The following is a 56,484-nucleotide window of genomic DNA, read 5'->3' as shown; positions in this document are numbered from 1 at the left end:
CCGGGTGGGAGCTGTCCGCGTACCGCATCGTCCAGGAGGCGCTGACCAACGCGCGCAGGCACGCCCCCGGAGCCCATACGGTGGTGGACATCGCGTACGCCTCGGACCGGCTGACCATACGCGTGGCGGACGACGGCCCGGGCCCTCCCGAGGAGACCGACGGCACGGGACACGGTCTCACCGGCATGCGCGAACGGGCCACGCTTCTCGGGGGAAGCGTACGCACCGGCCCGGGCCCGAACGGCGGCTTTCTCGTGGAGGCGGTACTGCCATGGTGACTCCCGCGACGATCAGGGCGATCGTGGCCGACGACCAGGCGGTCGTCCGCACCGGTTTCGTCAACCTGCTCGCGACCCAGGACGACATCGACGTCGTCGGCGAGGCCGAGGACGGTGCGCAGGCCGTCCGGGTGGCGGCCGAGCAGCGGCCCGACCTCGCGCTGCTGGACATCCGGATGCCGCACAAGAACGGCATCCAGGCCGCCCGCGAGATCCTCGCCGCGTCCGGCGGGGCGACGAAGGTGCTGATGCTGACGACCTTCGACCTGGACGAGTACGTGTACGACGCGCTGGCGGCGGGTGCGAGCGGCTTCCTGCTCAAGGACGCCACGTTCCCGGAACTGCTGCACGCGGTACGGGTGGTCGCGCGCGGCGACGCGCTGCTGGCGCCGGCCGTGACGCGGCGGCTGGTCGCGGAGTTCGCCCGCCAGCGGGCCGGGGTGCTGCCGCCGCGGCCGGTCGACGGGCTGACCGCCCGGGAGGTGGAGGTGCTGGTGCTGATCGCCCGGGGCCTGTCGAACGCGGAGATCGCGGAGGCGCTCACCATCACCGACCACACCGTGAAGACCCACATCAACCGGCTCTTCGCGAAGATGAACCTCAGGGACCGGGCGCAGGCGGTGATCCTGGCGTACGAGCTGGGGCTGGTGCTCCCGGGCCGCGACGCGTCCGCACCCGCCTGACAGGGAACGCTGACAAAAGCAACGTCCGGGCCCGTTTCCCCGTCTGGCAGACGTAAGTCACCCGACCGACGAAACGGAGCCGGACGTGCTCATAGGACTGTTGACGGCCGTCGCCGCCTCGATCTGCTACGGCACGGGCTCGGTCCTGCAAGCCGTGGGGTCGCGCAAGTCGGCCCGCCGGGAGGCGGCGGCCGGGCTGACGACCCAGCACGGCGGGCCGTCCCTCTCCTCGACCGCCAAGGCGGCGATGACCTGGGAGTTCATCGTCGGTACGGTCCTGGATTTCGTCGGTTTCGGGCTGGGCGCGCTGGCCGCCCGGATGCTGCCGCTGTTCCTGTCGCAGACGGTGATCAGCGCCAACCTGGTGATCACCGCCGTACTGAGCGTGCGGCTGCTCGGCATCCGGCTGACGCGCGCCGAGTGGACCTCCATCGGTGTCGTGTGCTCGGCGCTGGTGCTGCTGGCCACGGCGGCGGGCCCCGAGGGCAGCGGTCACACGCCGATCGCCACGCACTGGTGGCTGCTGGCCGTGTCGCTGCTGCTGATGGTGGGCGGGACGGTCGTGGTGCGGCTGCTGGGCGCGCGGGCGGCGATCCTGGCCGGTCTGCTGTCCGGTCTGGGCTTCGGCGCGCTGGGGGTCGGCGTACGCGTGCTGAACGGCATCGACCCGTTCGACCTGGGCGCGCTGCTGGCGGACCCGGCGCTGTACGCGATCCTCGTCGCCGGCGTGGGCGGGATGTACCTGCACACGGTCGCGCTCCAGATCGGCTCGGTGAACGGGGCGACCGCGGCGCTGGTGGTGGGCGAGACGGTCCTGCCCGGCATGATCGGCGTGCTGTGGCTGGGGGACGCGTCGCGGCCGGGGTTCGCGTGGCTGGCGGTGGTGGGCTTCGTGCTGGCGGTGGCGGGCGCGGTCGCGGTGGCGTGGTTCGGCGAGCCGGAGTTGGAGCCGTCCTCCGACGCCGGCCAGGCACCCCGGGAACTCGCCCGCATCGGCTGAACAGCCCCCTCGTAGACTCCCGGCAGGGAGATGAGACATGGGGCTACGGCTCAAGATAGGCGCCACGATCGCGGCGACCGCCGCACTCGCCGTGCTGGTGACGAGTGTGCAGGTGCCGGCACTGATGGAGCAGCGGGCCAGGGACCAGGCCATGGAACGGCTCGCCATCGCCGAGCGCGGCTACCGGGCGGACGGACAGGCCCGGTTCGGCGTCAAGGTCAACCCGCCCAACATGCCCGACGAGCTGCGCCGCGCCGTCCTCGACGGCCGCAGCGCCACCTATATGCAGGCGTACGGGGAGCGCCGCCAGCTCTGGGCGGCCACCGGCGTCGGCGGCGACATCCTGGCCCTCAAGCAGATCGAGGACCCGCTGTCGGACAAGCTCCGTGCCTCCATCCTCCAGACGGGGGCGATCAGTACGGCGGTGGGCACCCTGTGCGGCCTGCTGCTCGCCACCCGGCTGGGCCGGCGGCTGCGGCTGTCGGCGCGGCGGGCCGAACAGATCACGGGCGGTGACCTGGACGCCCGGCTCCCCCAGTCGGGGCGGGACGAGATCGCCACGCTGACCCGGGCCGTGAACACGATGGCGGACGCGCTGTCGGAGCGGCTGCGCGCGGAGCGTGAGGTGACGGCGAACATCGCGCACGAGCTGCGCACGCCCGTCGCGGGGCTGGTGGCCGCCGCCGGGCTGCTCCCGGACGGCAAGGCCGAGTCGATGGTGAAGGAGCGGGTCGCGCGGATGCGGGACCTGATGGAGGACGTCCTGGAGGTCGCCCGCCTCGACAACGGCGGCGAAAAGGCCGACGTACGGCTGGTGGAGCTGAGTGTGCTCGCCCGCCGGGCGGTACGGGCGGCTGAGGACCCCGGCGTCCGTCTTGACATCGTTGCCGACGCGCTGGTGGAGACGGACGCACGGCGCGTGGAGCGGGTCCTGACGAACCTGGTGAGCAACGCGCTGCGGCACGGCGCCGAGCCGGTCGTGGTGGAGGCCGAGGGCGGGGTCGTCCGGGTCCGCGACGGGGGCGCCGGTTTCCCCGAGCACCTGCTGGCCCGCGGACCGCGCCGCTTCCAGACGAGCGCCGTCGGCAAGGGGCTGGGCCTGGGCCTGACGATCGCGGCCGGCCAGGCCGGCGTGCTGGGCGCCCGTCTGACGTTCACCAACCCGGAGGGCGGCGGCGCCTGCGCCGTACTGGACCTGTCGGCCTCGGTACGGGACGACGCGGGCGACGAACCGGCCGGGGACTGACGCTCAGCCGAGCACCACGACCTCCTCCGCCGTGAACGTCACGCCGACGACCGCCCCCTCCTCGGGCGCGTCGCGCAGCGCGCACTCGGCCTCCAGCAGGGGCCCCGAGTCGGGCCGGAGCCGTACCGCCACGTGGTGGCCCCGGAAGGTGCGCCCCTCCACGGTGCACCGCAGCCCGTCGGCGGGGTCGCCGAGCCGTACGCCCGCGGGGCGCACCAGGGCCCGGACCGCGCCTTGCGGGGAGCCGGCCGGCACGGGGACCTTGCCCCACACGGTGTCGGCGGCCTCGCCGGTCACCGTCGCCTCGACCACGTTGTCGAAGCCCAGGAAACGGGCGACGAACTCGGAGGCGGGGCGCTGCCAGACCTCCAGCGGCGTGCCGCTCTGGGCGATGCGCCCGTCGCGCATGACGACGACCCGGTCGGCGAGCGCGAACGCCTCGCCCTGGTCGTGCGTGACGGCGAGCACGGTCGTACCGAGCCGCCCGAAAAGGTGCCGCAGCTCGACCACGAGCCGCTCGCGCAGCCCCCGGTCGAGCTGGCCGAGCGGTTCGTCGAGCATCAGGAGCCGGGGGCTGGGGGCCAGCGCGCGGGCGAGCGCGACGCGCTGCTGCTCGCCGCCGGACAGGGCGGCCACGGCCCGCCGATCGGCGCCCGGCAGCCCGACGAGGTCCAGCAACTCGGCCACCCGCCCGGCCTGTTCCTTACGGGACGCGCCGCGCATCCGCAGCCCGAACGCCACGTTGCCGCCGACGTCCCGCTGCGGGAACAGTTGGTGGTCCTGGAACATGAGCCCGACGCCCCGCCGGTGCACGGGCACGCCCGCCTGGTCGGCGCCGTCGAGCAGCACACGGCCCGCGTCGACCGGCTGGAGCCCGGCGACGACCCGCAGCAGCGTCGACTTGCCGCTGCCGCTCGGCCCGAGCACGCACACGATCTCGTGGTCGGCGACGTCCAGTGACACCCCGTCCACGGCGACGCGTGATCCGAAGCGTACGGTCACGTCCTCGAGAGCGAGCATGGTCACAGCTCCCCGGCGCGGTCGACACGGATACGTTCGAGCAGCAGCAGGGCCACCGCGCACACCACCATCAGGATCGTCGAAAGGGCCATGGCCTGGCCGTAGTTGAGCTCGCCGGGCCGGCCGAGGAGCCGGGCGACGGCGACCGGGAGGGTCGGGTTGTCGGGCCGGGCGATGAACACGGTCGCCCCGAACTCGCCCAGCGACACGGCGAACGCGAACCCCGCGGCCACCAGCAGTGCCCGCCGCACCAGTGGCAGGTCCACCTCGCGCCACACCCGCCACGGCGACGCGCCGAGGACGGCCGCCGCCTCGCGCAGCCGCGCGTCCACCGCGCGCAGCACGGGCAGCATGGTCCGTACGACGAAGGGCACGCCGACCAGTGCCTGGGCGAGCGGCACCAGGATCCACGAGGAGCGCAGGTCGAGCGGCGGCTCGTCCAGCGCGATCAGGAACCCGAAGCCGACGGTCACCGCGGACACGCCGAGCGGCAGCATCAGCAGCGCGTCGAAGCCGCGTACCAGCCGCCCGGCGCGTCTGGTGAGCGCGGCGGCGGCGAGCCCGCCGACGACGAGCGCGATGGCGGTGGCGGCGAGCGCGTACTCCAGGGAGTTCCCGATGGCTTCGACCGGCGGCACCAGGAACGTCCCGCCGCCCGCGTCCACGTCCTGGAGCGCCCGGTAGTAGCCGAGCCCCCCGTCCAGGGACCGCTGGACGAGCACCCCGAGCGGCAGCAGGAGCAGCAAAACAATCGTCACGAGGACGGTGCCGAGCAGCGCCCACTGCCCGGCCCCGCGCGGCCGCCGCGCGGTCAGGGCGGCGTCCACCAGCTTCAGCGCGGTCTCCCGCCTCCGTACCGTCCGGGCGTGGACGGCGAGGATGGCGCCGACGGCGGCGAACTGCACCAGGGTGAGCACCGCCGCCGTCGGCAGGTCCAGCAGTTGCGCGGTCTGCCGGTAGATCTCCGCCTCCAGCGTGCGGTACGCGGGCCCGCCGAGGATCTGGACGATGCCGAAGGAGGTGTACGTGAAGAGGAAGATCATCAGCGCCGCGGCGGCCACGGCGGGCGCGAGCGCGGGCAGGGTCACCCGCCGCCACGCCCCGAAGCGCGAGGCGCCCAGCACCCGGGCGGCCTCCTCCTGGCGCGGGTCGAGCTGTGACCACAGGCCGCCGACGGTGCGGACGACGACGGCGTAGTTGAAGAAGACGTGCGCCAGGAGGATCGCCCACACGGTGGTGTCCAGCCGCACGCCCCACAGCTCGTCGAGCAGTCCGCCCCGCCCGAGCAGGGCGAGGAACGCGGTGCCGACGACGACGGTCGGCAGCACGAACGGCACCGTGACGACCGCCCGCAGCACCCCCTTGCCGGGGAAGTCGTAGCGGGCGAAGACGTACGCGCCGGGCAGCGCGATCAGCAGGGTGAGCGCGGTGGAGGCGAGCGCCTGCCAGGTGGTGAACCAGAGCACGTCCAGGATGTCCGGGCGGCCCAGCACGTCGCCGAGCCGCCCGAACTGCCAGGCGCCGTCCGTCGTCTTCAGCCCGCGCCCGACGATCGCGGCGACGGGGTAGGCGAAGAAGACGGCGAAGAACACCACGGGCAAGACCATCAGCCCCGCCCGCAGCGCCCCGCCCTTGCGGGCGATTACCTCAGGACGAGCGAGGACCACGACTGGATCCACCCGTCACGCTTCTCGGCGATCTTCTCGGGGGCGACGGTGTACGGCTGGTCCACCTTGGCACCGTGCTTCGTGAACAGCTCCGGCAGTCGCGCGTCCTTCGCCACCGGGTTCACGAACATCTGGAGCGGCATGTCCTCCTGGAACTTCTTGCCGATCAGGAAGTCGATCAGGGCCTTGCCGCCGTCGGGGTTCTTCGCCCCGGTCAGCAGGCCGGCGAACTCGGTCTGCTGGAAGCACGTCCCGGTGGAGACGCCGGTCGGCGCCTCGGCCGGCTGCGGCTTGGCGTACAGCACCTCGACGGGCGGGCTGGAGGCGTACGACACGACGAGCGGCCGGTCGCCCTTGGCGGCCTTGCCGCCGGCCGAGCCGGAGAACTCCTGGTTGTAGGCGAGCTCCCAGCTATCGACGACCTTGACGCCGTTGGCCTTCAGCTTCTTCCAGTAGTCCTGCCAGCCGTCGTCGCCGTACTTGGCCGCCGTGCCGAGCAGGAAGCCGAGGCCGGGCGAGGACCGCTCGGGGTTCTCGACGACGAGGAGGTTCTTGTACGCGGGCTTCGCGAGGTCGTCGAAGGTCTGCGGCGGCGCCAGCTTCTTGTCCGCGAAGTACTTCTTGTCGTAGTTGACGCAGATCTCGCCGGTGTCGACGGGCGTGACGCGGTGCTTGTCCTTGTCGAGCTGGACGGCCTCGGGGACCCGGTCCAAGCCCTTGGCCTCGTAGGGCTCGAAGAGCTCGTTGTCGAGCGCCCGGGACAGCAGGGTGTTGTCGACACCGAAGAAGACGTCGCCCTGCGGGGACCCCTTGGTGAGGATGGCCTTGTTGACGGCCTCGCCCGCGTCGCCGCTCTTGAGGACCTTGACGGTGTAGCCGGTCTGCTTGGTGAACTCCTTCAGGACGGCCGGGGAGGCGTTGAAGGAGTCGTGGCTGACGAGCGTCACGGTCTTCGACTTCGTACCGCCGTCGGCGGCGTCCTTGCCGGACTCGCCCCCGCAGGCGGTGAGCGTCGTGACGCCCAGCGCGGCGGCGAGCGCGCCGACCGCGATCTTCTTGGTGGTGCTCACTGAGATTCCTCCTGGGTGTGGCCAGGAAGAGACGCGGCCCTGCCCACCGCCATCGTGCGGTGGGCAGGGCGCAACAGCTCGAGTAACGACCGAACTTCCTACCCAGAATGACCTGGGCGAGGTTCAGAGGGTCTGCGGCCTGACGGTGCCGCACTCTCAGCGCTGTGGCGCTCCCCTGTCGGAATATGCAGATGTGTTCGAGCTCAGACTACAAGGTCAGCGCTCGGCGGCCGCGAGCTGTCCACAGGCGCCGTCGATCTCCTGCCCGCGGGTGTCACGGACGGTGACCGGTACGCCATGGCTCGCGATCGCCTCGACGAACGCCTTCTCGTCCTCGGGGCGGGAGGCGGTCCACTTCGAACCCGGGGTCGGGTTGAGCGGGATCAGGTTGACGTGGACCCGCTTGCCCTTGAGGAGGCGGCCCAGCAGGTCGCCGCGCCAGGCCTGGTCATTGATGTCGCGGATCAGGGCGTACTCGATCGAGACCCGGCGGCCGGACTTCTCGGCGTACTCCCAGGCGGCGTCGAGGACCTCACGGACCTTCCAGCGCGTGTTGACGGGGACGAGGGTGTCGCGCAGCTCGTCGTCGGGGGCGTGCAGGGAGACGGCGAGGCGGCACTTGAAGCCCTCGTCGGCGAAGCGGAGCATCGCCGGGACCAGGCCGACCGTCGAGACGGTGATGCCGCGCTGGGAAAGCCCGAGCCCGTCCGGCTCGGGGTCGGTGAGGCGGCGGATGGCGCCGACGACGCGCTTGTAGTTGGCGAGCGGCTCGCCCATGCCCATGAAGACGATGTTGGACAGCCGTGCCGGTCCTCCCGGCACCTCGCCGTCCCGCAGGGCCCGCATCCCGTCGACGATCTGGTGCACGATCTCGGCGGTCGACAGGTTCCGGTCGAGCCCGGCCTGGCCGGTGGCGCAGAACGGGCAGTTCATGCCGCAGCCGGCCTGCGAGGAGATGCACATGGTGACGCGGTCGGGGTACCGCATGAGGACGGACTCGACGAGCGTGCCGTCGTGCAGCCGCCACAGGGTCTTACGGGTGGTGTCGTCGTCGCACGAGATGTGCCGTACGACCGACATCAGGTCGGGCAGCAGCTCCGCCGCGAGCTTCTCGCGGGACGCGGCGGGGATGTCCGTCCACTCGGCCGGGTCGTGCGCGTACCGCGCGAAGTAGTGCTGGGAGAGCTGCTTGGCGCGGAACGGCTTCTCACCGATCGCGGCGACGGCCTCCTTGCGCTCGGCGGGCGTCAGGTCGGCGAGGTGTCGCGGTGGCTTCTTGGCTCCGCGCGGGGCGACGAAGGTGAGCTCTCCCGGTGCGGGGCGTGGCATGACCTGGTACTCCTCAGTAAAGACGAGGCCGCGGTACGGGAGCCGGGTGACCTCACCGGATGATCCCCGCGCGACGCCGCGGGGCCGAAAGGGCCCGCCGCCTCGATGCGACGAGCCCTTCCAGGGTAACCGGACGGCGGTTCAGCCTGTTCCGACGAAGATCACCAGCAGCAACCACACCACCGGCGCGGTCGGCAGCAGCGAGTCCAGCCGGTCCATGATGCCGCCGTGGCCCGGGAGCAAGGTGCCCATGTCCTTGATGCCGAGGTCCCGCTTGATCATCGACTCGCCCAGGTCGCCCAGCGTGGCACTGGCCGCGACGGCGAGGCCCAGCAGGAGGCCCTGCCACCAGGTGCCGCCGTCGATGGCGAACTCCATGCACAGCGCGCCCGCCGCCATCGCGAACGCCACCGCTCCCAGGAGCCCCTCGCGGGTCTTGCCGGGGCTGATCCGCGGCGCGAGCTTGTGCGTACCGAACCGCCAGCCGACGGCGTACGCCCCGGTGTCGCTGACCACGGTCAGCAGCAGGAAGGTGAGCACCCGCCAGGGGCCGTCGTCCGCGGTGAGCATCATCGCCACGAACGTCGCCAGGAACGGGACGTAGAACGCCGCGAAGAGGCCGGCCGTGACGTCCTTGAGGTAGCCCTCGGGCGGCTCCGTCATCCGCCACACGAGCACCGCGAGCCCCGTGAGCGCCATGGCGACCCAGGCTCCCTCGGCGCCCCGCACGTACCCCGCCACGACCATCGCCGCGCCGCCGACGGCGAGCGGCACGAGCGGGGCCTTGATGGACTTGCGCTCCTCCAGGCGGGAGGTCAGCTCCCACAGCCCGACCACGACGGCTACGGCGATCACGCCGACGAAGACGGGCTTCCAGATGAACAGCGACGCGACGATCACCGCACCGAGACCGACGCCGACCCCTATGGCCGCCCGCAGGTCCCGGCCGGCCCGCTTCTTCTGCGGAGCGGGAGGACCGGACGGACCGGACGTGCCAGGCTGACCCGACCGACCGGACCGACCGGGCTGGCCGGGCTGCTCCGGAGGCCGCGGCGCTCCCGGGGGCGGGCTGGGCATGGGCTCCTGCGGATTGTCCGGCCGCTGCGGCGGCTGAGGCTGCTGCGGCTCCGGCTGGTGCTGCGGCATCTCGTGACGGAACGGGGGACCGCTCAGCGGAGCGGTCCCCCGGTCGCGGTCGTCCTGGTCTCCACCGGAGTCTCCGCCGGCGGGAACGTCGGGCACGATGGGCATGGGCCGAGTCTGCTGTGCCTCATGCCCGTCGTAGGCGGGACCCGCCGGGGCTCCCGGAGCGAACCCCGGGTGGTACCCCTGGTCGGGCGGACCCCAGTGACCGCCTCTCGGCGGGGCCCCCCAGGAAGAGTCGTTCATCAGACCTCGAGCAGCTCGGCTTCCTTGTGCTTGAGCAGCTCGTCCACCTGCGCGACGTACTTCGCGGTGGTGTCGTCGAGCTCCTTCTCCGCGCGACGGCCCTCGTCCTCGCCGATGTCGCCGTCCTTGATCGCCTTGTCGATGGCGTCCTTGGCCTTGCGGCGCACGGAGCGGATCGACACCTTGGCGTCCTCGCCCTTGCCCTTGGCGACCTTGATGTACTCGCGGCGGCGCTCCTCGGTGAGCTCGGGGAACACCACCCGGATGATGTTGCCGTCGTTGCTCGGGTTGACGCCCAGGTCCGAGTCACGGATGGCCTGCTCGATGTTGCGCAGCGCGCTCTTGTCGAACGGGGTCACCACGGCCATGCGCGGCTCCGGCACGGAGAACGACGCCAGTTGATTGATCGGCGTGAGGGCACCGTAGTAGTCGGCCACGATCTTGTTGAACATCGCCGGGTGCGCACGTCCCGTACGGATCGCGGCGAAGTCCTCCTTGGCGACCACGACGGCCTTCTCCATCTTCTCCTCGGCCTCGAGGAGGGTCTCTTCGATCACCACTTGCTCCTGCGTGTCTATGAGTAGGCCCGGCGTACAAAAGGGCTGCGGAACCTGCGTCGCGTCTGTTCCCTGCACGGTGTCCGACCGGCAGGGCTTTGTCCATCCCCTCGCGGGGCACCCCGGCGTCCCCAGGGGTCGGGGATCAGGTGCGGGTGCCCTGGTCGCTCACGAGAGTGCCGATCTTCTCACCCTTCACGGCCCGGGCGATATTGCCCGCCGCGAGCAGTTCGAAGACGAGGATCGGCAGGTTGTTGTCGCGGCAGAGGGTGATGGCGGTGGCGTCGGCGACCTTGAGGTCGCGGGAGAGCACCTCGCCGTACTCCAGCGCGTCGAATTTCACCGCGTCCGGGTTGGCCTTGGGGTCGGAGTCGTAGACCCCGTCGACCCCGTTCTTGCCCATGAGGAGAGCTTCCGCGTCGATCTCCAGGGCGCGCTGGGCCGCGGTGGTGTCGGTGGAGAAGTAGGGCATGCCCATGCCCGCGCCGAAGATCACGACGCGGCCCTTCTCCAGGTGGCGCACGGCGCGCAGCGGGATGTACGGCTCCGCGACCTGCCCCATGGTGATGGCGGTCTGGACCCGCGAGTCGATGCCCTCCTTCTCCAGGAAGTCCTGGAGGGCGAGGCAGTTCATGACCGTACCGAGCATGCCCATGTAGTCGGAGCGGGCCCGGTCCATGCCGCGTACCTGCAGCTCGGCGCCGCGGAAGAAGTTGCCGCCGCCGATCACGACCGCGATCTGCGCGCCGTCGCGGACGACCGCGGCGATCTCGCGTGCGATGGCGTGTACGACGTCGGGATCGACGCCGAGGCCACCACCGCCGGCGAACGCCTCGCCGGACAGCTTCAGCATGAAGCGGCCGGCCTTTTTACCGGTGTTGTCGTCGCCCTGTGCGGCGCCCTGGTTCATGGAGATCTCCTCGTGCACATACGAAGAAGGCCATTGCCGGTGGGTGTGGTTGTCCCTACGGCAATGGCCTCCTCGTCAGATCTGTGGCCGCCGGCGCTCACGCGACCGACCGTCCACTGGGAAAACCCTAGCGGGCTCCCGTGTCGAGCGCGTACCGGCTCAGATGCCGACCTTGATGCGGCTGAAGCGCTTCAGGGTGACACCGGCCTCGTCCAGGATCTGCTGGACGGACTTCTTGTTGTCGAGCGCGTACGGCTGACCCAGGAGGGTGGCGTCCTTGAAGAAGCCGTTGAGGCGACCCTCGACGATCTTCGGGAGCGCGGCCTCGGGCTTGCCCTCGGCGCGGGTGGTCTCCTCGGCGACGCGGCGCTCGGCCTCGACGACCTCGGCCGGGACGTCGTCCTTGGAGAGGTACTTCGGGGCGAACGCGGCGATGTGCTGCGCGACACCCTTGGCGATCTCGGCGTTCTCCTTGTCGAGCTCGACGAGGACACCGATCTGCGGGGGCAGGTCGGGCATGGTGCGGTGCATGTACGCCGCGACGTAACCGCCGGAGAACTGTGCGAAGCGGTCCAGGACGATCTTCTCGCCGAGGTTGGCGTTGGCCTCGTCGACGTACGCCTGGACGGTCTTGCCGGCCTCGATCTCGGACGCGAGCAGCGCCTCGATGTCGGCCGGGGAGGTCTTGGCGACGTGCTCGGCCAGGGCCTTGGCGACGCTCTGGAACTTCTCACCCTTGGCGACGAAGTCCGTCTCGCACTTCAGCTCGACGAGGACACCGGAGGTGTTGTCGTCGGCGATCACGGAGACGACGGCGCCGTTCTCGGCGGAGCGGCCCTCGCGCTTGGCGACGCCCTTCTGGCCCTTGATGCGCAGCGCCTCGACGGCCTTGTCGACGTTGCCCTCGGCCTCGTCCAGCGCCTTCTTGCAGTCCATCATGCCGGCGCCGGTGAGCTCGCGGAGCTTCTTGACGTCAGCGGCGGTGTAGTTCGCCATGATCTGTAAGTCTCTCTCGAAGTCTGGAAGATCTACGAAGATCTACGGGTGGACGGCGGGAGCTTCGTGGGCCCCCGCCGTCATCCGAACCTGAAAGGTCAGGCCTGCTCGGCGTCGGCGGCCGGAGCCTCGGCGGCCGGGGCCTCCGCAGCGGCCTCGGCCGGCTTCTCGGCAGCCTCGTCGGAGTCCGCCTTCTTCTCGCCCTCGAGCAGGTCGCGCTCCCACTCGGCCAGCGGCTCGCCGGCGGCCTTCTCGCCCGGCTTCTGGTCGCCGGTCGCGGCGCCGGAGCGGGCGATGAGGCCCTCGGCGACGGCGTCGGCGATCACGCGGGTGAGCAGGGTGACGGAGCGGATCGCGTCGTCGTTGCCCGGGATCTTGTAGTCGACCTCGTCGGGGTCGCAGTTGGTGTCGAGGATCGCGACGACCGGGATGCGGAGCTTGCGCGCCTCACCGACGGCGATGTGCTCCTTCTTGGTGTCGACGATCCAGACGGCGCTCGGCACCTTCTGCATCTCGCGGATACCGCCGAGGGTCTTCTCCAGCTTGGCCTTCTCGCGCGAGAGGACCAGGAGCTCCTTCTTGGTGAGACCCGAGGCCGCGACGTCCTCGAAGTCGATCGCCTCGAGCTCCTTCAGACGCTGAAGGCGCTTGTAGACGGTGGAGAAGTTGGTGAGCATGCCACCGAGCCAGCGCTGGTTGACGTACGGCATGCCGACGCGGGTCGCCTGCTCGGCGATGGCCTCCTGGGCCTGCTTCTTGGTACCCACGAACATGATGGAGCCGCCGTGCGCGACGGTCTCCTTGACGAACTCGTAGGCGCGGTCGATGTACGACAGCGACTGGAGCAGGTCGATGATGTAGATGCCGTTGCGCTCGGTGAAGATGAAGCGCTTCATCTTCGGGTTCCAGCGACGGGTCTGGTGACCGAAGTGGACGCCGCTCTCCAGCAGCTCCCGCATCGTGACGACGGCCATGGCCGTATCTCCTTGGTTCTCGGTTATGTCCTGACGCCCCGACGCGCTGTGCCACGAATGGACCGAAGAGCGCTGCCACGACTTTTGAGGGTGGTGGCGGGGCGTGCGAAGTCGACCCGGTGGCCCGGGTCGCCAGAAGAAGTGTACGGGACCTTGGCAGCGGTGGGTGACGGCGCTGTCCACAACCGGCCGGTAGTCCACAGATCGGGTCCATGATCAGCGCGGTCGGGCACCCCTGCGCCACATTCTGCGCATGTACTCCACCGTGTTGGCCCTGGTCCTGTCCGTCACGTCCGTCCTGACCGCCGCCTGGCCGGTGGGCCCGCCGCGCCCGGCGATCGTGCGGGGCTGGGAGCCCCCCGCCTCGGCGTACGGTGCGGGGCACCGCGGCGTCGACCTCGCCGCCCCGCCGGGCACCGAGGTCCGCGCGGTGGCGGCCGGCCGGGTCTCGTTCGCGGGCCCGGTGGCGGGCCGGGGCGTGCTGTCGATCAACCACCCGTCCACGGGCACCCCACCGCTGCGCACCACCTACGAGCCGGTCCGCCCCCTACTCCGCCCGGGCACCGAGGTCACGGCCGGCCAGGTGGTCGCGGTCGTCTCCCCCGGCCCCGGCTCCCACTGCGCCCGCGCGTGCCTCCACTGGGGCCTCCGCCGGGCCGACACCTACCTCAACCCCCTGTCGCTCCTCCCCCGCCCACCCTCACGGCTGCTACCCCTCACCGACCGCGCCTGACCGAACCGGTGCGGCGCGCGGGATCGCTTGGGGCGGTGTGCCGTGCGGCGCGCGGGCCGGGTTGGTTCCGGCCGGTGGGCCGGGGACGGGGCCCCTCCGGGCTCACCTCCTCGCCGTCGGCGGGGCACCGAGCCGGTCTCGCAGCCGTATCTCGCCGCCGATCGGCTGCGGGGGCGACCCTGCACGGCCCCTCCTCGCCATGGTCGGAGAAACGCGCCCGCAGACGGCGTACGACCGGGGTGGGGCCGTGCAGGGTCGCCCCCGCAGAGGTTGGCGGCAAAGGCTGGGCTCCCGACTCCGCGTGCCCAAGGCCGCCGGCCTCGAGGAGGTGAGCCCGGAGGGGCCACACCCCACACCCACCGGGTCAGGCCGCCCCGCCCCCGACAGGGTTCCGCCGCCGGGGCGGGCCATGCCCGACCGCCCACCAGCCGGAAGCCACACCGAGCACCGGGCCGCAGCCCGAGCCGCAGGCCGGCCGCCGCGTACGGACGGGAAAGGGCTACGCGCCCCGGACACCCCGGAGGGCCATGGAGACGGCCGTGTCGGCGATGGCCGACGGATCCTCCGCCGCGCCGAGCTCGATACGGCGCACCGCCGCGTCCACCACGCCCTGGAGCAGCATCGCGGCCAGCCGTGGCTGCTCCTGGCCCAGCTCCGCCAGCGCTTCGACGATCATGGCGATCAGCCCGCCGTGAGCCGCGCGGATCTTCTCCCGCGCCCCGTCGTCCAGTTCGCTCGCGGAGATGGCGACGACCGCACGGTGGCGCCGGTCGCCGACGAGGTCGAGCTGGGTGCGGACGTACGCCTCGACCTTGCCCTCGGGCGTGTCCGCCCGCTGCATCGCCGCCTCGACCTCCGCCGCCCACACGGGGAAGTCGACCGCGCACAGTTCCTCGACGACGGCGGCACGGGAGCGGAAGTACTCGTAGACGGACGACCGGGCCAGGCCGGTGCGCTCGGCGAGGGCGGGGAAGGTCAGCGCCTCCGTCCCGCCTTCGGACAACAGGGAACGCGCGGCGTCCAGCAGGGCGCCGCGCTGCATGGTCCGGTGCTCGGCCACGGAGGCCGCTCGAATCCTGGGCACGGCTCCACTCTACGACCGCCCGTTCGACGTCAGCGTCCTACATCGGCCAGCTTCGCCCTGAGCTGGAGTACCGACTTGGTGTGGATCTGGCTGACGCGGCTCTCGGTGACCCCCAGCACGTTACCGATTTCGGCCAGGGTCAGCCCCTCGTAGTAGTACAGCGTGACGACCGTCTTCTCGCGCTCCGGCAGGGTGTTGATGGCGCGGGCGAGCAGCCGCCGCAGCTCTCGGTCCTCGGCCACCTCGACCGGGTCGTCCGCGGCGGTGTCCTCCAGGGTGTCCATGAGGCTGAGCCGGTCGCCGCCCTCGCCGCCGACGTGCAGCAGCTCCTCCAGGGCCACCACGTTCGCCAGTGACAACTGGCTGAAAACCGCGTGCAGTTCCTCCAGGGCGATGCCCATCTCCGAGGCGACCTCGCTCTCCGAGGGGGTGCGCCGCAGTTGGGCTTCCAGGGTGGCGTACGCGCGCTCCACGGCCCGCGCCTTCTGCCGCACGGAGCGCGGGATCCAGTCCAGCGCCCGGAGTTCGTCGATCATCGCGCCGCGGATACGGGTGATGGCGTACGTCTCGAACTTGATCGACCGCTCGATGTCGAACTTCTCGATCGCGTCGATGAGTCCGAAGACCCCGGACGACACGAAGTCCGCCTGCTCCACGTTGGACGGCAGACCGACGCTCACCCGGCCCGCGACGTACTTCACCAGCGGCGAGTAGTGCAGGATCAACTGCTCCCGCAGCCGCTCGTCGCCCGTGTCCTTGTACGACCGCCACAGCTCGTCGAGCGACGAGGGTGCGGGTGGTCGCACGGTGCCCCGGGCAGCGGGGGGCACCGCTGTGCGGTCGGACCCGGAGGTGTGCTGGGGCATGCGTCGCCTTGAGCCGTTCTGCTGGGGTGTGAGTGGGGACGGGGGGATGAGGGCGGGATGCGGAGGGGGTAATTCTGGTGAGCGTAGCGTGACTGAGGAGTCGCGGTGAGCGAAGGTCCCTGGATAGTGCCTCCGCGAGGGCGTGCCATCGGCCGCATCTTCGAATGGGGCCCAGGGGGCCGACTGCGCGGACGTCGGCCCCTCGGAGGTCGCCGAGAGAGCTGCGAGGGTCATCGGAATCACCTTTTCACCCGAATGCTCCGGGTCAAGCACCGCCTCGCCGGGCGTTCGGGCGACGTATGGCCCCGGCCGTCAACTGCCATCCCTCGCCATGGCGTTCGACGAATCCCAGGGAGTGGAGTTCGTACAGCCTGCCGAGTGCCTCGTCAACCGTGGTGCCGGCGTCATGCGCGACGGTGCCGGCGGTGGCGGCCCTCCCCCGTGCGGGCAGGGCTTCGAGCACGCGTGCGCTGATCGGGTCGAGGAGGTCCCGGGGCAGGACGGGACCGCGCCGGGCCGGGGCCAGGTCGCCGATGTCGCCGACCAGTTCCGCGACTTCCGCGGCGTCCGTGACCAGCTCGGCCTCGCCGCGCAGCAGCTCGTGCACCCCCGCGGAGAGCCCGCTGGTGGCCGGGCCGGGAACGCCCATGGTGAACCTGCCGAGCCGCTGCGCGGCGCGGGCGGTCACCAGGGAGCCGCTGCGGTACTCGGCCTCGACGACGACCGTGCCCCGGGTGAGCGCGGCGATCACGCGGTTGCGGAGGATGAACCGGCTCGGGGTGGGGTGGGCGCCGGGCGGCAACTCCCCGATCACCAGGCCCTGTTCCGCGATGCGCCCGATCAGCTCGGCGTGGCCGCGCGGGTAGGCCACGTCCACCCCGTTGGCCAGCACGGCGACGGTCGCCCCGCCGGCGGCCAGCGCCCCCCGGTGAGCGGCGCCGTCGACGCCGAACGCCGCGCCGGAGACCACGACCCAGCCGCGCTCGGCGAGCCCCGAGGCGAGGGTCGCCGCCATGTGGGCCCCGTAGGGGGTGCAGGCCCGCGCCCCGACGACGGCCACGGAGCGCAGCGCCCAGCGCCGTAGGTCGGGCCGGCCGCGCACCCAGAGGCCGACGGGCCGGGCGTCCCCCAGGTCGTCGAGCTGGCTGGGCCACTCGGGGTCGTCCGGGACGAGGAACCGCCCGCCGAAGGCCGCCACCGCCGCCAGGTCCCGCTCGGGGTCGGCCCGCGCGGCCCGTATCCGGAAGCCCTGGACGCGCCTCTCGCTCGCCCCGGTGAGCGCTTCGTCCTCGTGCGGCGCGGACGTCAGCCGCCGGAACAGCTCCACGGCCCCCAGCTCCCGTAGCCAGCGCCCGCCGTGTTCATCACCCGGTTCGACGACCCTCGTCAACGCCGCCCGCGCCCACCGCTCCCGCTCGGTCACTCCTCCGGCCATGCCGCTCCCCCCTCCCAAGCCGCCCCCATCCCGCCGGTGCGGCCCCGTACGCCTGCCGTCCCCGCGCTCCCCGCCCGCGGTACGCCACCCCACTCCCGCCACCCCGGGCCACCCCACCCGATCCGGGTCACAGCGCCTCCCCGACCGTCATCGGTACGCCCCGGGCGATGCCGGTCCGCAGCTCCAGCGCCAGGTGGACGTCGTCGGGGCCGGGGCGGTCGCGGCCCGCGAGGTCGGCGAGCGTCCAGGCGACCCGGAGCACCCGGTCCAGGCCGCGCGCGGTGAGCAGGCCCCGTTCGATGTCCCGCTCGGCGGGCGCGAGGGCGCCGGGGACGACCTGCCAGCGGGTGCGCAACTCGTGCCCGGGCACCTCGCAGTTGACGTTCCAGGGCGTGCCGTCCAGGCGGGCGGCGGCGCGTGCCCGGGCGTCCAGCACCCGCGCGGCGACCGTCTCGGTGGACTCGCCGCGCCCGCCCTGGCCCAGCAGGTCCGCGCGGCCGACCGGTTCCACCTCGACGCGCAGGTCGACCCGGTCCAGCAGTGGCCCCGACAGCCGGGCCTGGTAGCGGCGGATCACCGAGGCGGGGCATTCGCAGCCCGCCCCGTGCAGGGTGTGCCGCCCGCACGGGCACGGGTTGGCTGCCAGCACCATCAGGAACCGCGCCGGCAGCCGAACCACGCCCGCGCTGCGCGCCACCACCACATGGCCGGCCTCCAGGGGCTGGCGCAGGGCATCCAGCGCCTTGCCGGAGAACTCGGGCGCCTCGTCCAGGAAGAGCACCCCTCGGTGTGCCAGCGAGACGGCACCCGGTCTCGGCAGGCCATTGCCGCCGCCGACGAGGGACTGCATGGTCGCCGAGTGGTGCGGCGCGCAGTACGGCGGCCGGCGCACCAGCGGCTCGCCGGGCGGCAGGATGCCCGCCACTGAGTGGACCGCGGTGACCTCCAGGGCTTCCTGGCGGGTCAGTGGGGGCAGGATGCCCGGCAGGCGCTCGGCCAGCATGGTCTTGCCCGCGCCCGGTGGCCCGGACAGCAGCAGGTGGTGCCCGCCGGCCGCCGCGACCTCCAGGGCGACGCGCGCCGCCCGCTGTCCGGCGACGTCCGCCAGGTCGGGCGCGTCGGCCGGGTCGTGGCTGAGTCCGGTGCCCACGCCGGCCCCGGGGACCAGCAGCCCGGCCAGCATGGCATCGGGCCGGCCCGCCTCGTCCGGCTCCTCCTCCGGCACCGGCTCGTCGGCGAGCACCGCGATCAGTTGCCGCAGTGTGCGGACGCCGAGGACCGAGACGCCCGGCACCAGCGCGGCCTCCTCCGCCGTCTGCTCGGGGACGACGACCTGCCGGTAGCCGGCCTCGGCGGCGGCGAGCACCGCCGGCAGCACGCCCCGCACCGGTCTGACCCGGCCGTCGAGCCCGAGCTCCCCGATGAGGACCAGGTCGGCGATGGTCCGGGGGTCGACGCGTTCGGCCGCGCCCAGCACCGCCGCGGCGACGGCGAGGTCGAATCCCGAGCCGCCCTTCGGTACGGAGGCCGGGCTGAGCCCGACCGTCAGCTTCTTCTGCGGCCACTCCGCGTCCGAGTTGACCACCGCGGCCCGCACCCGGTCGCGGCTCTCCGTGAGGCTCTTGTCCGGCAGCCCGACCAGCGTGAACGCCGCGACGCCCGGCTCCAGGTCCGCCTGGACCTCGACGACCACGCCCTCGACGCCGACCAGGGCCACCGAACACGTCCGTGCGAAGCCCATCAGGCCACCCCCCGCACGTGCTCCACGACGGGCGCGCCGCGCCGGGGCAGCAGCACCCCGACCAGGTCGATACGCACCCCGCCGGGCGGTGGGCCGCCGCCGTGCCGCTCCAGCCAGCACTCGGCGAGCCGCCGCAGCCGCCGCGCCTTCACGGGCGTCACCGCCGCCATGGGGTGCTCGAAGCCGCCCCCTCTGCGGGTCTTGACCTCGCAGATGACCACCGTGTCACCGTCGCGGGCGACGATGTCGATCTCCCCGGCCCGCCCGCACCGCCAGTTCCTGGCGAGCATGGCCATCCCGGCCTCGCCGAGCCGGCGGACCGCCAGCTCCTCGCCGTACCGCCCCAGTGCCCCCGTCGCGTTCATCCGGCACCACCTCCGTCACCGACTGTGACGTGTCGGCGCCGGACTTGTGGATCTTGGTGGACAACGGGCCGGTTGTGGAAAACCCGGTCACCCACACCGGTGAACAGCGTTGGGCCTCATCCCAGGGGTGAAACGCGACGGGACCTCAGTTCCGCTGAACCGCCCTGCGGCTCAGCTCCCCGGCAGTTCCAGGTCGCTCTTGTTGAGCTCCTCGATGTTCACGTCCTTGAACGTGAGAACACGCACCTGCTTGACGAACCGCGCCGGCCGGTACATGTCCCAGACCCAGGCATCCGCCATGGAGACTTCGAAGAACACCTCGCCCTGCACCGAGTGCACCTGCATCTCGTAGTCGTTGGTGAGGTAGAAGCGACGCTCGGTCTCGATCACATATTTGAACAGACCGACGACATCGCGGTACTCCCGGTAGAGCTTCAGCTCCATCTCGGTCTCGTACTTCTCGAGGTCCTCGGCGCTCATGGCATGTTCCCCTTCAGCCGTGCGTCCCCCTATTGTGCTCCAGTCTCCTGCGCCCCTAGACGATTTCGGGGGCCAGGACCACCGGCGTACTCGGGGGTCCCTCGTCGAGCAGCGTGCGGAGCAGCTCGGCGAGTCGTGTCGGGTACACCGTCTCACGCGCCGCCGACAGTTCGGCGGAGGTCCACCACCTCAGCCCCGCGACACTGCGCGTCTCGAGCTCCGTCAACTTGCCCAGGGCCACCGTGGTGCTGGTCGTACGGGCCAGGTAGTACCACTCGTCCTGGTGCCAGCGCCGCCCGGCGAACGGGAACGAACACTCCCGCTGCCACAGCACGGGACCGAGCCGTACGTCCGTCAGGCCGGTCTCCTCGGCGAGCTCGCGCAGCGCGGCCTCCTCGCGGGTCTCGTCCCCCTCGACCCCGCCGCCGGGCGTGAACCACCACGTGTGGGAGGGGTCGTCCGGCTCGTGCCCGTGCAGCAGCAGGATCCGGTCCCGCGGGTCGAGCAGCACCACGCGGGCCACCTGCCGCAGCGGCGTCTCCTCAGCCATGCGCACTCGCTCCCGTACCCGCCCCCGTACGCGCCCGCCGGCCCGCCCGGGAAAGCCGCCGCGCGACCGGCCCGTACGCCGCGCCGGCCAGGATCAGCACCGCCCCGGCCGCCACCGACCCGACCACCAGTTGAACCGGCCCGGGCCGCGACACGCCACCGGGCAGCTCCGCGAAGCTCCGCGGCCGCTCGACCATCGCGCCCGGGGGCCACGCCACGGCGTCCACCCGCGCGCTCACCGCGCCGCGCGGCACCGCGCCCTGCCCGGGGTCCTGGAGGTGGAGGCGGGAGTCCTGGGAGCTCGCGCGCTCGTCACCGAGCAGGAAGAGCTGCCCGTCCGGCACCGCGGCCGTGAACGGCGTGGAGGACGCGGGCCCCTCGGAGCGCAGATACGGTTCTTCCACCGCCTTGCCGTTGATGGTGAGCCGACCGGCGCTGTCGCAGCACGCGACCTTGTCACCGCCCACCCCGACGACCCGCTTGACCATCGGCAGGTCGCCCCAGGCCGAGTCCTTGAAGACCACGACGTCACCGCGCCGGACCTCATCGCCGTCCACCCGCTGCGCCAGCACCCGGTCGCCCGCGGCCACGGTCGGGGACATCGAGTCGGTCGGCACGGTGTACGGCTGGTACTCGATCGCTCCCCAGACGAAACCGCCGAGGAAGAGCACACAGCCGACGGCCACGGCCAGCCCCGACAGCACACTGCCGAGACGGCCGTGGCCGTCGTCCGTCGTGACGTCCTTGCCCATCCCAGCGCTCCCACCTTCGCGAGACGACGATCTGGGACGGCACCCTACCCGCGCACCCCTACCCGGCGGTATGCCGACCAAGAGCGGACCGGCAGCCGCCCAGCGGCCGGCCGACCAGCCGTGCAACCGACAACCCGCGCAGCCCCCGGCCGACCAACCGCGCAGCCGACCGAACGCCCCGCCGCCCAGCCGCGCCGCCACCCAGCCGCTCAAGCCCGCCGTTCGCCACAAGCCTTCGCCCGTCAGCCCCGCACGTCAGGCTCGCCCGTCAGCCCCGTGCGTCGCCCCGTGCGTCAGCCCCGCACGTCAGACTCGCGCGTCAGCCCCGCGCCGCTTCCGCCGCCACAGCACCAGCGGCAGCGCACCGGCAAGACCCAGCGCTCCCGGGCCGGCCATCTGCGCGACCGCGCTCGACGCGGCCGCCGCGGCACTCAGCCCCGGCTGGTCGAAGGTGTCCGGCACCGGCAGGGTGGACCAGCGGGTGACCGGCCAGGCCACCACGACGGCCCGCCCGACGACCTTGTCGTTGGCGACCGTGCCGCTGCCGGGCAGCTCCTGGTGGTAGCGGGAGTCCAGCGAGTTCTGCCGGTTGTCGCCCATCACCCAGATGCGGCCCTCGGGCACCTTGATGGGCCCGAAGGGCTCGTCGTCGCAGGGCGTGGAGCCGGGGTGGATGTACGAGGTCTCGTCCAGCGGCTTGCCGTTGACGACGACCTTGCCGCCCTTCTTGCAGCTCACCGTGTCACCGCCGACCGCGATGACGCGCTTGATGAGGTCCTTCTCCTCCGACGACGGCATCAGGCCGATCCAGCTCAGGAACTCCTGCACCATGTTGGGCTTGGGAGTGGGCTCGCCCTCCAGCCAGCCGCCCGGGTCGTGGAAGACGACGACCTCGCCGCGCTCCGGCTCGGAGCCGAACCACGGGGTCAGCTTGTCGACCAGCACCCGGTCGCCGCGCTGGAGCGTGTTCATCATCGAGTCGGAGGGGATCGAGAACGCCTGCACCAGGAACGTCTTGATCAGCAGCGCCAGCAGCAGGGCGATACCGATCAGCAGCGGCAGTTCCTTCCAGAAGGAACGGGGCTTCTTGGGGTCGCGGGGGCCACCGTCCCCGTCGGCGTCCCCGTCGCCGTCAGTCGGACCGGTCTCGGATGGGGGCTCCCCGACGGATCCGGACGAGGAGGGCTCGCCGAACCGCTCCGGCCTCTCCTCGGGCTCCTCGTGTCCGGATCGTGCGCCGACCGCCAAATCCCCCACATCCACTCCTCACTCCGTGCAACCGCCAGCCCCACAGCAGGGGCAGGCCCACCACTCCCATAACGAGCGGGAGTTCCGCAGGGGTCGGGAGTCCGGTCAATCCGTTCACATTCCGAGAGGACACACTATGCGACGCGCCGATCGCCGACGCAGTCCCGGTCCGCGAGTCCGGAACCGACGCGAAGGTGTCCGGTTCCTCAAGCCTCCGCCAGTGGTCGAAGGGCCAGGCGATGACGACCGCCCGCCCGACGACCTCCTCTTCCGAGACCGTTCCCTGAAACGCCTCGTTCAGGTGAAACCGCGAGTCGGCCGAGTTCGACCGGTGGTCGCCCATCACGAAGATCCGCCCGGCGGGCACCTTCACATCGAACTTGATGGTGGAAGGAACGTTTCCCGGATGCAGGTACGGCTCGGTCAGGGGTACGCCGTTGACGGTGACCCGGCCGTCCGCGTCGCAGCACTTGACGGTGTCCCCGCCGACCGCCACCACCCGTTTGATCAGGTCCTGTTCGTCCTCGGACGGCAGCAGGCCGATGAAGGTCAGGGCCTGCTTGACCTGTTTGACGACCACCGGGTCGTCCTTCTTGGGCGCCTGCTCCTGGCGGAGCCAGCCGCCCGGGTCCTTGAAGACGACGACGTCCCCGCGCTGCGGCTTCGAGCCGAACCAGGGCGTGAGCTTGTCCACCAGGACCCGGTCGTCGATCCGGATCGTCTGCTCCATGGAGCCGGACGGGATCACGAAGGCCTGCACCAGGAAGGTCTTCAGTACGAGCGCGATGAGCAGCGCCACCGTGATGAGGAGGGGTATCTCCTTGACGGCCGAGCGCCGCCTGCGCCGCTTGACCTTGCGGGCCAGCTTGCGCCGCTCCGCCCGCCCCGGCAGGGGCCGGGCGCCGTCCGTGGGGCGTGAGCCGGTGGGCAGCCGGGTGTCCGCCCGGTGGCTGCCCTGCTTGCCGCGGTTACCCATGGCCCCCGCCCGCCGGTCCGCCCGCCGGTACGTCGCGGAAGGCGCCCGTCGGCTCCACCCCCGACCAGCGTCCGAAGGGCCAGCCGATCCAGTCCGCCCGCCCGATCACGTGGTCGACGGGCACCATGCCGCCGCCCGGCGAACCGAGGTGGTCGCGGGAGTCCCGCGAGTGACTGCGGTGGTCGCCCATGACCCACAGGGTGCCCTCGGGCACGACGATGTCGAAGGGGACCTGGGACGGCGCGTCACCGACGTACAGGTAGTCCTCCTCCACGGGTACGCCGTTCACCTCGACCCTTCCCCCCTCGTCGCAGCACTTCACGCGGTCGCCTCCCACCCCCACCACGCGCTTCACGAAGTCGGTGTCGGCGGGCTCGGCGAGGCCGAGGGCCGCGGCCGCCCCGTGGAACAGCCCCGTGACCGGGTTTTGTTCGGGCGCCTCCCGGACGAAGGAGCCGTTGCCGTCGAAGACGACGACGTCCCCGCGCGCGGGCTCGGAACCGAAACGGTACGCCAACTTGTTCACCAGCACCCGGTCCCCGATCCGCAGGGTGGGTTCCATGGACCCGCTGGGGATCTGGAAGGGCTGCACCACGAAGTGGCTGAACAGCAGCAGGAAGACGGCACAGCCCAGGCCGGTCAGCCAGAGGTGCCGCCGGAAAAGCACGGAGCGCGACCGCTCCTCCGGCTCGGAGGAGCGGTCGCGCTCGGTGTGCTGTGCTTCGGTGTCCATCGCAGCCAGATGGTATCCGGCCGCCCTGTGGACCCCCTCGCGACGAGGTGAGCCGAGGCTCAGTTGTCGCGCTTCTCCTTGATCTTCGCAGCCTTGCCGCGCAGGTCACGCAGGTAGTACAGCTTGGCGCGACGGACGTCACCGCGGGTCACGAGCTCGATCTTCTCGAAGATCGGGCTGTGCACCGGGAAGGTGCGCTCGACGCCAACGGAGAAGGAGACCTTGCGGACGGTGAACGTCTCGCTGACGCCCGAACCCTGGCGGCGGATGACGACACCCTTGAACTGCTGGATACGGGAGCGGTTGCCCTCGATGACGCGAACGTGGACGTTCACGGTGTCACCGGGACGGAACGCCGGCACGTCGGTCCGCAGGGACGCGGAGTTGACGGCGTCGAGCACGTGAGACATGTGTGTCTGCTTCCTCGCTGATGCCACAGGTCATCAACGGAATATCGAGATGAGAAAAGGGGTGCTGATCGCGTCGGACGGGCGTCGTGTCCCCCTGTGGCAGGGGCGCACGCCGGACGTACAGCAGCGGCCTATTCTTCCACGTCCTGGGGCCTGCGCCAAAATCGGCCACCGGGTTCCGGTGCCCAGCCCAGCAGGGAGAGGGTTTCGCGGTCCTTCTTGTCGAACGCGGAGGCGTCGCAGCGCTCGATCAGGTCGGGCCTGTTGCGGGCGGTCCGGCGCAGTGCCTCGTCCCGCCGCCACCGGGCGATCTTGCCGTGATGGCCGCTGAGCAGGACGTCGGGGATGCCACGGCCGCGCCACTGGGGCGGCTTGGTGTAGACGGGGCCTTCCAGCAGGTTGGCCATCGCACCGGGGGCGAAGGAGTCGTCGCGGTGGGACTCGGCGTTGCCGAGGACGCCGGGCAGCAGGCGCGCCACGGCTTCGGTGACGACCAGGACGGCGGCTTCCCCGCCGGCCAGCACGTAGTCGCCGATGGAGACCTCGTAGACGGGTATCCGGGTGGCGTACTCGTCCATGACGCGGCGGTCGATGCCCTCGTACCGGGCGGGGGTGAAGATCAGCCAGGGGCGCTGGGACAGCTCGACGGCGAGCTCCTGGGTGAAGGGCCGCCCGCTGGGCGTGGGGACGACCAGCACCGGTCCGTGGGCGCCGGTCTCGTAGCCGGAGGCCAGTACGTCGTCCAGGGCGTCGCCCCAGGGCTCGGTCTTCATGACCATGCCGGGGCCGCCGCCGTAGGGGGTGTCGTCGACCGTGTTGTGCCGGTCGTAGGTCCACTGCCGGAGGTCGTGCACGTGGACGTCGAGCCGGCCACGCGCGCGTGCCTTGCCGACCAGGGAGACGTTCAGCGGTTCGAGGTACTCGGGGAAGATCGTGACGACGTCGAGCCGCATCAGCTCTGGTCTCCCGCGTCCTTGGAGCCGGCCGTGCCCTTGGAGCCGGCGGCCTCCTTGGCGTCGGCGGCGTCACGGGCGGAGGCGACCTCGGCCCGGTCGTCGATGAGACCGGGCGGCGGGGTGATGACCGCCTTCTGCTCGTCGAGGTCGATGTCGGTGACGATCTCCTCGACGAACGGGATCATGACCTCGCTGCCGTCGGGCCGTTCGACCACGAACAGGTCCTGGGAGGGCAGGTGGGAGATCTCGGTGATCCGGCCGACCTCGGTGCCGTCGGCGAGGACGACGTCCAGGTCCATGAGCTGGTGGTCGTAGTACTCGTCGGGCTCCTCGGGGCGCTCGTCCGGGTCCACGTCGGCGATCAGCAGGGTGTTGCGCAGCGCCTCGGCGGCGTTGCGGTCCCGTACGCCCTCGAAGCGCAGCAGCAGCCGGCCGCTGTGGACGCGGCCGGTCTCGATGGTCAGCGGACCGGTGGAGGCCGGGTCCGTGGCCAGTACGGCACCGGGCGCGAGCCGCAGCTCGGGCTCGTCCGTACGCACCTCGACGGTGACCTCGCCCTTGATGCCGTGGGCGCGGCCGATCCGTGCGACTACGAGCTGCACGTTCTCATCTCTCCTGTCGTACGACGACGGGCCGGGGTGAGCCGTAGCCCTCCCCGGCCCGCGCCGGCGCAACTAAGGTAAAACTGCCAACTTGATCAGTGGACCTGGTCCACGTCGACGAGGTCGACGCGGATGCCCCGCCCACCGATGGCACCCACGACCGTACGCAGAGCGCGCGCGGTGCGGCCGTTGCGGCCGATCACCTTGCCGAGGTCGTCGGGGTGGACCCGGACCTCCAGCACGCGCCCGCGGCGCAGGTTGCGCGAGGCGACCTGCACGTCGTCGGGGTTGTCGACGATGCCCTTCACGAGGTGCTCGAGAGCCTCCTCGAGCATGCTCAGGCCTCGGTCGACTCGGTGGACGCGGCCTCGGCCTCGTCCGCCTTCTTGTCGGCCTTCTTCGCCTTCGGGGTGATGGCCTCACCCTTCGCCTCGTCACCCTCGAGCGCCTTGGCGAACTCGTCGAAGGAACGACGCTTCTCTTCCTTGGTCGCCGGGGCCAGCAGCGGCTTCTCCGGGGCCGGCAGGCCCTTCGCCTTCTGCCAGTCGCCGGTGAGCTTCAGGATCGCGAGAACCGGCTCGGTCGGCTGGGCGCCGACGGACAGCCAGTACTGCGCACGCTCCGAGTCGACCTCGATGCGCGACGGGTTCTGCACCGGGTGGTACAGGCCGATCTCCTCGATGGCCCGGCCGTCACGGCGGGTACGGGAGTCGGCGACGACGATGCGGTAGTGAGGCGAACGGATCTTGCCCAGACGCTTCAGCTTGATCTTGACTGCCACGGGTGTGGTGTCTCCTGGTCTTGACGTGGTTGGGCACAACGGGATGCCGCGTGGGGTTGCGGTACTCGAGTGCCCGATGGACGCGTCAGCCGGAGGAGAGAGGGGTCCTGTTCGACTGTCGAGTACAGCTAGCCATTGTGCCACATCACGCGGGGTCAGCTTGCCGCGCCCACGGCTTCCGGGATGCGGAAGGGCTTCCCGCAGCCGCCGCACACGATGGGCGCCTGCGCGAGGACCGAGGGCACGACCCGGACGTTGCGACCGCAGTCGCACACGGCCTTGACCCGCACGCCGCCACCGGAGGAGCCGTGCCGGGCGGCCGGCCCGCGGAAGGAGCGCTTGGTGTCCGACGCCGTGGCGACCGTGTGCGCCTTCAGGGCGCGCTGGAGCCGCTCGATGGTCGGGCGGTACCGGCGCTTGGCCTCGGGGCTGAGCGTGACCAGGGAGAAACCGCTGCTGGGGTGCGGCTCCTCGGAGTGGTCCAGGCCCATCTCCTCGGCGATCGCCAGGAATCTGCGGTTGTGGTAGCGACCGGCGCGCGAGGTGTCGCGGACGCCTCGCGCGGCGGCGATGCCGTGGACTGCCTCATGGAGCAGTCGCTCGAAGGAGAGCTCGGCGCCACATGCGGACGACGACTCTCCGATCAGGGATTCGGGCGCGGCGAGATCGGGCAGCTCGGGGTGGTGCCGCTGAATGTCGGCCCACGCCTGTGCCAGCTCTGCGGCGAGAACAGGTGGTGTCGTGCTCACGTCGTGACAACGAGCCGGAGTGCCCGCGGGTTCCATTCCGGGGCATCCCAAATAATTTGCACGTACCCGTCAGTTGCCGTTGATGCGTCCCGACGAGGGCCAGTGCGCTGATCTGCGGAGAAGCCGCGCAGCTCGCATCAAGGTGGTACGTAGCGGCGCGTACGCCCCGGCGCGTAGCCGACCGCCGCGCGCCGGTCGCCGCCCCGGTCAAGGCGCCGGTCGGGTCGAGGCGCCAACCCGGTCGAAGGGCAGCACCGGCCGGGAGGGCCGCCGGTTGCCGAAGGCGACCCTACCGCCACCGCCCGCAGTCGGCGCCACCGCCCCCGGGGCGTGGCCCGGCGGCCCGCGCCGGGGGCGCAGTGGGGGCGGGCAGGCCCTGGACGGTGTGGCGGGAAGGGGCCCGGGAAGCGGGAACGCCGCTGGCCGGGAGGGGTGATGGGGCCCGGGCCGCCGTCCTGGCATGGCGGGAATCGCGGGGCGCCTCCACTATGGGAGGTGGTTCGTGCCGCACTCGGGGGCGCACAACCGGGGCACGCAAGCATTGCTCCCCGACCCCTGGACTTGGGGGCGGATGCGGAGTTCCCTGGCTACGGGGAGTGCGAGCGCACGTACACGGGGGCTGTCAATCAGGGCAGAGACGCACAGATGGACCTCTCGGCGGATTGGGGCGCTTTCGATGACACCTATGCTCGTCCAGCACCACCCCCACCCGGCCTCGGCCCCTCCGGCTTCGGATGCGCCCGGCCGTGCCCGCGACTGGGCGGAGATCCAGGAACGGATGCTGGTTCCGCTCTATGAAGCGGTGTACGAGCATCTGGAGGTCGGTACCGGAACGCGGCTCCTGGGTCTCGGATGCGGCTCGGGCCTCGCCCTGCTGATGGCCGCCGCGCGCGGCGCGCAGGTCACGGGTGTCGACACGGACCACGCGCGCGTGGACCTGGCGCGCAAGCGCCTGCTCCCCGACGCGGCAGGGCGCGAAACCCACCGCTGCGGCGAGACGAGACTGCTGTACGGCGGGCCGGCCGACGCCGCCGATCCCACCCGTCCGGCGTACAACCTCATCACGGCCTTCCAGCCGATCGGCTGCACCGCGGGTGACTCCGACGGGCTGGCGCCCGCCCTCTCGGCTGCGGTACGGCTGGCGGAACGGGGCAGCGCGGTGGTGCTGGCGGGCTGGGGCCCGCCGGAGCGGTGCGCCACGTCGGCCGTGCTGCGGGTGGCGGGCAGGCTGACCGAGCGGCTGCGCACCGGCGCGACGTGGCGTCCGGCCCTCCGGGACGACCTGGAGGAGGTGGCCGCGCGGGCCGGGCTCCGGCCGGACGGCTCGGGACGGGTGGCGTGCCCGTTCGGGTACGCGGACATCGGCAGCGCCGTACGCGGCCTGTTCTCGACCGGCCTGTTCGACGCGGCCGTGGCCGCATCCGACCAGGCGACGGTGGAGAAGGAGGTCACCGAGGCCCTCCACCCGCACGTGCGCCCCGACGGCACCGTGTGGATGCCGAACGTGTTCCGCTACCTGGTCGCCAGGACGCCCTGACGCGCCACGGCGAGGCCCGCGCGGTTGGCCACGCCCCGGCGGGCCGGGCGAGTGGCCACGTCCCGGCGGGCCGGGCGGGTGGCCACGCCACGGCGGGCCGGGCCCACGGCTACTCCTTGCCGAGGCGGGTGATGCCCGCGGCCCGGTAGGCCTCTTCCTCCTCCAGCGTCTCGCTCTCCAGGAGCGCCGCCGCCAGCGCGTCCAGCCTGGGGCGGTGCTCCTGGAGCTGCCGGCAGGCGCTCTCGTAGCACTCGTCGACGATGCGGCGCATCTCCTCGGCCACCGCGTCCAGCGTCGCGGGCGCCGCCGACAGCCCGTACGCCTGCTGTGCGTCGCCGGGGATGGCGCTGAGCCGGCCGACCCGCTCGCTCATGCCCCAGCGGCCCGCCATGCCGCGCGCGATGTTCGTGACCTGTTCCAGGTCGCTCTCCGAGCCGGTGGTGATGACGCCGAAGACGACCTGCTCGGCCGCCATGCCGCCGAGCGCGCCGATGATCCGGCCGCGCAGGTACTCCTCCGTGTACGCGTACTTGTCGGCGTCGGGCGTCGACAGGGTCACTCCCAGGGCCCGGCCGCGCGGGACGATGGTCACCTTGCGGACCGGGTCGGCGCCGGGCTGGAGCATGCCGAGCAGCGCGTGACCGCTCTCGTGGTACGCGGTGCGGCGCCGCTCCTCCAGGGGCATGACCAGGGCGCGTTCGGCACCGAGCTGGACCTTCTCCAGCGCGTCGGACAGGTCGGAGCGGGTGACCTGGTGCTGGCGGCGCTTGACCGCGAGGAGGGCGGCCTCGTTGGCGAGGTTCGCCAGCTCGGCGCCGGTCATGCCCGGCGTCGTACGGGCGACCTGGGCGAGGTCGACGTCCCCGGCCAGCGGGATGTCGCGGGTGTGGATGCGGAGAATGGCCTCGCGGCCACCCCGGTCGGGCGGGCTGACGTGGACGATCCGGTCGAAGCGGCCGGGGCGGGTCAGCGCCGGGTCCAGGACGTCGGCGCGGTTGGTGGCCGCGATGACGATGACGCCCTCGGCGCCGGAGAAGCCGTCCATCTCGGTGAGGATCTGGTTCAGCGTCTGTTCCCGCTCGTCGTGCCCGCCCATGGCGGCGCCGCCGCCCCGGGCGCGCCCGATGGTGTCGATCTCGTCGATGAAGATGATCGCCGGGGCGACCTTGCGGGCCTCGTTGAACAGTTCCCGTACGCGTGAGGCGCCGACGCCCACGATCATCTCGATGAACTCGGACGCGGACGCGGAGAAGAACGGCACGCCCGCCTCCCCCGCCACGGCCCGTGCCAGCAGCGTCTTGCCGGTGCCGGGAGGGCCGGACAGCAGCACGCCGCGCGGCATCTTGGCGCCCATCCGGCGGTAGGCCTGGGGGTTCCTCAGGAAGTCGACGACGTCGTTGAGCTCGCCCTCCACCTCGTCGATCCCCGCGACGTCGGCGAAGGTGGTCCGCTGCCCCACCTCCAGTTCGACCGGCTTGGGCGGGGCCTTGCGGCCGAGCATGCCGCCCGCGCCCAGTCCGGCGCCCCTCATCCGGCGGGCGATGACCAGCCACAGCACGACCAGCAGCAGGATCGGGGCCAGCGAGAACAGCAGGTTGGCGAGGAAGCTGGGCCTGTCGACGACCGGCTCGGCCGTCACGGTGACCTTCTGCTTGGTCAGCTCCGCCCAGAGGTTGTCGTCGGCGAAGGCCGGTCGCTGGGTGGTGAAGCGCTGCTTGTTCTTCAGCTCGCCCTCAATGGCGTCGCCTTTGGAGTAGATCTTGGCGACGTTTCCCCCCGAAACCTGTCGGCTGAATTCGGTGTACGAGATGGTCCGCTCGTCCTCGTCGCCGAAGAAGGACAGGGCCAGGTTGGTGAGGACGAAGACGGCCACCGCGGCCAGCAGGAGCCCGACCCAGCCCGGCATCTTCTTGCGCGGCGGGGGCGGCGGCGGTGCGCCCTCGGAGCGCCAGGGCTGGTCGGTGCGGTCGCGCGGGGGTACGGAATTGGCCACGCAGCCATGATGCGAGAGGCGGACGGAAGCGGCATTACGGACGAAGGGGCGCCCACCCGTGGTGGACGCCCCTCGCCAGGACCGCTGCGACCGCTGGTCAGCCCATGAACTTCTTGAACTCCTCCGGGAGCTCGAAGTCCTTGCCGGGCTCACCGTTCGGCAGCCCGAACGCGCCGCCCTGCTGTGCCTGTTCGCGGCGCGCCGCGGCGGCCGCTTCCTCGGCCTTGCGCTTCATCGGGTTGCCGCTCTTGCGCTTGCCCTTGGCCTGCTTGACCTGCTTCTTCTGGCGGCCGGGGCCGCCACCCATGCCCGGGATGCCCGGCATGCCCGGCATGCCGCCGCCCTGGGCCATGCGCGACATCATCTTGCGGGCCTCGAAGAACCGCTCGACCAGCGACTTCACCGCGCTGACCTCGACACCGGAACCCCGGGCGATACGCGCCCGCCGGGAGCCGTTGATGATCGTCGGGTCCTGGCGCTCGCCCGGCGTCATCGACTTGATGATCGCGGCCGTACGGTCCACGTCACGCTCGTCGATGTTGTTGATCTGCTCCTTCATCTGGGCCATGCCCGGGAGCATGCCGAGCAGCTTGGAGATGGAGCCCATCTTCCGGACCTGCTCCATCTGGGCCAGGAAGTCGTCGAGCGTGAAGTCCTTGCCCTTGCTGCTCGCCAACTTGGAGGCCATCTTGGCGGCCTCTTCCTGGCTGAAGGTCTGCTCGGCCTTCTCGATCAGCGACAGCACGTCGCCCATGCCGAGGATGCGGGACGCCATGCGGTCCGGGTGGAACGCGTCGAAGTCGTCCAGCTTCTCGCCGTTGGAGGCGAACATGATCTGGCGGCCGGTGACGTGCGCGATCGACAGGGCGGCACCACCGCGGGCGTCACCGTCGAGCTTGGAGAGCACCACACCGTCGAAGCCGACGCCGTCGCGGAAGGCCTCGGCCGTGTTGACCGCGTCCTGACCGATCATCGCGTCGACGACGAAGAGGATCTCGTCGGGCGAGACCGCGTCACGGATGTCCGCGGCCTGCTGCATCATCTCCTGGTCGATGCCGAGGCGGCCGGCGGTGTCGACGATGACGATGTCGTGGACCTTGGTCCGGGCGTACTCGATCGAGTCCTTGGCGACCTGGACCGGGTCGCCCACGCCGTTGCCGGGCTGCGGGCCGTAGAAGGCGACGCCGGCGCGCTCGGCGACCACGCCGAGCTGGTTGACGGCGTTGGGGCGCTGGAGGTCACAGGCGACCAGCAGCGGGGAGTGGCCCTGGCCCTTCAGCCAGAGGCCGAGCTTTCCGGCGAGGGTGGTCTTACCGGCACCCTGGAGACCCGCGAGCATGATCACGGTCGGCGGGTTCTTGGCGAACCGGAGGCGGCGGGTCTCGCCACCGAGGATGCCGATGAGCTCCTCGTTGACGATCTTGATGACCTGCTGGGCCGGGTTCAGCGCCTGCGAGACCTCCGCGCCGAGGGCCCGCTCCTTGACCTGCTTGATGAAGGCGCGGACGACGGGCAGCGCCACGTCCGCCTCGAGCAGGGCGATGCGGATCTCGCGGGCGGTGGCGTCGATGTCCGCCTCGGACAGGCGGCCCTTGCCCCGGAGGTTCTTGAATGTCGCGGCAAGGCGGTCGGAGAGGGTATCGAACACGGTGGTCGCGGATCCTCGGGTCTAGGGGTCGGGCGGACAGTCGCCCCCAAGGGTATCCGGCTCGCGGCCATCCGTAGCAGCCCCGGCCGGAACCCGGCCTCAGGTGCGCAGGTCCGCCTCCAGCGCCCGCGCCACCTCCGCGGCGTCCGCGGGCGGCAGCGGCGCGCCGGCCGCGTCCGTGACGTAGAACGCGTCCACCGCGTTCGCGCCCAGGGTGGAGACGTGGGCGCTGCGCACCCTGACCCGGGCCGCCTCCAGGGCGTTCCCGATGCGGTGCAGCAGGCCCGGGGCGTCGTGGGCGCGGACCTCGATGACCGTGGCCAGCGCCGAGCCCGCCTCGGCGACCGTGACCCGGGGCGGCGGGGCGGTGACGCCGCGCCGGCGCGGGTAGGCCGCCTCCCGCTCGGCCAGGCGGGACGTGATGTCCAGGGAGCCGTCGAGGGCGCGGACGAGGTCGGCGCGCAGCCGGGGGCCTTGCGGGAGGGAGCCGTACTCGGCCGCGACGCGCCAGTTCAGTACGAGCACGGCGGCCGGGCCGAGCTCGGTGGGCAGGTCGATGGCGCGCAGGTCGGCGGAGCGGACGGTGAGCCGGTGCAGGGCGAGGACCCCGGCGACGGCGGGCAGGACCCCCGGCTGGTCGGGCAGGGCGATCAGGAGCTCGACGCCGACCGGTTCGGGCTCCGGGTGGTCGGCCGGCGGGTGTTCCTGCGCGTGCAGGGTCAGTACCGGTTCGCCGGTGCGGAGGGCCTCGACGGCGTGGCGTTCCTCCTCGGCTCCGGGGGCGACGGGCTCGGGGGCCGGCGGGGTGTCGCCCGCGAGGACGCCCGCGACCCGCTTGACCAGGTCGGCAACCAGCGAGGCGCGCCACGAGGACCAGGCCGCGGGGCCGGTGGCGAGCGCGTCGGCCTCGGTGACGGCGTGCAGCAGCTCCAGGGTGGACGGCGACCCGATGGCCGCGGCGACGGACTGGATGGTCGCCGGGTCGTCCAGGTCGCGGCGGGTGGCCGTGTCGATGAGGAGGAGGTGGTGGCGTACGAGGGTGGCGATGACGTCGGCGTCGTGCGCGTCGAAGCCGATGCGGGCGGCCACGTCACGCGCGATGGTCTCCCCCACCACGGAGTGGTCGCCGGGCCAGCCCTTGCCGATGTCGTGCAGGAGCGCGCCGACCAGGAGCAGGTCGGGGCGGCCGACGCGGCGGGTGAGGGCGGAGGCCCGGACGGCGGTCTCGACGAGGTGGCGGTCGACGGTCCAGGTGTGGACGGGGTTGCGCTGGGGGCGGCAGCGGACGCGTTCCCAGTCGGGCAGGAGGCGGCTGATGAGCCCTTCGGCCTCCAGGGCTTCCCAGACGGGGACGGTGGACTCCCCGGCGCCGAGGAGGGTGACGAGCTGCTCGCGGGCGTCGGCGGGCCAGGGCGTGGGCAGCGGCTTGGTGGCGGCGGCGAGGCGGCGTACGGCGTGCAGGGAGAGGGGCAGGCCGTTCTGGGCGGCCGCGGCGGCGGCGCGCAGCGGGAGGACCGGGTCGCGTTCGGGGCGGGCGGTGCGGGCGAGGACGACCTCGCCGTCCATCTCGACGACGCCCTCGGCGAGCGGGGTCCGCTCGGGCTGGGCCTTGCCGCCGCGGGCGCCGCCGAGGATGGCGCGCAGGCGTGGGCGTACGGAGCGGGCGCGCAGGACGCGGTTGACCTCGCGCCAGGTGACATCGGCCGCGTACGAAATGGTCCGGGCCGCCTCGTACACCTGGCGCAACAGGGCGTCGGCGTCGAGGAGCCCGAGGGCGGTGGCGACCTGGGCCTGTTCCTGGAGGGCGAGGCGGTCGGTGGCCCGCCCGGTGACCAGGTGGAGCGCGTCCCGGGTGTCGAGGAGGGTGCGGCGCGCCTCGGCGAGCCCCTCGCGCGGGGCGTCGGCGAGCCAGGAGGCGGCGACCGCCCGCAGCGCGGTGGCGTCGCGCAGTCCGCCGCGGGCCTCCTTGAGGTCGGGTTCGAGGAGGAACTGGAGCTCGCCGGAGCGGTCGGCGCGCTCGCGGCACAGCTCGTCGAGTTCGGGCAGGCGCTTGGGGGCCTGGTTGCGCCAGTCGGCGAGGACGGCGGTGCGCAGGCCGGTGACGAGGCCGAGGTCGCCGGCGATGTGGCGGGCGTCGAGCAGACCGAGCTGGACCTTGAGGTCGTCGGCGGCGGTCTTGCGGGCCTCGGCGGGGGTGCGGACGGAGTGGTCGAGGGCGAGGCCCTGGTCCCAGATGGGGTACCAGATGCGGTCGGCGATGGCGGCGGGGTCCGTGGTGCCGTCATGCAGCAGGAGCAGGTCGAGGTCGCTGCGGGGCGAGAGCTCGCCGCGCCCGTAGCCGCCGACGGCGACCAGCGCCACGCCGCGCGCGGGGGCGGCCTGGGCGAACAGCGCGGTCAGCCAGTCGTCGGTGAGCCGCGCCAGGGCGGCACGGCGCGGCGGCCCGGACCGCTCCTCCTGTCGCAGGAGGTGCAGCCGGGCCGCCGCGTAGCCGCTGGGTCCCGAGTCTTCGCTGGTCAATTCGGTACTCGTCACCCCAGGGGCTCCTTACAGTGCGTCGGGTCCGCGCTCGCCGGTGCGGACGCGTACGGCGGTGTCGACGGGGACGCTCCACACCTTCCCGTCACCGATCTTGCCGGTGCGGGCCGCCTTCACCACCACGTCGATGAGCTGTTCGGCGTCGTCGTCCTCGACCAGCACCTCGATGCGGATCTTGGGGACGAGGTCGACGGTGTACTCGGCGCCCCGGTAGACCTCGGTGTGGCCGCGCTGCCGTCCGTAGCCGCTGGCCTCGGTGACGGTCAGGCCCTGGACTCCGAAGGCCTGGAGGGCCTCCTTGATCTCGTCCAGCCGGTGCGGCTTGACGACCGCGGTGATGAGCTTCATGCGTCCACCTTCTTGTTCTCCGCTGCGGGCAGGGCCTCGGTGAGGGTCTTGCGCGAACCGGCTCCGCCGCCGGCCCCGCTGAAGTCGTACGCCGTCTCGGCGTGCTCGACCTGGTCGATGCCCCGGACCTCGTCGTCCTCGCTGACCCGCATCCCCATCGCCTTGTCGATGACGAAGGCGAGCAGCGCCGAGACGACCAGAGAGTAGGCGAGGACCGCGAAGACACCGGTGGCCTGCTTGCCGAGCTGCTCGAAGCCGCCGCCGTAGAAGAGGCCCTTGGCGTCGGACTGGACGCCGCCGGTGGCGAAGAAGCCGACCAGCAGGGAGCCGACGACACCACCGACGAGGTGGACACCGATGACGTCGAGGGAGTCGTCGTAGCCGAACTTGTACTTCAGGCCGACGGCCATGGCGCACAGCAGACCGGCGATGGCGCCGATGGCGATCGCGCCGAGCGGCGAGCAGGAGCCACCGGCCGGGGTGATCGCGACGAGGCCGGCGACCGCGCCGGAGGCGGCGCCGAGGGTGGTGAAGGCGCCGTGGCGGATCTTCTCGTACGCGAGCCAGGCCAGCATGGCGGCGGCGGTGGCGACCTGGGTGTTGACGAACATCACCGCGCCGACGCCGTCGTCGTTGCCGAGCCAGGATCCGGCGTTGAAGCCGAACCAGCCGAACCACAGCAGACCGGCACCGAGCATGACCAGCGGGAGGCTGTGCGGCCGCATCGGGTCCTTCTTGAAGCCGACGCGCTTGCCGATGACCAGGATCACGCCGAGGGCCGCGGCACCGGCGTTGATGTGGACGGCGGTGCCGCCCGCGAAGTCGATCACGCCCATCTCGAAGAGCCAGCCGCCGGAGCCCCACACCCAGTGGGCGACGGGGAAGTAGACGACGGTGACCCACAGGGCGATGAACAGCGCCCAGGCGGTGAACTTCACGCGGTCCGCCAGCGCGCCGCTGATCAGCGCGGGCGTGATGATCGCGAACATGAGCTGGAAGACGGCGAAGACGTACACCGGGATGGTGTAGCCGTCCCACAGCTCGGTGATCCCGATGCCGCTGAGACCGACGTAGTCGGACGACCATCCGACGATGGATCCGGAGTCGGTACCGAAGGCGATGCTGAAGCCGTAGAGCACCCACAGGATCGTGACGATCCCGAGGCTGATGAAGCTCATCATCAGCATGTTGAGGGTGGACTTCACGCGGACCATGCCTCCGTAGAAGAAGGCGAGGGCCGGCGTCATGAGCATCACCAGGGCGGAACAGATGAGCATGAACCCGGTGTTCGCGGCGGACAGCGCGGGTGCGTCTGCCGCAAGGGTCGTGATGCCTGGGGGCATCGGCGTCTCCTCGTCGTCGGTCGGCCTGTGCGGGGCGGAGCCGGTGCTGCGCCGGCTATGAGGGGTGGCCGGTTATGGGCCCGAGATTTGCGCAGCGCTATTTCGGTCGATGCCGCACGATGTTTCGCCGCAGTGACGAAGAGGTCCGGTGTGTTACGTCGCCATGAACCGCCGGGTCACGGGGATGTCACGGGAGTACCCTCTGCGCACGTCACGGGACCGGCCGCGACGGTCACCCTATTGACCTGGCAATGGGGGAGCCGAGTCGGGCTGTACGGGGTGACGGTCGCGGCCGGGGTCTTGTGGACGTGACGCCTCTCAGACCGCCTCGGCGGTCTCCGGGAGCTGCGCGGTGAGCTTGTCGGTGAGCCTGGCGACCTCCGGTACGTCCCCGAAGTCGCGGGCCGCCGTGTCGACGGTCTTGCGCAGCCGGGTGTTGACCCGCTCGGAGCGGACCCGCCGGGCGACGCCGAGGGCCTGCTCGGCGAGCTTGGTGGCCTCCTCGGGCTCCCGCTTGAGCAGGTGCACGGTGGCCATGCCGACCAGGTTGAGCGCGTAGGAACGCTGGTGGTCGTCGTCCTTGGAGAAGAGGTCCACGGCCTTCTCCATCACGGGCTCGGCGAGCGAGGCGTACGTGGGGCTGCGGCCGGCCACGTAGGCGAGATCGCGGTAGGAGTGGGCGTTCTCGCCGTTGAGCTCGGCCTCGGAGAAGAAGCGGATCCAGTCGGGCTCGGGCTCGCCGTCGAGGCCGACGTCGGCGAAGGTGTCCTCGGCCATGCGCACGGCGCGCTTGCACTTGCTGGGCTGGCCCATGTTGGCGTACGCCCGGGCCTCCATCGCATACAGCATGGCCTGGGTGCGGGCGGTCGCGCAGTCACGGCTGCCGTACTGGGCGAGGTGGATGAGCTCCAGGGCGTCGTCGGGCCGGCCGAGGTGGATCATCTGGCGGCTCATGGAGGAGAGGATGTACGAGCCCAGCGGCTTGTCACCGGCCTCCTTGGCGGCGTGCAGGGCGAGCACGAAGTACTTCTGGGCGGTGGGCTGGAGGCCCACGTCGTAGCTCATCCAGCCGGCCAGCTCGGCCAGTTCCGCGGCGCACTTGAACAGCCGCTTCGCGGTCGCGCCGGGCTGGGGCTCCTGCAACAGGTCGGTGACCTCGTGAAGTTGGCCGACAACCGCCTTGCGGCGCAGCCCGCCACCGCACTGGGCGTCCCACTGGCGGAACATCACGGTGGTGGACTCCAGCAGGTCCAGCTCCGCGCGGGAGAGCCGGGTGGGGCGGCGCAGCGCGGTCGGTTCGGCCCGGGGCGGTTCGCCGGACGGGGTGGGGACGAGCCAGCGCTGCATCGGCTCGATGAGCGCGGGGCCGGCGGCCAGGGCGAGCGAGGTGCCGAGGAAGCCCCGGCGGGCCAGCATCAGATCGCTGCGGGAGAAGTCGCTGAGCAGGGCGACGGTCTGCGGGCCCGCCCAGGGGAGGTCGACGCCGGACACCGAGGGTGACTGGTGGGCCGTGCGCAGGCCGAGGTCCTCGATGGCGACGACGCTGCCGAACCGTTCGGAGAACAGCTCGGAGAGGATGCGCGGGATGGGCTCGCGCGGCTGCTCGCCGTCGAGCCAGCGCCGTACGCGCGAGGTGTCGGTGCTGATGTGGTGTGCGCCCATCTGGCGCGCCCGGCGGTTCACTTGACGCGCGAGCTCGCCCTTCGACCAGCCGCTGCGCACGAACCACGAGCTCAATTGCTCGTTCGGGCGCTTCCCGGCATTCGTACCGTCTGCGCCACTGCCGCCCACTGGAAGGCCCCCATCCGCCGAGTCGCTGTTGCGCGAACCTTTATCAGAATGCCGTCAGTTGCCGCCGCCCGTCCGGAGGTTGAACTCTTCGAACAGTGAACCGGCTTGCCTCCGGCATACCCACCTGGGCGGTCGCTACCCTGGGTTCGTGCACTGAAAGTAATCCTACGATCACCGGTCGGCGAGGCTGTTTCCATAAACGCCACCATTCGCCACCCCTTCGAATGAACTCTGTCGCCGCCAGGCGCGATTCACTTGACACTACGACGATCGGGAGTCGGCGGACCGTAGCGCGCGGAGGCGCGCACTACGGATCGCACCACCCAGCGCACCACCGCGCGCCGCCCGTTGGGGTAGGTCCGCGACGGAGCGTCACGGTGGCGCTCCGGGTCGTAACCACCGGCGAGTTCCACCGTTGGAGGGGACATGGGCTTCACGATCGGCGGCACCCGCATCCTGTCCGGCTCGCGGCGGCGCGGCGCCCGCGCCACGGAGTGCACCGTTGTGGCCGAGTACACCGGCCTGTGGGGCTGGGACGTGGTCCCCGGCGCACGGGCCGCGTCGGGCCGGTGCTCCTGCGGCGACCCGGACTGTACGGCCCCGGGCGCGCATCCGCTCGACTTCGCGCCCGAGGTGCCCGCGGGTTCGACGCTCGACGCGGTCACCGAGGTGTGGTCCGGGTTCCCGGGCGCGGCGCTGATGCTGCCCGTGGGGCGCACCTTCGACGTGCTGGAGGTCGCGGAGACGGCCGGCCGCCGGGCGCTGGTCCGGCTGGAGCGGATGGGCCTGCCGCTGGGTCCGGTGTGCGTCACGCCCACGGGCCGCGCCCAGTTCTTCGTGGCGCCCGGCGCGGCGGCGGAGCTGCCGCAGCTCCTGTACCGGATGGGCTGGGACGACGCCGACCTGGACCTGCGGTGCCTGGGGCGGGGTGCCCACATCACGGCCCCGCCGTCGGACCACGCGGGCCTGGGCCCCTCGCGCTGGCTCCGCCCCCCGGCCCTTGACGTGGGTGCCCCGCCCCAGGCCCGCCTGCTGCTGGGCACGCTGGCGTACATCTGCCACCGGTGGGGGATGTGAGTCCGGCCGTGGCGTGAACCCGCCAGGCAAAACCTGCCGGGCCGTAAACCTGCCAGCCCGACCGTAAACCTGCCAGCCCGAAAACGCCGGTCCGAAAGACGCGGCCGGGGCGGCACCCCTCGTGGAGGTGCCGCCCCGGCCGATGACATCCGTATCCGACGGGGTCAGTCCCCGATCAGGGCGTCGACGAAGGCCTCCGGCTCGAAGGGGGCCAGGTCGTCCGGGCCCTCGCCCAGGCCGACCAGCTTCACCGGGACCCCCAGCTCCCGCTGGACCGCGACGACGATGCCGCCCTTGGCCGTGCCGTCCAGCTTGGTGAGCACGATGCCGGTGATGTCGACCACCTCGGCGAAGACCCGCGCCTGGACCAGCCCGTTCTGGCCGGTCGTGGCGTCCAGGACGAGCAGGACCTCGTCCAGCGGGCCGTGCTTCTCGACGACGCGCTTGACCTTGCCGAGCTCGTCCATCAGGCCCGTCTTGGTGTGCAGCCGGCCCGCCGTGTCGATGAGCACCACGTCGGCGCCCTCGGCGATACCTTCCTTCACCGCGTCATAGGCCACCGACGCCGGGTCGCCCGCCTCCGGGCCGCGCACCGTGCGGGCACCGACCCGCTCGCCCCAGGTCTGGAGCTGGTCCGCGGCCGCCGCGCGGAACGTGTCGGCCGCGCCGAGCACGACCGACTTGCCGTCGGCGACCAGCACCCGCGCCAGCTTGCCGGTGGTCGTGGTCTTGCCGGTGCCGTTGACGCCGACGACCATGACGATGCCCGGGGTGTCCAGGTCGCTCTCCGTGTGGACCGTGCGGTCCAGGTCGGTGCCGACCAGGGTGAGCAGCTCCTCGCGCAGCAGGGTGCGCAGCTCCTCGGGCGTACGCGTACCGAGCACCTTCACGCGCTCGCGCAGCCGCTCCACCAGCTCCTGGGTCGGCGTGACGCCGACGTCGGCGGTGAGGAGGGTGTCCTCGATCTCCTCCCAGGTGTCCTCGTCGAGGTGCTCGCGCGACAGCAGGGTCAACAGGCCCTTGCCGAGGCTGTTCTGCGACCGGGCGAGCCGGGCGCGCAGCCGGACCAGCCGGCCGGCGGTCGGCTCCGGGACCTCGACCTCGGGCGCGGGCGGGGCCGCGACGAGCGGGTCCTCGACGGCGGCGGGGGCCTCCAGCGCCTCTTCGGCCGTCGGGAGGTCCACCTCCTCGATGGTGCGGCGCGGTTCCTCCCGCGGTGTCTCCGCCTCCTCGCCGACGTGCGGCTCGGCGGGCGGAGCGGTGATGGTCGGTGTGCTCGACGGCGCCTGGGGCGGCAGCTTCTTCTTCTTGCGGCTGCTGACCACGAGGCCGCTGATCGCGCCGACCGCGACCAGAGCGATGACTACAGCAAGGATGACGATTTCCATAACCCGTCCAGTATCGGCCACGACCGCCCCGGCGAGCGGTCTCGGAGCATGCACTCGGGACCAAGGCCCCTGTTTGGACCTTTATGGACAGGAACGTACGATGCGGGGAATCCCCCTCTTCCCGCACGGAGCTGATCCATGCCCCACGCCTCCGAGTCCGAAGGCGCGATAGAGACCCGCGGTCTCGAGCCCGTCCCCGATGCCGAGCGCACCGGTCACATCCGGGAGCTGTTCCCCACCTGGGTCGCGGCGAACATCAGTGTGCTGCTGCTCACCATGGGCGCCGGACTGATCGTCTTCAACGGCCTGAACTTCTGGCAGGTGCTGACCGTCGCGATCGCCGCGCCGGTCCTCTCGTACGGGATCGTGGGTGTGATCTCGATCGCGGGCAAGCGCGGCGGTTCGCCCGGCATGGCCCTGTCCCGGGCGGTGTTCGGCCAGCGCGGGAACCTTTTCCCCGGGACGATGATCTGGGTGGCCCGCTGGGGCTGGGAGACGATCAACGCGGTCACGGGCGCGTACGCCGTCCTCACCGTCCTCGATCTGCTCTTCGGCATCAAGAGCAACACCCCGCTGATCATCGTCACGCTGCTCCTCTTCGTGGCGGCGACCTTCCTGGTCTCGGGGCTGGGCATCAACGCGCTGCGTGTGTGCTCCACGTGGTCGACGTATCTCTTCGGCGCGTTCTCCGTCCTCGTCCTGGTGTATCTGGTCGCCAACACCGACTGGAGCGCGGTCTTCGCCAAGCCGGCCGGTTCGACGGCGATGATGATCGCGGGCATCGGCACGATCGCGGCGGGCGGCATCAGCTGGGTCCCCTCCGGCCCCGACTTCACGCGCTATCTGCCGCGTACGGCGTCGTCGCGGGCGATGGTCGCCTCCACGGTCGGCGGCGCCGGGATCGTGGTGCTGCCGATGGTGCTGATGGGCGCGGTGATGGCGGTGTCGACACCGAGCCTGGCGTCCGCGCAGGACCCGGTGTCGTTCATCGGTGAGCTGCTGCCGGCGTGGATCTCGGTGCCGTACCTGGTGATCGCGCTGATCGGCATGCTGCTGATCAACTCGATGTCGATGTACTCGGCCGGGTTCACCGCGCAGACGCTGGGCATCAACGTGCCGCGCGCCTGGGCGGTCAGCGTGAACGCGGTGATCAGCCTGGTCTTCGGTTTCCTGCTGATGGTGGTGGCGACCAGCTTCATCGGGTCGTTCATCTCGTTCCTGACGCTGCTGGCGGTGGCGTTCTCGGCGTGGATCGGCGTCTTCGGCGTCGACATGCTGCGCCGGAGGTCGTACGACGGTGAGGCGCTGATGGACACCACGCGGACGAGCGCCTACTGGTACCGGGGCGGTTTCGCGTGGCAGGCCATGGCCGCGTGGGGCGTGGCACTGGTGGTGGGGCTGCTGTTCACGAAGGTCGACTGGTTCGCCGGGCCGCTCGCGGGTTCGTGGATCGGCGCGAACGGTCTGGGCTGGCTGGTGACGATCGTGGTGGCGGCGGTGCTGTACGCCGTGCTGCCGCGTACGGCGCGGAAGGCGACGGCGGACGGTCCGGAGCCCGAGCCCGTGTCCGTCACTATGTGCATCTGACGCAACCTCAGCTAACGTCCCCCTTCGCCGCGTTCAGTCGTCCGGCGGAGGGGGACTTCTCATGGCCTTCACGGTGGTCCGGTTCAACCTCGTCGCGCCCCGGGCGACCCCCGAGGCGCTCTCCGGCCGCTACCGCGCGGCGCTGGAGATGGCCGCGTACGCCGACGGCATCGGCGTGGACACCATCCAGACGGAGGAGCACCACGGGGCCGCGAACAACTGGCTGCCCTCCCCCTTCGTCTTCGCCGGCGCGGTCTTCGGCGCGACCCGCCGGATCTCCGTCACCGTCTCGGCCGTGATCGGGCCGCTGCACGACCCGCTGCGGCTGGCCGAGGAGGTCGCCGTGCTGGACCTGCTGTCGAAGGGGCGGCTGGTGACGGTGGCGGGGATCGGCTACCGGCCGGAGGAGTACGCGGCGCACGGCGTCGACTGGGGCAGGCGCGGCGAGCTCCAGGACCTGCTCCTGGAGACGGTGCTGCGGGCGTGGACCGGCGAGGAGTTCACGTACCGGGGCCGTACGGTACGGGTCACCCCGCGCCCGTACACCCAGCCGCACCCGCTGCTGCTGGTGGGCGGTTCGTCCCGGCCGGCCGCCCGGCGCGCCGCGCGCCTGGGCCTGCCGTTCTTCCCGAGCGCGCACCTGCCGGAGCTGGAGGCGTACTACCACGAGCAGCGCGCCGCGCACGGGACGGAGGGCTTCTGCATGATGCCGGCCGCGTCGACGCCGCTGCTGCACCTGTCGGAGGACCCGGACCGCACCTGGGCGGTGTACGGGGAGCACTTCCTGCACGAGGCGAAAACGTACGCGTCCTGGCAGTCGGGGGCCGTCCGCTCGGCGGTGCGGTCGCGGGCGACGACGGTGCGGGAGCTGCGGGCGGAGGGGGTGTACCGGGTGGTGACGCCCGAGGAGTGCCTGGCGCCGGCCGCCGAGAGCCTCGTACTCCACCCTCTTTGTGGGGGTATGCCGGTGGACGAGGGGTGGCGTTCCCTGCATCTGCTGGGCGAACACGTACTGCCCCGGCTCAAGGCCGTCGGGGCCTGAACCGGGGCAGTTCTCGTATCGAGGAGAGGGGCAGCGGGGATTAGCCCATCTCCTCCAACGCCTTGCCCTTGGTCTCCTTCACGTACTTGAGCACGAAGGGGATGGAGAGCACGGCGAAGACCGTGTAGATGACGTACGTACCGGAGAGGTTCCAGTCGGCCAGGGACGGGAAGCTCGCGGTGATGGCCCAGTTGGCGATCCACTGCGCGGAGGCGGCGACGCCGAGTGCGGCGGCGCGGATGCGGTTGGGGAACATCTCGCCGAGGAACACCCAGACCACCACGCCCCAGGAGAGGGCGAAGAAGAGCACGAAGAGGTGGGCGGCGACCAGGGCGACGACGCCCTGGGTGGCGGGCAGTTTGCCGTCGACGAGGTCGGCGGAGAAGGCCCAGGCCTCGAAGGCGAGAGCGAGCGCCATACCGGCGGAGCCGACGAGGGCGAGCGGCTTGCGGCCGACCCGGTCCACCAGGACCATCGCGATCACGGTGCCGATGATGTTGATGATCGACGTGGTGAACGAGTAGAAGAACGAGCTCTCCGGGTTGACGCCGACCGACTGCCACAGCGTCGAGGAGTAGTAGAACGCGACGTTGATGCCGACGAGCTGCTGGAAGACGGACAGGCCGATGCCGACCCAGACGATCGGCAGGAAGCCGAAGCGGCTGCCGAGCAGGTCACGGAAGGTCGACTTGTGCTCGCGGCGCATGGCGGTCTCGATCTCGAGCACGCGCGCGTCCAGGTCGACGCCCTTGCCCTCGACCTCGGAGAGGACCTCGCGGGCCTTGTCGTGACGGCCAACGGAGATCAGGAAGCGGGGCGACTCGGGAATCGCGAAGGAGAGCAGGCCGTACAGCACGGCGGGGACGACCATGACGCCGAGCATCCACTGCCAGGCCTCCAGGCCGGCGATCTCGCCGCGCTGGTCGCCGTCGGCCATGTTGAGGATGGCCCAGTTGACGAGCTGGGAGACGGCGATGCCCACGACGATGGCGGCCTGCTGGAAGGAGCCGAGCCGGCCGCGGTAGGCGGCGGGGGCGACCTCGGCGATGTACGCGGGGCCGATCACCGACGCCATGCCGATGGCGAAGCCGCCGACCACGCGCCACATGGCGAGGTCCCACAGGGCGAACGGCAGGGCGGAACCGACGGCGCTGACGGTGAACAGCACGGCGGCGATCTGCATGCAGCGGATGCGGCCGATGCGGTCGGCGATCCGGCCGGCGGTCGCGGCGCCGATGGCGCAGCCGATCAGGGCGATGGCGATGACCTGGGCGAGGGTGCCGGAGCCGATCTCGTACCGGTGGCGAATGGCCTCGACGGCGCCGTTGATGACGGAGCTGTCGTAGCCGAAGAGGAATCCGCCCATCGCGGCGGCCGCCGTGATGAAGATGACATGGCCGAGGTGGTCGGGATGGGCCTCTCGGGCCCCCGAAGCCGGCGGCTGCGCTGTGCTGGTCACGTGAACTCCTGGTACCCGGCGCCGTCGCCGGGCGTGGGGGGCGAGCCCTTCCAGTGGCGCACAACTTCACGCCGCCCACCACTTGAAGGTAAAAGCAACGTTGCAGAGACTATTCCTTCAAGTTTCGAAGTCAAGAGTCTTTGGGCTATGAATCTGAGCCCACGGCGTGTCGGCTTGCGTTCAGTACTTGAAGCTGCTGCTCTGGGGCAGCTCAGCGGAGGCGCTGGCTGATGACCTTCGAGACGCCGTCCCCCTGCATGGACACGCCGTACAGCGCGTCCGCGACCTCCATGGTCCGCTTCTGGTGGGTGATCACGATGAGCTGGGAGCTCTCCTGGAGCTCCTGCATGATCCGGATCAGCCGCTGGAGGTTGGTGTCGTCGAGCGCCGCCTCGACCTCGTCCATCACGTAGAACGGGCTCGGCCGCGCCTTGAAGATCGACACGAGCATGGCCACGGCCGTCAGCGACCGCTCCCCGCCGGACAGCAGCGACAGCCGCTTGACCTTCTTCCCCGGCGGGCGCGCCTCGACGTCCACGCCCGTGGTGAGCATGTTGTCGGGGTCGGTCAGGACCAGGCGCCCCTCGCCGCCCGGGAAGAGCCGGGCGAAGACACCCTCGAACTCCCGGGCCGTGTCCCGGTACGCCTCCGTGAAGACCTGCTCGACGCGTTCGTCCACCTCCTTCACCACCTGAAGAAGATCGGCACGGGTCTTCTTCAGGTCCTCCAACTGCTCGGAGAGGAACTGGTGGCGCTCCTCCAGCGCCGCGAACTCCTCCAGCGCCAGCGGATTCACCTTCCCGAGCTGCTGGTACGCCCGTTCGGCCGACTTCAGGCGCTTTTCCTGTTCGGCGCGGACGAAACGTCTCGGCTGGTTGCGCGGGTGCTCCGGGTCCTCGGGCAGCTCCTCCCCCTCGGCGGGCGGGGACGGCGGAACGGGCTGGTCCGGCCCGTACTCGGCGACCAGCCCGGCCGGCTCCACACCCAGCTCCTCCAGCGCCTTGGTCTCCAACTGCTCGATGCGCAACCGCTTCTCGGCGCCCAGCACCTCGCCCCGGTGCACCGAGTCCGTCAGCTTGTCCAGCTCGGCCTTCAGGTCCCGGCCCCGGGCGCGGGCCTCCGCCAGGTCCCGCTCGCGCGCCGCCTTCGCCGCCTCGGCAGCCGCCCGCTCGCGCTCCGCCCGCACCACGGACACCTCGACGTGCGCGAGGAGCTGGCGGGCGCCGGACGCGACGGCCGCGGCGACCTCGGCCTCGTGGCGCAGCCGGGCGCGGCGCTGTTCGGCACGCGCGCGTGCCTCCCGTTCGGCGCGGGCGGCCCGGTCGAGGGCGTCGGCGCGGCCGGCCAGGCCCTTGACCCGCTCCTCGTGCGTACGGACCTGGAGGCGGGCCTCCATCTCGGTCTGGCGGGCGTTGGCCCCGTCGGCGGCGAGCCGGTCGCGCACCGAGGTGTCGGGCTCCTCCTCGGCCGGAGCCTCCTCGGCGACAGCGAGCCGCTCGGCCAGCTCCTCGGCCTCCTCGGTCGCCCTCTCCAGGGCCTCCTGGGCGCGGGCGGCCGCCGCGGCGGTCCGCTCGGCCTCGCCCGCGGCGCCGCGCGCCTGCCCGGCGAGCCGCCCGAGGGCCTGCGCGACGGAGGACTTCTCCCGGTCGGCCGCCCGGCGCCGCTCGGCCAGCTCCTCGACCCGCGCGGCCGAGGCGCGGCGGCGCTCGGTGGCCTCCGTCTGCGCGGCGGCGAGCTCCTCGCACCGTACGGCGAGCTCGGCCAGCTCGGCGGCGGCCTCGTCGACGGACGCCTGCACCTCCAGCAGGCTGGGCGCCCCGGCCGAGCCGCCCTGCGCGAAGTGCGCCCCGAGGAGGTCCCCCTCGGCGGTGACGGCCACGAGCCCGGGGCGGGCGTACACCAGGTCCTCGGCGTCCTCCAGGGTGGCGACGACCACGACGTCCCGCAGCAGGCGCCGCACGGCGGGCATCAGCTCCTCGGGCCCGCGCACCAGGTCCACGGCGTACGTCCGGCCCTCTTCGCGCACGTCGCCCTCGCCGCCGCCCGGCAGCCCGCCCAGCAGCAGGGCCGCGCGCCCCGCGTCCTGCTTGCGCAGCAGCCGGATCGCCTCGGCGGCCGTCGCCGGGTCCCGTACCGCGATGGCGTCGGCGGCCGCGCCCAGGGCGGCGGCGACCGGCACCTCGTACCCGGGCGTGACGGTGAGCAGTTCGGCGGCCGGGCCCAGCAGGCCGGTCAGGCGGTCGGTGGCGGCCAGCAGCGCGCCCGTCCCGTCCTTGCGGCGCAGGCCCAGCGCCAGTGCCTCGTGCCGGGCCTGGGTCGCGGCCCGCTTCCGCTCCGCAGCGGTGGCGGCCTCCCGGGCGGCGCTCAGGGCGGCCTCCGCGTCGGCCAGCTCGCGCTTGGCCGCCTCGTGCCGCTCGGCCAGCTCGGCGTCGCCCGCGTCCAGCCCGTCGACCTCCGCCTTGAGCGCCTCGTACTCCTCCTGCGCGGCGACCGCCCGCTCCTGTGCCTCGTCGCGGGCGGCTGCCAGGCGGTCGATCTCGGCCTGCGAGGAGGCGGCACGCGAGCGGGCGGCGCCCACCTGCCCGCTCAGCCGGGCCAGGCCCTCGCGGCGGTCGGCGATCGCCCGGGCCACGTCCTTCAGGCGCCGTTCCTCCACCGCGAGTTCCCGCTCCAGCTCGGCGCGGTGGGCGACGGTGTCCTCCAGGGCCCGCTCGGCCGCCTCCAGCGCGGCCTCCAGCTCGGCCTCCTGCTCGCGGATGCGGGCGGCCTCCCGCTCCAGGTCCTCGGGGTCGCGGCCACGCCGCTCCTCCACCGGCGGGGCGGTGGCGCTCTTCACGCGCGCGTCGGCCAGCGAGATCGTGCCGCGCACCCGCTCGGCGAGCTGCGACAGCTCGTACCAGGTCTGCTGGGCGCGCTGGAGCCTGGGCGCGAGGCGGCGCACCTCGTCCTCCAGCTCCGCCTCCCGTGCCAGGGCGGCCTTCAGCTCGGCCTCGGCCCGCTCCTTGCGCTCCTTCAGCGCGGCCTCGTCGGCGATCTCGGCCTTCAGCGCCTCCTGGAGGCGTACGAGGTCGTCGGCGAGCAGCCGCAGCCGGGCGTCGCGCAGGTCGGCCTGGATGACGGCGGCCCGCCGCGCCACGGCCGCCTGCCGCCCGAGCGGCTTGAGCTGGCGGCGCAGCTCGTCGGTGAGGTCCTGCACGCGCGCGAGGTTGGCCTGCATCGCGTCCAGCTTGCGCAGCGCCTTCTCCTTGCGCTTGCGGTGCTTGAGGACGCCGGCGGCCTCCTCGATGAACGCCCGGCGGCCCATCGGGTCGGCGTGCAGGACGGAGTCGAGCTGGCCCTGCCCGACGATGACGTGCATTTCGCGGCCGATACCGGAATCGCTGAGAAGATCCTGGATATCGAGCAGTCGGCAGGTGTCGCCGTTGATCTGGTATTCGCTGCTGCCGCCGCGGAACATGATCCGGGTAATGGTGACTTCGGCGTAGTCGATGGGCAGCGCGCCGTCGGAGTTGTCGATCGTGAGGGAGACCTCGGCGCGGCCGAGCGGTGGCCGGCCGGTCGTCCCGGCGAAGATGACGTCCTCCATCTTGCCGCCGCGCAGCGACTTGGCTCCCTGTTCCCCCATGACCCAGGAGAGGGCGTCCACCACATTGGACTTGCCCGAGCCGTTCGGTCCCACGACGCAGGTGATTCCCGGTTCGAACCGGAGGGTGGTGGCGGAGGCGAACGACTTGAAGCCGCGCAGGGTCAGGGCCTTGAGGTGCACGCCCCCGGACTCTACCTGCCGCTTCCCGTTTGACCCATGAATGTGCAGGGCACATCAGAGGTTAAGGATCAGGTGGAAGATCACATCGTGGCCGGGGAGGAAAAGAAGAAGGGACGCCGAAGCGTCCCTTGCATATCTCGCGAGAGTGTTTCTCACCCTGCCCGTGACCGTCACGTGCCGATGCGGTGGCGATACGGGCTTGCCGACGGGGCTGGGATCAGGTGAGCGCAGGCTCCGCCTTGGGTACGTCGATGTCGATGCCGTCGAGCAACGACTCGCTGTGTGCGGCGGCCGCGTTCAGCGCATCGTTCTCGGACTGAATCCGTACGAGCTCGGACTCGAGGTCCTGGACGCGCTGCTGAAGCCGTCGCATCTCGGCGAGAAGTCGCGGGTCGGAACCGCCGACATAACCGAGAAGCGCCTTTGCCATGACTTTTGGTCCTCCACACTGAGTGACCGACCGAAGCGGTGTGGGTCGTGAGGGTTCGCACCCGCGGTGTCCGGCAGTGCTTGGTGCCGCTGCGGTTCTCACTGCCAAACAGCTAAGGTGCGCGGGGCTTCCAGAGTCTCACCAAAAAGTTTGACGGTCAACACGATCACGCCCCGCATCAAGGGGCAACCGGGGGCTGCGGCCGCGGATGGTGCGGCGGCGCCTCTCGCTGGGGTGCCCAGGGGCGTGGAGAGGATCCTCGGGATCCTTTGGATCATCCTTACCCGCGCAGCCTGGCATGACAAGCGATTCTTGGCAACCACCAGGTCATTTCTGCCGTGCGCACATGCCGGCGGCAGCTCCGCCCGGTCCGGCCCGCCGACCTGGGACCCGCACCGGACCAAGATCGTCAGCGGACCTCGAAGCCGTCGTAGCCGCCGCGGGGGTTGTCCCAGATCTCCGTGACACCGTCCACGCGCCCGGGTGTGTCGCCCGAGCGAAGCCACTCCAGCAAACGGTGGCAATTCTCACTCGGGCCCTCGGCCACGACCTGCACCCTGCCGTCCTCCAGATTGAGGGCGAACCCGCTGAGCCCTCCGATCTCCAGGGCGTTTGCCCTGGTGAACCAACGGAAGCCCACTCCCTGCACTCGGCCGCGTACCCAGGCGGTGAGCCGTGCGTCTTCGTTCATGGCTGCACGCTAACCGGCGAATTGCACTCGGAGCACTTCTCCCCCACGCGACATGGCGTACAGTCCCGACGAAATGGGTCTCACCCGTTCGGGCGAGTGAGTGACCGAGTGACCTTGATGTCCTGACCAGACGTCGAAGCAGGAAGGCACAGCAGATGGGACGCCACCGGAAGAAGCGGGCCGCGGTGCCCGTACGCACCGGGCTGCTCGGCGCCTCCGCCGCGATGGCGGTCGGCGCCGTCGCCGTGGCCTCCGGCCTGCTGCCCGGTGGCGACACCTTCACCATCGGCGGCAGCGGCTCGAACGAGCGCGTACACGCCGGAAGCTCCCCCGACCTGAACGCCCAGGGCGGCTCCGGCACCACGCCGACCGACCGCCCCTCGACGGCCGCGAGCCGGAGCGCCGAGCGGACGCTCGCCCCCTCCAAGGCCCCCTCGCCGACGCCGTCCAAGCCGTCCTCCTCCGCACCGCCGAAGAAGACCCAGGCACCGGCCCCGAAGAAGACGGCCACCAAGACCGCGACGCCCACGCCGGAGCGGACCGTCGAGCGCCCCAAGGCCCCGTCGGTCCCGGCCCCCGCCGCGCCCCCCGTCCCCTCGTCCGCCGCTGCCGCCGCCGACACCGGCCGCGAGGAGGCCGCCGAGGCCGCGGTGCTCAGCCTCGTCAACGCCGAGCGCGCCAAGGTGGGGTGCAGCCCGGTCCAGGCCTCCCGCGGTCTCGCGGCGCTGGCCGGCGCGCACAGCAAGGACATGGCCGAGCGCGGCTTCTTCTCCCACACCGACCCCGACGGCGCCTCCCCCTGGGACCGCGCCGCCAAGGCGGGCGTCCAGGGCCTGGCCGCCGAGAACATCGCCCGCGGCCAGGCGGACGCCGAGGCCGTGATGGAGTCCTGGATGAACAGCGACGGCCACCGCGCCAACATCCTCAACTGCGACTACACCCGTCTCGGCGTGGGAGTGCACTTCGCCGATGGCGGCCCCTGGTGGACGCAGAACTTCGGCTTCTGAGCGGCCGCCGAACGATCTTCGAGCGGTCTGCGACCCGCTGAGGGCGCCCGCAGTACGCTGACGGACATGGATGACCGCCCGGCGTTCGATGTGTTCTCCCGGCTGTGCCCCTCGCGCGGCACGCTGGAGCACGTGACGGGCCGCTGGGGCAGTCTGACGCTGGGGGCGCTGTACGAGGGCGGCTCGCGCTTCAACGAGCTGCGGCGGCGTGTGGACGGGGTGAGCGACAAGATGCTCTCCCGGACGCTGCACGCCCTGGAGCGGGACGGGCTGGTCCACCGCGAGGCACGGGCGACGAACCCGCCGCGGGTCGACTACGGGCTCACGCCGCTCGGGCGGGACGTCGCCGAGCGCCTCCTCGGACTGATCGCGCTGGTCGAGGGCCGGATGCCGGAGGTGCTGGCGGCCAGGGACCGTTACGACGAGGTGAGCGGCGGCGAGGTGCGCGGCGGCCGCTGACAGCGCGGGCAGTAGTAGCTGGAGCGGTTCATCCAGGGCCGGCGGCGCATCGGGGTGCCGCACCGCCGGCAGGGCTCGCCCTCGCGGCCGTAGGCGTCCAGGGAGCGGTCGAAGTATCCCGACTCGCCGTTGACGTTGACGTACAGGCTGTCGAAGCTGGTGCCGCCAACCGCGAGCGCGGCCGTCATCACGTCCCGTACGTGCCCGAGCAGCTCGGCGGAGCGGGGGCGGGTCAGGCTCGCGGTGGGGCGGTCGTAGTGGAGGCGGGAGCGCCACAGCGCCTCGTCCGCGTAGATGTTGCCGACGCCGCTGATCAGCGACTGGTCCAGCAGGGCGCGCTTGACCGTGGTCCGGCGCAGGCGCAGCGCGGTGTGGAAGGCGGCGTCGTCGAAGTCGGGGTCGAGCGGGTCGCGGGCGATGTGCGCGATGGCCTGGGGCAGCCCGTCGGGGGTGTTCTCGTGCAGCGAGAGCCCGCCGAAGGTGCGCTGGTCGACGAAGCGCAGCTCGGTGCCGAGCCGGTCGTCGAAGCGGATACGGATCCGCAGGTGCTTCTCGTCGGCCGCGTCCTCCGGCTGCACCAGGAGCTGGCCGCTCATGCCGAGGTGCCCGAGCACGGAGGCGTCGGTGTCCTCCAGCGGCAGCCACAGGTATTTGCCGCGCCGCCGTGCCACGCCGAAACGGTGCCCCTTCAGCCGGGCGGCGAAGTCCTCGCCACCCGCCAGGTGCCGCCGTACGGCACGCGGGTGCAGGACCTGGACCTCGGCGACGGTCCGGCCGCTGACCCAGCGCTCCAGGCCGCGCCTGACGACTTCGACCTCGGGCAGCTCGGGCACGGCGCTCCTTTACGGGGTCATGGGGAAGACCCCGCCGTACCTGGGTACGGCGGGGCCGGAAGGAAGAAGCTCAGGCCGTGGCCGTGTCGGTGGCCGGGGTCTGAGGAGCTTCGGACGGAGCTTCGGACGCGGCTTCGGTGGCCGAAGAGGTGTCGGCGGCCTCTTCCGCTCCGGAGTCGGCGACGACTCCGGAGCCGACCCCGGCGTCCGCGCCGGATTCGGCCGCGGCCTTCGCCGCCGCCTCCCGTTCGTCAGCGGCGGCCCTGATGGCCCGCCAGGCGGACTCCGCCGCCTGCTGCTCCGCTTCCTTCTTGCTGCGGCCGGTGCCGGTGCCGTACGAGACACCACCGACGCGGGCAGCAGCAGTGAAGGTCTTCTCGTGGTCCGGTCCGGTCTCGGTGACCAGGTACTCCGGAACGCCGAGGCCCTCGGCCGCGGTCAGTTCCTGGAGGCTGGTCTTCCAGTCCAGGCCGGCGCCGAGGTTCGAGGACTTCTCGATCAGCGGGTCGAAGAGCCGGTGCACCAGCTCGGACGCCGCGTCGAGGCCCTGGTCGAGATAGACCGCGCCGATCACCGCTTCGAGGGTGTCGGCGAGGATGGACGCCTTGTCCCGGCCCCCGGTGCCCTCTTCGCCCCGGCCGAGCCGGATGAAGGAGCCCAGGTCGAGGCCGCGGCCGACCTCCGCCAGCGCACGCGAATTGACCACCGCGGCCCGCAGCTTGGCCAGTTGGCCCTCGGGCAGGTCGGGGTGGGTGCGGTACAGCGTGTCCGTGACCACCAGGCCGAGCACGGAGTCCCCGAGGAACTCCAGCCGCTCGTTGGTGGGCAGGCCGCCGTTCTCGTACGCGTACGAACGGTGGGTCAGCGCACGCACCAGAAGGGCGGACTCGAGGTGGTACCCGAGCCGCCCTTCCAGAAGCGTGTGGGACGAGGCCGTGTTCTCCGCCTGCTTCTTGGCGTCATCCGCCGTTTTGTGGCTAGACACGGTGCCTCTCACCAGCCCGCTCAGACCGAGAGGACCTGGCGCTTGTTGTACGTGCCGCAGCTCGGGCACGCGATGTGCTGCTGCTTCGGCTCCTGGCAACGCTCACACGAAACCAGGGTGGGGACCGCAGCCTTCCACTGCGACCGGCGGTGGCGCGTGTTGCTGCGCGACATCTTCCGCTTCGGAACAGCCACGGCTACTTCTCCTGCTTCTCGTCGACGCCCGCTTCGGCGCCGCTCATGTTGTCCTTCTCGCCGGTCCCGAGTGAATCGGCGAGTCCCTGCAGTGCCGCCCAACGGATGTCGACGGCGTCGTGGTGGTGGTCCGGGTTCTCGTTCAGGTTGATCCCGCATTCGGGACACAGTCCTGCACAGTCCTCCCGGCACACCGGCTGCATCGGCAGTGACAGCACCACCGCATCACGCAGCACGGGCTCGAGGTCGAACATGCCGTCCTCGAGGGGGGTCATGTCCTCGTCGTCCTCGGCATCGTCGTCCGCGGCCGCCTTGCGGTGGCCCCGGTCGTCGGTGTCGGGGTACGAGAACATCTCCTGGAAGTCCGCCGCGACATCCTGGCGCAGCGGCTCCAGACACCTTACGCACTCCCCCTCGGCCGACGCACGGGCGGTGCCTGTGACAAGCACCCCTTCCATGACCGACTCGAGGCGGAGGTCCAGCTCGACGGGCGAGCCTTGCGGCACGCCGATGACCCCGTCGATACCGAGGTCCGCGGGGGCCTCGACCGTGCGGGAGATCCGCTGGAGGGCACCGGGACGCCGGCCCAGCTCGTGCGTGTCGAACACGAGGGGGTTGCGGTGGTCGAGGCGCGTACTCAGGGCTCTTCCTGCTTTCGGATCGTGTGGGGGCCGGCCCGTTCGGATCTGGAGACGAAGCGGGCAGCCGAGATCGCGGACGTACTCGCGACCGAAGAGCCAGGATACTGGACGCTTCGCTCACAGCCCAATCCGGGCCGGTCAGTGCCCCTGTCCCTGCCCGTGCCCCTGCTCGTACCGGCGGAGCTGGTCCAGGTCGATCATGCTCGTGTCGAAGAAGCTGGTCTCGTCGAGCGCGGCGGTCTGGGTCTGCTGAGGCTGGGGCTGGGGCTGTTCGTACGCGTACTGCTGGCCGTACCCCTGGCTCTGGCCCTGGTCGTAGCCCTGGTAGGCGTACGGGTCCTGCTGGTAGGCGGCGTAGGCGTCCTGGGGCTGCTGGTACGCGTACGGGTCGGGCTGCTGCTGGGCCGGGACGTGGGCCGCGGCGGGCTGCATGGGCGGCGGTACGGGCTGCTGCCGGCCCGGCTCGGGGTCGGCCAGCTCGGCGAGGCCCGCCAGGTAGTCGGCGTCGCTGGTGTGCTGCCGGGCGCCGCCGGCCGCGTCCTGGGCGGCCATGTGGGCGCCGAGGTCGTCGGTGGCGATGCGGCCGTGCAGCTTCTGGCGGCCGCGCCCGACCGCCTCCAGGGTCTTGGTCAGCACGGCCTCGAAGGCGCTGATCTTGGCGTCCACGTACTCGTCCGCGCGCCGGATCAGGGTCTGCGGGTCGGCGCTGTACTCGGGGGCGTCCTCGTCGGCGTACCCCTGGTCGTCCAGGCCGGGGCCCCGGCCGAGCAGCTTCTCGCGGCCGCGGTCGACCGAGCCGATGGTCTTGGTGAGGACGACCTCGAAGTTGGCGAGCTTGGAGTCGACGTAGTCGTCGGCCTCGGCGCGGATCTCCTCGGCCTCCCGGCGGGCCTCGGCGAGGATGCGGTCGGCCTCCTCCTGGGACTGGCGGGCGACCTGGGTGTCGGAGATCAGCGAGCCGCGTTCGGCGTGGGCGGCCTCGATGATCCGCTCGGCCTCCTGGCGGGCCTGCTCGACGAGCTGCTCACGGCCGCCGATCAGCTCCTGGGCCTGGGCCAGTGAGCCGGGCAGGGCCTGGCGCAGCTCGTCGAGCATCGCGAGCAACTCGGCGCGGTTGACCACGCAGGAGGCCGACATGGGCATGGAACGGGCGCTCGCGACCGTCTCGACGATCTCGTCGAGCTTCTTCTGCACGTCCACCGTGTGCTCGCCACTCTCTAAAGCCGGATTGGAGACGGACGGGACGACTGTAAGGCCAGTCGGCCACGGCCCGACACCGGGTGACGGGCTGTCAGTTCAGGACTTCTCACCGAGGCGCTTGACCAGTGCCTCGTGGACCACGGGCGGCAGGAGGTGGGAGACGTCACCGCCCCAGGCGGCGACCTCCTTGACCAGGGAGGACGACAGGAAGCTGTAGGTGGGGTTGGTCGGGACGAAGAGGGTCTCGACGCCGGAGAGGCCGTTGTTCATCTGGGCCATCTGGAGCTCGTAGTCGAAGTCGCTGACGGCCCGCAGCCCCTTGACGATGGCGGGGATGTCGCGCTCCTTGCAGAAGTCGACCAGCAGGCCGTGGTGGGACTCCACCTTGACGTTGCCGTACTCGCCGGTGACCTGGCGGATGAGCTCCATCCGCTCCTCCACCGTGAACAGGCCCTTCTTGGACTGGTTGATCATCACCGCGACGTGGACGACGTCGTACAGCTTGGAGGCGCGGGCGATGATGTCGAGGTGTCCGTTGGTGATGGGGTCGAACGACCCCGGACAGACTGCGCGGCGCAACTGAAGTCCCTCGCTCTCCGAACCGGTCATCGTGCGTCTTCGCACGTAGAGGCGGCGCGACCGTACCAAAACGTTCCCTCGCCGTAGCGACGGGCCCGTAGCGGTTCGAAACCGTCCGGCCAGGCGAATTCCCCGCCCCTGGTGCTGCGCTCCACGGTGACGAGCGCGTCGTCGGCGAGCCAGCCTTTGGTGCGGAGTGTGAGGAGGATCTCGCCAAGATCGTCGTCGGAGACGGCGTACGGCGGGTCCAGGAAGACGATGTCGTACGGGTCCGCGGGCGGCGCACTTGTCACGATCTGTTCGGCTTTGCCGGTGCGGACCTCGGCGCCGGGCAGGCCGAGCCCGCGGACGTTGTCGCGGACCGTGCGG

Annotated in this window: 55 protein-coding genes (2 of these 55 running past the window's edge); 11 read left to right on the top strand and 44 right to left on the bottom strand. The window is 71.7% G+C overall.

The features are described 5' to 3' along the window. The 4 genes from ACZ46W_RS10520 to ACZ46W_RS10505 all read left to right on the top strand — a co-directional run. Nucleotides 1-278 carry the 3' end of a sensor histidine kinase gene (locus tag ACZ46W_RS10520; RefSeq protein ID WP_468334394.1) on the top strand. 889 nt of this gene lie to the left of the window's left edge, so only the last 278 of its 1,167 coding nucleotides appear in the window; its start codon lies beyond the left edge, outside the window; its stop codon occupies nt 276-278. Then, nucleotides 272-961 carry a response regulator gene (locus tag ACZ46W_RS10515; RefSeq protein WP_468334391.1) on the top strand — a complete coding sequence of 230 codons (690 nt, stop codon included), beginning with the start codon at nt 272-274 and terminating at the stop codon, nt 959-961. Before ACZ46W_RS10520 ends, ACZ46W_RS10515 begins: the two co-directional genes overlap by 7 nt. An 85-nt stretch (nt 962-1,046) precedes the next feature. Further along, nucleotides 1,047-1,961 (top strand): DMT family protein, encoded by a 915-nt coding sequence (locus ACZ46W_RS10510; RefSeq protein WP_468334388.1) that lies wholly within the window; start codon nt 1,047-1,049, stop codon nt 1,959-1,961. A 37-nt stretch (nt 1,962-1,998) separates the two neighbouring features. Next, entirely contained in the window at nt 1,999-3,207 is a 1,209-nt protein-coding gene (locus ACZ46W_RS10505) for a sensor histidine kinase (RefSeq protein WP_468334385.1), read from the top strand. A 3-nt stretch (nt 3,208-3,210) separates the two neighbouring features. On the opposite strand, the gene ACZ46W_RS10500 is transcribed toward ACZ46W_RS10505, so the two are convergent. The 9 genes from ACZ46W_RS10500 to rpsB all read right to left on the bottom strand — a co-directional run bounded on the left by ACZ46W_RS10500 (nt 3,211) and on the right by rpsB (nt 13,119). Then, complete coding sequence (locus tag ACZ46W_RS10500) at nt 3,211-4,227, bottom strand: ABC transporter ATP-binding protein (RefSeq protein ID WP_468334382.1); 1,017 nt, start codon at nt 4,225-4,227, stop codon at nt 3,211-3,213. 2 nt (nt 4,228-4,229) lie between these two features. Then, complete coding sequence (locus ACZ46W_RS10495; RefSeq protein ID WP_468334756.1) at nt 4,230-5,834, bottom strand: ABC transporter permease; 1,605 nt, start codon at nt 5,832-5,834, stop codon at nt 4,230-4,232. 35 nt (nt 5,835-5,869) lie between these two features. Continuing rightward, the gene (locus ACZ46W_RS10490) at nt 5,870-6,964 is read right to left on the bottom strand and encodes a thiamine ABC transporter substrate-binding protein (RefSeq protein ID WP_468334379.1); all 1,095 of its coding nucleotides are present in this window, start codon (nt 6,962-6,964) and stop codon (nt 5,870-5,872) included. A gap of 216 nt (nt 6,965-7,180) precedes the next feature. Next, a complete protein-coding gene (rlmN, locus tag ACZ46W_RS10485) occupies nt 7,181-8,293 on the bottom strand; it encodes a dual-specificity RNA methyltransferase RlmN (RefSeq protein ID WP_392277069.1) in 1,113 nt (370 codons plus the stop codon). A gap of 141 nt (nt 8,294-8,434) precedes the next feature. Further along, a complete protein-coding gene (locus ACZ46W_RS10480; RefSeq protein WP_468334375.1) occupies nt 8,435-9,682 on the bottom strand; it encodes a phosphatidate cytidylyltransferase in 1,248 nt (415 codons plus the stop codon). Continuing rightward, complete coding sequence (gene frr / locus ACZ46W_RS10475; protein WP_366131742.1) at nt 9,682-10,239, bottom strand: ribosome recycling factor; 558 nt, start codon at nt 10,237-10,239, stop codon at nt 9,682-9,684. Before frr ends, ACZ46W_RS10480 begins: the two co-directional genes overlap by 1 nt. A gap of 145 nt (nt 10,240-10,384) precedes the next feature. Further along, on the bottom strand, nt 10,385-11,149 hold the full coding sequence (gene pyrH, locus ACZ46W_RS10470) for a UMP kinase (RefSeq protein WP_468334371.1): 765 nt from the start codon (nt 11,147-11,149) through the stop codon (nt 10,385-10,387). Nucleotides 11,150-11,308: 159 nt separating this feature from the next. After that, on the bottom strand, nt 11,309-12,145 hold the full coding sequence (gene tsf / locus ACZ46W_RS10465; protein ID WP_468334368.1) for a translation elongation factor Ts: 837 nt from the start codon (nt 12,143-12,145) through the stop codon (nt 11,309-11,311). 98 nt (nt 12,146-12,243) lie between these two features. Next, nucleotides 12,244-13,119 carry a 30S ribosomal protein S2 gene (gene rpsB, locus ACZ46W_RS10460; protein WP_468334365.1) on the bottom strand — a complete coding sequence of 292 codons (876 nt, stop codon included), beginning with the start codon at nt 13,117-13,119 and terminating at the stop codon, nt 12,244-12,246. A 253-nt stretch (nt 13,120-13,372) separates the two neighbouring features. Here rpsB and ACZ46W_RS10455 point away from each other — a divergent pair, with 253 nt between their 5' ends. Further along, on the top strand, nt 13,373-13,852 hold the full coding sequence (locus ACZ46W_RS10455; protein ID WP_468334362.1) for a murein hydrolase activator EnvC family protein: 480 nt from the start codon (nt 13,373-13,375) through the stop codon (nt 13,850-13,852). Nucleotides 13,853-14,351: 499 nt separating this feature from the next. On the opposite strand, the gene ACZ46W_RS10450 is transcribed toward ACZ46W_RS10455, so the two are convergent. The 17 genes from ACZ46W_RS10450 to ACZ46W_RS10370 form a co-directional block, all read right to left on the bottom strand. Continuing rightward, a complete protein-coding gene (locus ACZ46W_RS10450) occupies nt 14,352-14,912 on the bottom strand; it encodes a TetR/AcrR family transcriptional regulator (RefSeq protein ID WP_468334753.1) in 561 nt (186 codons plus the stop codon). A gap of 53 nt (nt 14,913-14,965) precedes the next feature. Next, nucleotides 14,966-15,802 (bottom strand): RNA polymerase sigma factor WhiG, encoded by an 837-nt coding sequence (gene whiG / locus ACZ46W_RS10445; RefSeq protein WP_366131738.1) that lies wholly within the window; start codon nt 15,800-15,802, stop codon nt 14,966-14,968. A gap of 265 nt (nt 15,803-16,067) precedes the next feature. Next, the gene (gene dprA, locus ACZ46W_RS10440; RefSeq protein WP_468334358.1) at nt 16,068-17,237 is read right to left on the bottom strand and encodes a DNA-processing protein DprA; all 1,170 of its coding nucleotides are present in this window, start codon (nt 17,235-17,237) and stop codon (nt 16,068-16,070) included. 127 nt (nt 17,238-17,364) lie between these two features. Next, complete coding sequence (locus ACZ46W_RS10435; RefSeq protein WP_468334355.1) at nt 17,365-18,978, bottom strand: YifB family Mg chelatase-like AAA ATPase; 1,614 nt, start codon at nt 18,976-18,978, stop codon at nt 17,365-17,367. After that, the gene (locus ACZ46W_RS10430; RefSeq protein WP_468334352.1) at nt 18,978-19,343 is read right to left on the bottom strand and encodes a YraN family protein; all 366 of its coding nucleotides are present in this window, start codon (nt 19,341-19,343) and stop codon (nt 18,978-18,980) included. Before ACZ46W_RS10430 ends, ACZ46W_RS10435 begins: the two co-directional genes overlap by 1 nt. Before the next feature lie 171 nt (nt 19,344-19,514). After that, nucleotides 19,515-19,823 carry a DUF2469 domain-containing protein gene (locus ACZ46W_RS10425; RefSeq protein WP_005311352.1) on the bottom strand — a complete coding sequence of 103 codons (309 nt, stop codon included), beginning with the start codon at nt 19,821-19,823 and terminating at the stop codon, nt 19,515-19,517. Between the two features lie 55 nt (nt 19,824-19,878). Continuing rightward, nucleotides 19,879-20,373 carry an NUDIX hydrolase gene (locus ACZ46W_RS10420; RefSeq protein ID WP_468334349.1) on the bottom strand — a complete coding sequence of 165 codons (495 nt, stop codon included), beginning with the start codon at nt 20,371-20,373 and terminating at the stop codon, nt 19,879-19,881. Continuing rightward, nucleotides 20,366-21,124, bottom strand: coding sequence for a signal peptidase I (gene lepB, locus ACZ46W_RS10415; RefSeq protein ID WP_468334346.1), 759 nt, complete (start codon nt 21,122-21,124; stop codon nt 20,366-20,368). Before lepB (ACZ46W_RS10415) ends, ACZ46W_RS10420 begins: the two co-directional genes overlap by 8 nt. Nucleotides 21,125-21,430: 306 nt before the next feature. Next, nucleotides 21,431-22,372 (bottom strand): signal peptidase I, encoded by a 942-nt coding sequence (lepB, locus tag ACZ46W_RS10410; RefSeq protein ID WP_468334750.1) that lies wholly within the window; start codon nt 22,370-22,372, stop codon nt 21,431-21,433. Further along, nucleotides 22,257-23,348 carry a signal peptidase I gene (gene lepB, locus ACZ46W_RS10405; RefSeq protein ID WP_468334343.1) on the bottom strand — a complete coding sequence of 364 codons (1,092 nt, stop codon included), beginning with the start codon at nt 23,346-23,348 and terminating at the stop codon, nt 22,257-22,259. Before lepB (ACZ46W_RS10405) ends, lepB (ACZ46W_RS10410) begins: the two co-directional genes overlap by 116 nt. After that, the gene (gene lepB / locus ACZ46W_RS10400) at nt 23,341-24,081 is read right to left on the bottom strand and encodes a signal peptidase I (RefSeq protein ID WP_468334340.1); all 741 of its coding nucleotides are present in this window, start codon (nt 24,079-24,081) and stop codon (nt 23,341-23,343) included. The genes lepB (ACZ46W_RS10405) and lepB (ACZ46W_RS10400) overlap by 8 nt, the downstream gene beginning before the upstream one ends. A 59-nt stretch (nt 24,082-24,140) precedes the next feature. Next, nucleotides 24,141-24,491 carry a 50S ribosomal protein L19 gene (rplS, locus tag ACZ46W_RS10395; RefSeq protein ID WP_345688591.1) on the bottom strand — a complete coding sequence of 117 codons (351 nt, stop codon included), beginning with the start codon at nt 24,489-24,491 and terminating at the stop codon, nt 24,141-24,143. A 131-nt stretch (nt 24,492-24,622) separates the two neighbouring features. Beyond that, nucleotides 24,623-25,444, bottom strand: coding sequence for a tRNA (guanosine(37)-N1)-methyltransferase TrmD (gene trmD, locus ACZ46W_RS10390; RefSeq protein ID WP_468334335.1), 822 nt, complete (start codon nt 25,442-25,444; stop codon nt 24,623-24,625). After that, nucleotides 25,444-26,049, bottom strand: a complete 606-nt coding sequence (gene rimM / locus ACZ46W_RS10385) for a ribosome maturation factor RimM (protein WP_468334332.1) — start codon at nt 26,047-26,049, stop codon at nt 25,444-25,446. Before rimM ends, trmD begins: the two co-directional genes overlap by 1 nt. A gap of 95 nt (nt 26,050-26,144) precedes the next feature. Next, nucleotides 26,145-26,384 carry an RNA-binding protein gene (locus ACZ46W_RS10380; RefSeq protein ID WP_018850017.1) on the bottom strand — a complete coding sequence of 80 codons (240 nt, stop codon included), beginning with the start codon at nt 26,382-26,384 and terminating at the stop codon, nt 26,145-26,147. 2 nt (nt 26,385-26,386) lie between these two features. Beyond that, nucleotides 26,387-26,830: a 30S ribosomal protein S16 gene (gene rpsP / locus ACZ46W_RS10375; protein WP_366131726.1), complete on the bottom strand. Its 444-nt coding sequence runs from the start codon at nt 26,828-26,830 to the stop codon at nt 26,387-26,389. Nucleotides 26,831-26,985: 155 nt separating this feature from the next. After that, a complete protein-coding gene (locus ACZ46W_RS10370) occupies nt 26,986-27,579 on the bottom strand; it encodes a hypothetical protein (protein WP_208827820.1) in 594 nt (197 codons plus the stop codon). A gap of 676 nt (nt 27,580-28,255) precedes the next feature. On the opposite strand from ACZ46W_RS10370, the gene ACZ46W_RS10365 reads away from it, so the two are divergent. Next, nucleotides 28,256-29,116, top strand: a complete 861-nt coding sequence (locus ACZ46W_RS10365) for a methyltransferase domain-containing protein (RefSeq protein WP_468334326.1) — start codon at nt 28,256-28,258, stop codon at nt 29,114-29,116. A 109-nt stretch (nt 29,117-29,225) separates the two neighbouring features. On the opposite strand, the gene ftsH is transcribed toward ACZ46W_RS10365, so the two are convergent. The 6 genes from ftsH to nsdA form a co-directional block, all read right to left on the bottom strand. Further along, nucleotides 29,226-31,109: an ATP-dependent zinc metalloprotease FtsH gene (gene ftsH / locus ACZ46W_RS10360; RefSeq protein WP_468334323.1), complete on the bottom strand. Its 1,884-nt coding sequence runs from the start codon at nt 31,107-31,109 to the stop codon at nt 29,226-29,228. 97 nt (nt 31,110-31,206) lie between these two features. Next, complete coding sequence (gene ffh, locus ACZ46W_RS10355) at nt 31,207-32,757, bottom strand: signal recognition particle protein (RefSeq protein WP_468334320.1); 1,551 nt, start codon at nt 32,755-32,757, stop codon at nt 31,207-31,209. A gap of 99 nt (nt 32,758-32,856) precedes the next feature. Beyond that, on the bottom strand, nt 32,857-35,292 hold the full coding sequence (locus tag ACZ46W_RS10350; protein ID WP_468334317.1) for a [protein-PII] uridylyltransferase: 2,436 nt from the start codon (nt 35,290-35,292) through the stop codon (nt 32,857-32,859). A gap of 12 nt (nt 35,293-35,304) precedes the next feature. Continuing rightward, nucleotides 35,305-35,643: a P-II family nitrogen regulator gene (locus ACZ46W_RS10345; RefSeq protein WP_084904268.1), complete on the bottom strand. Its 339-nt coding sequence runs from the start codon at nt 35,641-35,643 to the stop codon at nt 35,305-35,307. Further along, nucleotides 35,640-36,986 (bottom strand): ammonium transporter, encoded by a 1,347-nt coding sequence (locus ACZ46W_RS10340; protein ID WP_468334313.1) that lies wholly within the window; start codon nt 36,984-36,986, stop codon nt 35,640-35,642. Before ACZ46W_RS10340 ends, ACZ46W_RS10345 begins: the two co-directional genes overlap by 4 nt. A gap of 318 nt (nt 36,987-37,304) precedes the next feature. Continuing rightward, complete coding sequence (nsdA, locus tag ACZ46W_RS10335; RefSeq protein ID WP_468334310.1) at nt 37,305-38,777, bottom strand: transcriptional repressor NsdA; 1,473 nt, start codon at nt 38,775-38,777, stop codon at nt 37,305-37,307. Nucleotides 38,778-39,203: 426 nt separating this feature from the next. Here nsdA and ACZ46W_RS10330 point away from each other — a divergent pair, with 426 nt between their 5' ends. Continuing rightward, a complete protein-coding gene (locus ACZ46W_RS10330) occupies nt 39,204-39,854 on the top strand; it encodes a bifunctional DNA primase/polymerase (RefSeq protein ID WP_468334307.1) in 651 nt (216 codons plus the stop codon). Nucleotides 39,855-40,018: 164 nt separating this feature from the next. On the opposite strand, the gene ftsY is transcribed toward ACZ46W_RS10330, so the two are convergent. Beyond that, a complete protein-coding gene (ftsY, locus tag ACZ46W_RS10325) occupies nt 40,019-41,242 on the bottom strand; it encodes a signal recognition particle-docking protein FtsY (RefSeq protein WP_468334304.1) in 1,224 nt (407 codons plus the stop codon). A gap of 138 nt (nt 41,243-41,380) precedes the next feature. On the opposite strand from ftsY, the gene ACZ46W_RS10320 reads away from it, so the two are divergent. Both ACZ46W_RS10320 and ACZ46W_RS10315 read left to right on the top strand, forming a co-directional pair. Continuing rightward, nucleotides 41,381-42,829, top strand: coding sequence for a cytosine permease (locus ACZ46W_RS10320; protein WP_468334301.1), 1,449 nt, complete (start codon nt 41,381-41,383; stop codon nt 42,827-42,829). Between the two features lie 61 nt (nt 42,830-42,890). Continuing rightward, nucleotides 42,891-43,871: an LLM class flavin-dependent oxidoreductase gene (locus tag ACZ46W_RS10315; protein WP_468334298.1), complete on the top strand. Its 981-nt coding sequence runs from the start codon at nt 42,891-42,893 to the stop codon at nt 43,869-43,871. A 40-nt stretch (nt 43,872-43,911) separates the two neighbouring features. Here ACZ46W_RS10315 and ACZ46W_RS10310 read toward each other — a convergent pair whose 3' ends face one another. The 4 genes from ACZ46W_RS10310 to ACZ46W_RS10295 all read right to left on the bottom strand — a co-directional run bounded on the left by ACZ46W_RS10310 (nt 43,912) and on the right by ACZ46W_RS10295 (nt 50,217). Continuing rightward, entirely contained in the window at nt 43,912-45,330 is a 1,419-nt protein-coding gene (locus tag ACZ46W_RS10310) for a sugar porter family MFS transporter (RefSeq protein WP_468334295.1), read from the bottom strand. Between the two features lie 211 nt (nt 45,331-45,541). Next, a complete protein-coding gene (smc, locus tag ACZ46W_RS10305; RefSeq protein WP_468334292.1) occupies nt 45,542-49,096 on the bottom strand; it encodes a chromosome segregation protein SMC in 3,555 nt (1,184 codons plus the stop codon). 217 nt (nt 49,097-49,313) lie between these two features. Beyond that, on the bottom strand, nt 49,314-49,526 hold the full coding sequence (locus tag ACZ46W_RS10300) for a hypothetical protein (protein ID WP_126884705.1): 213 nt from the start codon (nt 49,524-49,526) through the stop codon (nt 49,314-49,316). A 409-nt stretch (nt 49,527-49,935) separates the two neighbouring features. Then, nucleotides 49,936-50,217 carry an acylphosphatase gene (locus ACZ46W_RS10295; RefSeq protein WP_468334288.1) on the bottom strand — a complete coding sequence of 94 codons (282 nt, stop codon included), beginning with the start codon at nt 50,215-50,217 and terminating at the stop codon, nt 49,936-49,938. 155 nt (nt 50,218-50,372) lie between these two features. Here ACZ46W_RS10295 and ACZ46W_RS10290 point away from each other — a divergent pair, with 155 nt between their 5' ends. Further along, the gene (locus tag ACZ46W_RS10290) at nt 50,373-51,224 is read left to right on the top strand and encodes a CAP domain-containing protein (protein ID WP_468334285.1); all 852 of its coding nucleotides are present in this window, start codon (nt 50,373-50,375) and stop codon (nt 51,222-51,224) included. 66 nt (nt 51,225-51,290) lie between these two features. Next, on the top strand, nt 51,291-51,683 hold the full coding sequence (locus ACZ46W_RS10285; RefSeq protein WP_468334282.1) for a winged helix-turn-helix transcriptional regulator: 393 nt from the start codon (nt 51,291-51,293) through the stop codon (nt 51,681-51,683). On the opposite strand, the gene mutM is transcribed toward ACZ46W_RS10285, so the two are convergent. The 7 genes from mutM to rsmD form a co-directional block, all read right to left on the bottom strand. Further along, complete coding sequence (gene mutM / locus ACZ46W_RS10280; RefSeq protein ID WP_468334279.1) at nt 51,641-52,516, bottom strand: bifunctional DNA-formamidopyrimidine glycosylase/DNA-(apurinic or apyrimidinic site) lyase; 876 nt, start codon at nt 52,514-52,516, stop codon at nt 51,641-51,643. The genes ACZ46W_RS10285 and mutM overlap by 43 nt on opposite strands. A 70-nt stretch (nt 52,517-52,586) precedes the next feature. After that, nucleotides 52,587-53,501 (bottom strand): ribonuclease III, encoded by a 915-nt coding sequence (gene rnc, locus ACZ46W_RS10275; RefSeq protein ID WP_468334276.1) that lies wholly within the window; start codon nt 53,499-53,501, stop codon nt 52,587-52,589. A gap of 20 nt (nt 53,502-53,521) precedes the next feature. After that, nucleotides 53,522-53,695 carry a 50S ribosomal protein L32 gene (gene rpmF, locus ACZ46W_RS10270; RefSeq protein ID WP_030496967.1) on the bottom strand — a complete coding sequence of 58 codons (174 nt, stop codon included), beginning with the start codon at nt 53,693-53,695 and terminating at the stop codon, nt 53,522-53,524. Between the two features lie 2 nt (nt 53,696-53,697). Continuing rightward, complete coding sequence (locus tag ACZ46W_RS10265) at nt 53,698-54,303, bottom strand: YceD family protein (protein WP_468334273.1); 606 nt, start codon at nt 54,301-54,303, stop codon at nt 53,698-53,700. Between the two features lie 171 nt (nt 54,304-54,474). Then, nucleotides 54,475-55,536, bottom strand: coding sequence for an ATP synthase F0 subunit B (locus ACZ46W_RS10260; protein WP_468334270.1), 1,062 nt, complete (start codon nt 55,534-55,536; stop codon nt 54,475-54,477). Nucleotides 55,537-55,632: 96 nt separating this feature from the next. Then, on the bottom strand, nt 55,633-56,115 hold the full coding sequence (gene coaD / locus ACZ46W_RS10255) for a pantetheine-phosphate adenylyltransferase (protein WP_468334747.1): 483 nt from the start codon (nt 56,113-56,115) through the stop codon (nt 55,633-55,635). Between the two features lie 26 nt (nt 56,116-56,141). Next, a protein-coding gene (gene rsmD / locus ACZ46W_RS10250) for a 16S rRNA (guanine(966)-N(2))-methyltransferase RsmD (protein ID WP_468334267.1) crosses the window boundary here: on the bottom strand, nt 56,142-56,484 show its 3' portion. The gene runs 242 nt beyond the window's last position; the window shows 343 of its 585 coding nt (coding positions 243-585); its start codon lies off the right edge, out of view; the stop codon is at nt 56,142-56,144.

This window comes from Streptomyces sp. NPDC031064 (assembly GCF_055570965.1).
This window is presented reverse-complemented; position numbering and strand designations above follow the sequence as displayed.

Coding starts and splice junctions, on each gene's coding strand:
- ACZ46W_RS10315 (WP_468334298.1), top strand. CDS start 42,891: ATGGCCTTCACGGTGGTCCGGTTCAACCTCGTCGCGCCCCGGGCGACC.
- tsf (WP_468334368.1), bottom strand. CDS start 12,145: ATGGCGAACTACACCGCCGCTGACGTCAAGAAGCTCCGCGAGCTCACC.
- ACZ46W_RS10380 (WP_018850017.1), bottom strand. CDS start 26,384: ATGCTCGAGGAGGCTCTCGAGCACCTCGTGAAGGGCATCGTCGACAAC.
- ACZ46W_RS10495 (WP_468334756.1), bottom strand. CDS start 5,834: ATGGTCTTGCCCGTGGTGTTCTTCGCCGTCTTCTTCGCCTACCCCGTC.
- ACZ46W_RS10420 (WP_468334349.1), bottom strand. CDS start 20,373: ATGGCTGAGGAGACGCCGCTGCGGCAGGTGGCCCGCGTGGTGCTGCTC.
- ACZ46W_RS10330 (WP_468334307.1), top strand. CDS start 39,204: ATGGGCTTCACGATCGGCGGCACCCGCATCCTGTCCGGCTCGCGGCGG.
- ACZ46W_RS10285 (WP_468334282.1), top strand. CDS start 51,291: ATGGATGACCGCCCGGCGTTCGATGTGTTCTCCCGGCTGTGCCCCTCG.
- ACZ46W_RS10320 (WP_468334301.1), top strand. CDS start 41,381: ATGCCCCACGCCTCCGAGTCCGAAGGCGCGATAGAGACCCGCGGTCTC.
- lepB (WP_468334343.1), bottom strand. CDS start 23,348: ATGGGTAACCGCGGCAAGCAGGGCAGCCACCGGGCGGACACCCGGCTG.
- rplS (WP_345688591.1), bottom strand. CDS start 24,491: ATGTCTCACGTGCTCGACGCCGTCAACTCCGCGTCCCTGCGGACCGAC.
- whiG (WP_366131738.1), bottom strand. CDS start 15,802: ATGCCCCAGCACACCTCCGGGTCCGACCGCACAGCGGTGCCCCCCGCT.
- ACZ46W_RS10435 (WP_468334355.1), bottom strand. CDS start 18,978: ATGGGCTTCGCACGGACGTGTTCGGTGGCCCTGGTCGGCGTCGAGGGC.
- ACZ46W_RS10480 (WP_468334375.1), bottom strand. CDS start 9,682: ATGAACGACTCTTCCTGGGGGGCCCCGCCGAGAGGCGGTCACTGGGGT.
- ACZ46W_RS10515 (WP_468334391.1), top strand. CDS start 272: ATGGTGACTCCCGCGACGATCAGGGCGATCGTGGCCGACGACCAGGCG.
- ACZ46W_RS10430 (WP_468334352.1), bottom strand. CDS start 19,343: ATGAACGCGACGGGGGCACTGGGGCGGTACGGCGAGGAGCTGGCGGTC.
- ACZ46W_RS10290 (WP_468334285.1), top strand. CDS start 50,373: ATGGGACGCCACCGGAAGAAGCGGGCCGCGGTGCCCGTACGCACCGGG.
- dprA (WP_468334358.1), bottom strand. CDS start 17,237: ATGGCCGGAGGAGTGACCGAGCGGGAGCGGTGGGCGCGGGCGGCGTTG.
- lepB (WP_468334346.1), bottom strand. CDS start 21,124: ATGGGCAAGGACGTCACGACGGACGACGGCCACGGCCGTCTCGGCAGT.
- ACZ46W_RS10425 (WP_005311352.1), bottom strand. CDS start 19,823: ATGAGCGCCGAGGACCTCGAGAAGTACGAGACCGAGATGGAGCTGAAG.
- ACZ46W_RS10505 (WP_468334385.1), top strand. CDS start 1,999: ATGGGGCTACGGCTCAAGATAGGCGCCACGATCGCGGCGACCGCCGCA.
- ACZ46W_RS10340 (WP_468334313.1), bottom strand. CDS start 36,986: ATGCCCCCAGGCATCACGACCCTTGCGGCAGACGCACCCGCGCTGTCC.
- ACZ46W_RS10455 (WP_468334362.1), top strand. CDS start 13,373: ATGTACTCCACCGTGTTGGCCCTGGTCCTGTCCGTCACGTCCGTCCTG.
- trmD (WP_468334335.1), bottom strand. CDS start 25,444: ATGCGGCTCGACGTCGTCACGATCTTCCCCGAGTACCTCGAACCGCTG.
- ACZ46W_RS10500 (WP_468334382.1), bottom strand. CDS start 4,227: ATGCTCGCTCTCGAGGACGTGACCGTACGCTTCGGATCACGCGTCGCC.
- lepB (WP_468334340.1), bottom strand. CDS start 24,081: ATGGACACCGAAGCACAGCACACCGAGCGCGACCGCTCCTCCGAGCCG.
- ACZ46W_RS10295 (WP_468334288.1), bottom strand. CDS start 50,217: ATGAACGAAGACGCACGGCTCACCGCCTGGGTACGCGGCCGAGTGCAG.
- rpsB (WP_468334365.1), bottom strand. CDS start 13,119: ATGGCCGTCGTCACGATGCGGGAGCTGCTGGAGAGCGGCGTCCACTTC.
- ACZ46W_RS10300 (WP_126884705.1), bottom strand. CDS start 49,526: ATGGCAAAGGCGCTTCTCGGTTATGTCGGCGGTTCCGACCCGCGACTT.
- pyrH (WP_468334371.1), bottom strand. CDS start 11,149: ATGAACCAGGGCGCCGCACAGGGCGACGACAACACCGGTAAAAAGGCC.
- ACZ46W_RS10345 (WP_084904268.1), bottom strand. CDS start 35,643: ATGAAGCTCATCACCGCGGTCGTCAAGCCGCACCGGCTGGACGAGATC.
- rlmN (WP_392277069.1), bottom strand. CDS start 8,293: ATGCCACGCCCCGCACCGGGAGAGCTCACCTTCGTCGCCCCGCGCGGA.
- ACZ46W_RS10365 (WP_468334326.1), top strand. CDS start 28,256: ATGACACCTATGCTCGTCCAGCACCACCCCCACCCGGCCTCGGCCCCT.
- ftsY (WP_468334304.1), bottom strand. CDS start 41,242: ATGGAAATCGTCATCCTTGCTGTAGTCATCGCTCTGGTCGCGGTCGGC.